This is a genomic window from Staphylothermus marinus F1 (assembly GCF_000015945.1).
GTDB classification, from domain to species: domain Archaea; phylum Thermoproteota; class Thermoprotei_A; order Sulfolobales; family Desulfurococcaceae; genus Staphylothermus; species Staphylothermus marinus.
The window spans coordinates 57,672-115,342 of the sequence record NC_009033.1; the positions used below are offsets into that span (position 1 = coordinate 57,672).

Below are 57,671 nucleotides of genomic sequence, written 5' to 3' on the forward strand. Positions count from 1 at the left end.
TAGTTCTGGTTCAACACCTATTTTCTCTATAAAAACTTGTCTACTACCAATAGAATAACCAATTAATACTATGAATAATGTGAGAATATATGGAAAAGCAATAAACATTAATAGAACAGATTTTCTACGGATAATATCTCCATATACAAACTTCATTTCAGCCCATATTAGAGAGGCTAAGCTCATTGTTTAACGCCTTTCTCAGCAAAATATATAAATACATCTTCGAGAGTTGGCTCCTCAATTTTTAAAGAAATAATGTCAAAACCATTATTGACAAGCTTCTTAAGCAGAACATCTATGATCTCCTCAGGCTTGTAAACTTGTACTTTAACATTATATAATCCATCAGTTGGCTCAATGGATACTTTCTCAGCGTTTATACCTGAGAAGATCGAGTCAATGCTTCCAACCCCTCTAATAATGAGGTTAATGGTTTTAATCTCAGGTATTGTAGCTTTTAACTGTTCAGGAGTTCCCTTAGCTACTATTCTTCCCTTATTAATCAGTATTATTCGATCACAAACTATTTCCGCCTCGAACATGTTATGAGTGGTGTATAGTACTGCTTTACTCTGCTTATGTGCTAGAGTTTTCACTAATTCTCTAATACGCCTAGCACTTGGGGGGTCCAAGCCTAGGGTTGGTTCATCTAAGAGTAGAACAGGTGGATCGCGGAGTAGTGCTCTAGCAAGGTTAAGCCTTGCCTTCATTCCTAAACTATATTCTTCAAATAATCTATCACTAGCTCCGAGCTTTTCGAGCTCTAAGAGTTCCAGCAAGTATTCTACTCTTTTCTTAAGCTCTTTTCCCTTCAACCCATATAATGCTCCAAAATATTCAAGATTCTCTCGACCTGTGAGTTTTCCATAAAATCCCTTCTCAACTGTAAGCATTACTCCTAGTTTTTCACGTACTTTTTTAGCCTCATTAACAACATGGTATCCATACACCCATGCATTTCCTTCATCGGGTATTAGAAGAGTTGATACTATTTTTACAGTGGTTGTTTTTCCTGCCCCATTAGGCCCTAGTAACCCGACGACTTCTCCTTCATAAATTTTAAAACTTATACCGCGAAGAGCTTCTACTACTTGTTTCTCGCTTCTAAGTAATCCTTTCCTCTTCTTGGTTATGTATTTCTTCTTTAAGTCTTCAGCAACTATTGCTTCTCTCCGCATTAGGTGGCACCTTTCCCACTCTATTCTTCAACTGTATCCTTGTTTAGCCTTAATAGTTGTTATGTGTATTGTATTAGGCATTCTTTGTAGGATCGACTCTACATATTTACTGGTAAGAAAACATTTATCATGTAATAATTGTTATTTTAAAAGAGTAATGAACAGCTTGTATAGAGGAGTTGAGGGGTTTGCCGATCATTGGAAAATTGAAGGGACAATATGATCCACATAAAGTAGAGGAATGGGTTAAAAGATTTTGGGATGAGAATCAAATCTATAAATTAGTTAAGGAGAAATCAGATAGATCTATTCTTAGATTCAACTTTATAGACGGCCCACCTTATCCAAGCGGTGATGTCCCTCATATTGGTACAGCTTGGAATAAAACGTTAAAAGACATTGTCCTCCGCTATAAACGTATGCGGGGATACAACGTATTTGATAGGCCGGGATATGATTGTCATGGTTTACCGATAGAGGTTAAAGTTGAACAAAAGCTTGGTGTTAAGGTTAAACGAGAAATAGAAGAAAAAATCGGTGTGGACAAGTTTGTTAATGAATGTAAGAAACTAGTTTTTAACAATATTAAGAGCTTGACTAAATGGTTTAAAGAACTAGGAGTTTTCATGGATTGGGAAAATCCGTATCTAACCCTTAGAGATGAATACATAGAGGCTGGATGGTGGCTTATAAAGAAGGCGGCTGAACAGGGATTATTGGATCGGGAGGAGCGCGTGGTTTATTGGTGTCCGCGATGCTCAACTACTCTTGCAGAATATGAGGTTGAATACAAGGTTTTAACTGATCCAAGTATTTATGTGAAATTCCCTGTTAGGAGTAGGGAGAAAGAGTACTTACTTATATGGACAACTACTCCATGGACTCTTCCAGCAAATACTTTCGTAATGGCTCATCCAGATATAACATATGTTCGTGTAAGAGTTGGTGAAGAAGTATATATTCTAGCCAAGCCTCGGCTGGAAAAGGTAATGAGCGAAGCTGGAATTAAGGAATACGAAGTTCTCGAAGAATTTCCCGGTAAGAAGCTTGAGGGGCTAGAATATGATCATCCATTAATAGATATTGTTCCATTACAGGAGAAGCTGAGCAAGTATCATAGAGTAGTTATGGCGCCTGAATTCGTAACAACAACTGAGGGAACAGGACTAGTTCATGGAGCACCGGGGCATGGTATGGAAGATTTCACAGTTGCTAAAAAGATTGGAATAGATTTTATTGCTTCACCAATAGATGATGAGGGCAGATTCACTAATGTAGCAGGTAAATATGCTGGTAAAAAAGTTAGAGAAGCAAATCCCGAAATAATAAAAGATTTAAAGGAGAGAGGGGCTCTTCTACACGCGTCACAAATAACACACAAATACCCTGTTTGTTGGCGCTGTAAAACACCCATAGTTATGAGAGCTACTAAGCAATGGGTACTTAGAGTAACCAAGCTAAAAGAGAAATTGATTAATGAAGCGAAAAAAGTTAACTGGATACCTGACTGGGCACTTGACAGAATGATGCACATGCTCGAAAACTTACAGGACTGGGTTATAAGTAGGCAGAGATACTGGGGGACACCACTACCTATATGGGAGTGTCCTGAAGGACATAGAATAGTTGTTGGAAGCATTAATGAGCTCGAGAAACATGGGGGTAAGAAGCCTAAGGAGCTTCATAGACCATGGATAGATGAAGTAGAGATAAAATGTCCAATATGTGGTAGACCAATGAAACGCGTGCCTGATGTAATGGATGTATGGTTTGACAGCGCCATCTCATTCTATGCAGCTAATGGTCATCCGGAAAAGCTTCGTTTAGAAGATGTTATATTAGACTTTATAGTGGAAGGCCATGATCAAATACGTGGATGGTTTTTCTCACTACTACGAGCAGGAGTCCTGGGTTTCCAGAGTAAACCATATAATACGGTCTTAGTTCATGGATTCGCATTAGACGAGCATGGTAGAGAAATGCATAAGAGTCTAGGAAACTATGTTGGAACAGATGAAGCTATTGAGAGAGCCGGCAGGGACCCGTTAAGGTTCTGGGTTAGCCAAAACACTGTATGGGAGGATCTAAGGTTTTCTTGGAGAGGCATAGATGAGATACGCAGAGACCTAGGCATTGCATGGAACACATTCGTTTTCGCCTCCACATATATGAACCTAGACAAATATGATCCTCTTCAGCATAGAATAGATGATTACAAAGAGTTTTTGAGATACGAAGATAAATGGTTATTATCACGCATTAATAGTATTGCTAAAAAAATAACGGAAAGCTTGGAGAAATACTATATACATGAAGCAGCTAGAGAACTCCGCAAATTCATAGTTGAAGATGTTAGCCACTGGTATATCCGCTTAATAAGACCGCGTGTATGGGTCGAGGAGAACACACCTGATAAATTAGCAGCTTATTCAGTTTTATACTATGTTTTAGAGAAATGGTTGAGAATGATGGCTCCATTCACACCATTCCTAGCCGAGAAAATATATCAAGAAGTCTTTAGGAAAGCTAATCCCGAACTACCATTATCTATACATTTACTTGATTGGCCAAGCATTGATGATGAATACATTGATGAAGACTTGGAGAAAATAATGAATGTTATTAGGGAGATCTATGAAGCAGCAGCTGCTGCTAGAATGAAGGCTGGAATAAAGCTTCGCCAACCAGTAAAATCCCTCACAGTCTATACGGATAGGGAAAGAATAAGAGAAGTAACCAGGAAGTATAGTGGATTACTTGCTAGATTAGTAAATGTTAGAAAAGTAGAGGCTAAACAAGTAGCTGAAATAGGGAAGATAGTGAAATACAAGGTTTCACCGATCTATAGAGTTATAGGCCCGCTATACCGTAAGCTAGCAAAGAAGGTAATCAATTATATTATGGAAAACCAGGAGAGCATAGCTAGAGATATTATAAGGAAAGGAGAACACACAGCATATATTGAAGGACAAGAAATTAAATTAACAAAAGAACAAGTGTTAATTACACCATCATATGTGGAAGGATACAGTGTTGAAGAAAGAGAATGGGGAAGTGTAGCTATAGATACTAGGCTCAGCAAAGAAGAAATAGCAGAAGGACTAGCAAGAGATATCATAAGAAGAATACAAGTAATGCGTAAAGAAATAAACCTACCACTAGATGCTAAAATAGAAACATATATCTATGCGCCAAGAAAACATGTTGAACTATTAAAACCATATACAGAATACATTAAAAACGAAACAAGATCAGAAAAACTAACATACCTAGACACGCCCGAGCAACTCGAGAAAATACAAGGATATAGAAAAGAATGGGAAATACAAGGGGAACAATACATTATAGTAATAAAACAATTATAGAACAAATTAGATCATAGTAAGGGTTCGAGTTTAAACACACTCTTTAAACATGGTTTAATAATATAGGTTTTATTAGCTAGATTTAATATTTTATCAGCTGTTCTCACAACTAGTTTATTATCCACCATAACTACTGTAAACCCTCCTATTCTTAGTTGAATCTATAGTTTATCATAGTAGTTAAACTTATTAGTTTAACTAAAACATGTATAATTGGTGATATCTGTGAGTGTTGTTAAAGTTTATAAGAAAGGTATTATTGTTTTGCCAAAGAATATACGTGAAAAAGCAGGAATCGAGGAGGGAATGCTGCTTAAAGTTTCTGTTGAAAATGGCAAGATCGTGTTGAAACCACTTGATCTATGGGAGAAAGTGTGGGGTTGCTGTAGAGGCAGAGGAACAGCTGAAAAAGCAGAGTTAGAACTAGATCAGGAGGAAGAAGAGTTTTGGAAAGGGAGAGAGAAGTAATAATTGATACATATACTCTTCTAGCCATAGCATACGATGAAGTAAGTAGAAAAGCATATGAGATACTGGAAAATGTACGTGATAGAAAAATCAGAGGCTTAATACCAGTAACTGTTGTGTATGAATACATTGTTCACTGGTTAAGGGGAAGAATACCTGTTCTCAAAAACATAGATGAAGTATTAACATATTTGAAAACATATTTTAAAATAACAGATCTAAGCCTTGACGATTATGTGGAAGCGACTCAGATCAAAGTTAGAGGAGATAATATTCTTAAAAAATCAAAAATATCTGGCCTAAGAAATAGGAGATTAAGCATAGTTGATTCTACAATAATAGCATTAGCTAAGAGGAAGAATGCTCCTATCATAACGGGAGATAAAGATCTTGAATACGTTGCTAAAAAAGAAAATGTTGATGTTATATGGTAAGATAATAAATAATTTATTTTCATCTCTTTATTATATTAAAATTATTATATTAATAAGAAAATCATAGTAGATGATGTAATATGGTGGAAAAACTTAACATTGATTTCTTAATTGAGAAAGCTAAGAGTGTTTTAAAGAATAGTTATGCACCATATAGTGGAGTACATGTAGCAGCAGCTGTTTTAACTAGGAATAATAGTGTTTTTCTAGGCGTCAATGTTGAGAATGCTAGTTATGGTTTAACAATATGTGCTGAGAGATCAGCTATATCAGCAATGGTTACCGCGGGTGAAAGGGAACCAATAGCTGTAGCAATTGTTACTGATCTAGATAATCCTATTCCGCCTTGTGGAGCTTGTAGGCAGGTTATAGCAGAGTTTAATCTTGAATCAACTATAATAATGCATAGTGTAAAAACAGGCGAGACTATTATAAAGAGTTTGAAAGAATTATTCCCTGATCCATTCAGTCTAGATCATAAGTAATGATTAGTACTCTATGGACATATATGCATCTGGGTTGGGAATATGTCGAAACGTAAGAAATCAGTTGAAGCATTGTTATGGCTTGGTCGTGGATTGATCCTGCTCGTTGACTATATAATAGTTATAATGATGGTTATTCTAGTGTTTTTCGCAGTATTAATAATCATTAATGATCTACTGAATACTTGGAATAACTGGAAAACTGCGGGGATGGAGCAGGTACAAATTGTTGCAAATGACGTATTCTTTCTAATAGTGTTCATGGAGATAACGCGTAGTGTGGTGGTCGGTAGGAAACAACCTGAAATGTATTTAGTGGCTTTGGCAGAGGTGGGTTTTGTTGTAACTATACGTGAGATCATTGCTGCAGTGATTATGCGTTCATTCTATAATCTATTATTGTCATCATTATCATCACTAGTAATTGCTACAGTTCTACTTATAATATACAGGTATGTATTACCTCACAGAACACCCACGGAGAGAAAATAATTGTAAATAATTACTATTATTACTGGAAGTGTTGATAGAGTTTTTTAAATTGTAGAGGAAAAAGCTACAGATATGTTTTCTTAATTGTTTCTACCTACCATAGTTTAATATAGTGGTTGCCCATGCTTTATTTTTGGATGCTATGGTTGTTTTGGTAGATTGGTTGGGTTCGCTTTATAAACCCCTACTAACATGTATGGTTAATGGAATGCAGATGAAGGGCTCTATGTGGTCTATGTGGAGCCCCGATAGCCCCCTCCGTGAAGGGATGAAGCCCCGACCCAAGAGGGGGAAGCCCGTGCATAGCATGGGCAACCACTATTCTCAACAACTATTCTAGCAAAATTATCTATTCTATAATGCCAGTAATCTGATTTTTCAATGAAATCGTCGAATAAGGTATCTAAATTATTATTTTTCTTTGATAAGGGTTTTTTATTCAACAATTAAACCTCATCACATTGTTTGTTTAGACAGGTAATTATGTGATCAAATAGATATTTAAGCGTTAGTCTAAAGTTATATTTTGTCTAATAATTTTATTTTACATAATGGAAAAACTATTAAATTGAAGAATTAATTTTTTAAAATACTGGTGATAGACATGATTACTAAGAAGCGAATACTTGCGATAATAATAGTCATAGTAGTAGTTGTAGGTAGTCTATATTATCTAGATGCCCAAGCATCTCTGAGGAAAAATATCGTAAGATTAGTTGTTGGAGTAGAACTAAATGATCACTCTGCTGCATTCTGGGTTGCATTAGATAAAGGTTATTTTAGGGATTTGGGTTTGGATGTTGAATATAAAACTTTCAGTACTGGATTAGAATTAGCTGTTGCTCTGAGTAGAGGAGATTTTGACATAGCACTTGCATGTATTGGTCCAGTGATGGTTATGTATTCAAGAGGGGTCCCAGTTATTCTTGTTGCTATGACTCATTTAAACGGATACTCCATGATCATTGGTACTAAGATAAATAATATACATCAACTAAATGGAGCTAAGGCATCAGTTTCAGGTCCAGGCTCGCCTGTTTGGTTAATTGCACATATGTTCATGGAAAAATATAATGTTAGTTTTACCTTAGTCAAAATGCCTCCTTTCATAGCTGTTAATGCATTGCTAAACCACCAGGTTAGCATTAGTTTTTTACCTGAGCATTACGCCACTCTTGCCGTGAAACTGGGGGGTTTCAGGGCATTGACGAATCAGGACTTATGGAAAAACATGCCTGGATCAGGTGTTTTTGTCAAGAAAGATTTTTTAAAGGATCACAGAGATCTTGTCGAGAAGTTTGTGTATGCTATTTATAGAGCCATACTGTTTATTAAGAATAACCCGGAAGACGCCGCAATTATTGTTGCAAAACATTTAGCATCAACTACAGAAGTTATGGCTGATTCTATGAAGTATTTAGATTATACTGTAGAAATAAATGTTTCAGCCATCCAATATTATTCTAAACTTCTACACAAGTATGGTGCTATAGATCATGAAATAAATGTCGACAATTTTATTGATATAAGCATTCTCGAGGATCTCGGGTTGATGCGTCATGGATAGGATGATCTACTATGTTTTTCTATCAATATTTTTTATCATTACTATGTGGTATTTCTTAGCTTTTTATTCTCCAAAATATTTGTTTCCATATCCCCACACAGTATTTTATGCTTCTATAGATTTAATTACTAAAATGGACCTATTAGAAAACTTATTGTATTCAACCATAAGAGTCGCCATAGGCTATGTTATTGGTGTGTTTTTAGGTATAGGATTGGGTGTTCTTATTTTGTTAAGCAGACTTATTCGGAGCTTATTATATCCGATTGTAACTTTTATTGTTATAACTCCTAGTTTTGCATTTATTCCATTACTCATGATATGGATAGGATTAAATGATTGGCTAGCGATAACGGCGATTATAATTTGTACAGCGTTCCCTATAATATATGCTTTCATGAGTTCTCATAAATATATTGATCGCGAATTAATAGAAGCAGCTAGAATCTATGGAGCAACAGACACCTATATAGCAATACATATTATTCTTCCACTCTCAATAACACATTTAGCTACAATACTAAGATATGAAGCAGGGCATAGTTGGAGACTAGGATTTGTAACTGAATATATAGCATTAAGTAATGGTTTAGGAGCACTAATGATGTATGCTTATTCAACACTAAGAGTTGACGAAGTGATAGCCTTACTCATAATTATAGGGTTACTAACATATATTTTCCAGCAAACAATTACCCTTATAGAGAATAAGTTGCTGAAAAAATGGTATATAACGTGATGTCTTACCTATTTTCAACCGTAGACGGCGCTATTAATTGTTTCTGCTTGTAAAAACTTGGATGATTATTAATTCTATAAACAGATGCTTCAAATAATCCCTAAGGAGTCTAACTTGGCAGATAGTGGGAGTGGGGGGAGTATTAGATATATAAGAGGTCGTCTCACTTGGTCTCAAAGTTATAGTAATTAGTATGGGTGTAGTCGGTATTTTGGATGCATTTATAGGAATGCTTATTTGATCCAGAATGAGTGTGTTATTTCCTTGTTCAATTAATATTGTCAAGTTTAAGCGAATATTATTGGTTGTAGTTGTCTGTGCTTTATTTTTGGTTGTTTTGGATGTTATGGGTATTTGCAGGGGCTTCCCCCTTTTGGGTTGGGGCTTCATTCCTTCATGGTGAGGGTTATTGGGGCTCCAAGGAGCAACTCTCACTCCTCGACCCCCACCAATAAAAAGAACACATAAACAACCATAATATCCAAACAAGCGAATAGTCCCTATCCATGCTCGCTTTATAAGCTACTAAACATATATATTGGTTCAGATTAGGTTTAAGGGGCATAGAGGAGGATTTTAATTGTTGCTTATCCATACAGCAGATCTTCATATTGGTGCTTTTAGCAATAGACCTCTTAGAAACGCTAATGTTGAAGCTTTCGAGAAAATTGCGGATTATACTATTGATAATAAGATTCCATACTTAGTTATTGCTGGAGATTTCTTTGAGAGACCTAGGATAGAGAATTTTGAGGTTCTTCGCAGAATATATAGGATTTTGAGAAGGTTAAAAGAGAACAATATATATGTTGTAAGTATTCCTGGAAGCCATGATTCCTCGCCTAGGGGGGCAGATATACTTACATTACTTAATGAAGCAGGCTTAATACATGTTCCCATGTATCAAATCGGTGAAAAACTTGTTTTATACCCTCTCAAGCTAGGAGACATTGTTTTCTACGCTATTCCTGGTCTTAAAAATAACTTGGAAACAATATATCTGCGTGATAGAAAAGTCGTGTTTAAGCAACTAGAAGGTAAGGTAGAGAATATAGTTGTTCTCGCTCATACTAGTGTTAAGTTTGCCGGTTATGATCCAAGCATTTATAGTTATAGATATGGTAAAGCAGTTATTGAAAACCAGAATATTTTATCTACTCTGCCGAGAAATACAAAATATTTGGCTCTAGGACACATTCATTTTCCTCTCCCATTATTTGATGAAGCCGTAACCAATATTGCTTATCCAGGAGCTCCTGTTGGTAGAGATGCCAGTGATCTTGAGGAAACGTATCTTCTACGTAAAAAACATAGTAGAGATAGAAGGTTTCTTCTAATCGATATCAGTGAAGAGAAAACCATTGCTAAAAGTATATGGGAACCGTTTAATATATATGTTGAGTACATTAAGGATTACTATAAAGGATTCAATGATACTGTTCAAGAGGTTAAAAAAGTCATAAAAGATTTACCGGTAGAAGGATATAATGCGTTAATACTTGATATTGAAGGAATACCTTTAGATGATAGGAATAAGTTGATACATAAACTCAGAGAAATAGAGCAGCAAAAAAGGATACTGATACATTTGAAAATGAGAGGTTTTAGGAACACAAGTGAATTAGAGATTAGTTTTGAGGATATAGGAGATATAGAAGAAATTGAAAGGATAGCAGTTGAAGAATTCGCGAGAAAGCTCGGTATAAAAGCTTCTCCGCAGAAAATACTTGAGCTAATAAATATTTTGAGCAAGGAAAAATCACCCGATACCAATGAAACGGAGTTTTATGAATCACTATTCAAAGAATTGAAACCAATCATGGAGGAGATCCTCGGTGTCAATAAGGATTAACGATATTTATGATTTATTATCAAGCATAGTAGATGATCTTAGGCGCGACTTCATAGAGACGCAACAAGATCAATTGATTAGTCTCCGAAGAGAAGTTTTCCATAAATTCTATGCTGTTGAAAATATAAATAGGGATTCAGACAAAATATCTGTTGCTTTTGTTGATGCAGGATTTAAACCCTACCAGCTAGATGTATCGATAATTATACCTATACAGATAAGTGGAATAATTAGAGATGAAAATGGAAAGCTTCATAAGATTAAAAATCTCTTAGATAAACCTGTAAATGATTTCCTTATACTGTATTCCAGTAGGAAGAGAAAAGATGATAGATATATTTTCACAATTAAAATTAAATCCTTATATGATAATTCATTATTGTTTAATAAAAGAGAAGATGCTGAAGAAGTATCCAAAGAAATAAACAAATTATTGCTCAACATTAGTGGATCAACTCTTTTCGAGAACCCCAAATCTTTTATAAAGCTCACTAAGTATGTTGAGGGATTACTGGAGCTTGCATATGCATTGAAGCTATTGTTAATGCTTGAAGAAAATGGCAGTATTGTACCAGCATATATTGTATTGGATGGAACACTTATTAAATGGTTTAGTATACCGCGCAGACCAGAAGGTGTGGATGGCTTAGATATATTATCTATAATTCTAGGCATCGATGCCGATGAGATCAAAAAATACTTGTTTAGAATAGTTGGTTTATCAAAAACATCAAAGTTTACAAACATTATTCGTAGTCAGAGCTTATTCTACACCAAAAAGCCTAGCACAATTAATGGTAGAGGATTATATAGTCTAGTCGATTTAGAAGGCATAAATAATGCAGCAAAAATCCTTGGGGAGTATTGGAAGAGAGGAGGAAATAAGGATTTTGTTAGAGAAACCATACGTATTTTTAATAGGATAGTTTATAGTAATCATGAAGTATATGTTGCAAGATTTCCACTGACACCGGATTATAGAAATGTGTTTATCCTGGATATTTATCTTGATAAGCCAATAATTGATCTAGGGAAGGGGGAAGTTGTATTAAACAAAGATAAGGCTTCTAGTGTTAATCCTTATATATCATATATTGTTAATACTATGATGCAGTATAGAACGAGAATAATAGGAGAGCCTCCTTATGGTTATATGGAGATAGACAATATTGTTAGATTACGTGAAGATACCCGTAAATTCTTTGAACAAGCTCTTATCCGAGTACTTAGATCCCAAGACGATCTTGCTTCACGTATTCTCGAACAAGTTTTCTCTCCAACCACGCGTATGAGATATGGTTATAGGTGATATGTGTGTCTAAACCTATTGGTTTAATCTATTCTTGGAAAACTGATCACGTAGAAGTTGTTCTTACACGCGAAAATTATCGTCCAGGAATAGGAGACATCCTATATACAAAGCAAAATAATAGATATGTTCTGCTTCAAATAGTTGGATTCGAAGGAGAATTGCCGATCGGCAGTGGCTCCATAGTAAAGGATCTCGAGGAAGCACCGCCTATATATAGTGCAGAAACATCAATGTACGCTAATGCATATTTATTCTTTGAAATAAGAAATATCAATAGCGAAAAACCTCTTGTTATAAAACCATATCAGCCACCGCCGCTTAATACACCAGTATATGTTCTGCATCCCAAGGATCCCGAGTCTGAGAAAATAATGAACTTGCTAAGCAAAGGTATAACGGGTGAGGGAGAAACTGTTCCCATCGGTTGGTTGAGAAGCGGTATAGCCCCTGCTAAAGAGCTTAGAGAAGAAAAATACTTTACAAATGCTCCTTTAAACCTTGATCTATCATTATCTATACCTAAACACTTCCTAGTAGCGGGTCAAACAGGTGCTGGTAAAACAACAAGTGTAATGGGCATAATAATTCAGTGGGCAAGAAATAGTGGTAAGAATATTGCTTGGCTAATAATTGATAGACATGGAGAATATAGTAAGACAGAAAACAATGGATTCGCGGACTTACTAGCTAAAGCATTATTTATGAATGATAAGTTAGAAGTGAAAGCAAAGATTTATGAGTTCACAGTTAATGAGGGAGAGAATAGAACAAAATCATTATCAAAAGATACCGTTGTTCTATTATCTGGAACAATGAATATTTCAAGTATAAGCGTCTATGATTTAGCAAACGTTCTAGACCTATCCCCAGATAAGATTAGCGATTTAGAAGAAACAATAGATATAATTGGAAGCCTCATCAAAGCATCAAAAATAGATGATGCTTGGAAAAGAGTATTCCTAAACGAAAGAGACGAGCCTACAGGCCAGGTAATAGCACTTCTCCCAATACTTGTTGATAATGTATTTAGATATGAAGGAATAGGTGAGCAGAAGAAGAAAGGTATTTATAGAGTATTATTAAATGCTGGAATAGATATTCGTAAACTAAGAACTTATAGACGCTTAATACTGGGAACACTCGGTCTCTCACGTAAAACAGCGATAGTTAGAGTAGGTGAGGCATCTAAGCCCGTTACAGTTATAAATGATAATTCATCGGTATTCAAGGTTTCACCGCTACTTAAGGATCCATATAGTTTAATTATGATCATGAAAGCCATGGTTAATGCTGTGTCAGAAGTCTACAATATAAGAGAGAAAGGAGCATATCCATGGCTAGGAATAAATGTTAAACCAGAAGTTACAGTTATTGAGTCAGGAACGTTTTCAATAGATAAAATTGTTGAAAACATAAACAATGGTGAAACAGTAATACTTGATGTATCAAAAATACCTCTAGGCCAAGGAGACGTTATTGTTCAAAGCATTATTCGCAGATTATTCGAGTCCCGCATGGGTCTAGGAGTTGACAGGATCAAGGAGCTCCCGCCAATAGCTATTGTCTCCGAGGAAGCACCACTCTATTTAAGCCCTGATAAGGTTAGAAGTCCTTACAACGTGTTTGCAAGAATAGCTCGTGAAGGCAGAAAGTTCGGATTAGGGCTTATAGCAATTACACAGTTAGCAACACAAATTGAGAGACAAATACTTGCAAACTTTAATACTATCATAGCTTTGCGGACGAAATTTGTATCAGATATTAATTATTTCTCAAATATAGGAATACCTGGAGAAACACTTACAAGCTTAGGTGATCGTGAAGGATACCTTTATACTCCGGACTTAAGAGTTAAAGAGCCTATACCAATATATATACCCGGCTATTTTGAGCTCGCAGAAGATCTAAGTAGAGAATATCTAGAAAAAATCAGGAACGTGAAGGAAACGGAAAAGAAAGCATTGACACAGATATTTAAAAACATAGAGGAAGAGGATGAAGATATATGATCATATTGGGGCTCAGACTGAAAAACATTCGTAGCTACATAGATAAAACAATAGTATTTCCGCGGCAAGGCATTACAGTAATATATGGAGATGTGGGAACAGGTAAATCAACAATATTATCAAGTATAGCATACGCATTATTTGGACAACCAAAATCTAAGATCCCTGATCCTATGGAGAGATATGCTTATCCTAAAGGCGAAGATCTCCTAAGAATAGGGACAAGAGAAGGATATGTTAGGCTATTAATACAGCAAAAGAATAGAATAATACTCGTTGAAAGAAGACTTATAAAGAGATCAGAGGGTAAAGTAAGTGATCCGGGCGGTAGATTAGTAGTATTCGAATATGTAGAAGAAAATGGTGAACAAAAACTAAAACTAATTCACGACAGATATTATTCCTCGGAGGAATTAAAGAGGAGAGTTCTGAAAGAATTAGGTATACCCGAGATAATTTCGAAGCAGAAACCACTAATATTCACAAATGCTATATATGTTCCTCAATTCAGTGTAAACGACATTATTAACTTGGGAGACAATGAAAGAATATTATTAATAAATAAAGCATTGAATATTGACAAATACAATAATATAAAGACTAACTTAAGTAAGCTAACATCTCAAATCCTTAATAGTGAAATAAAAAACTTGAGAAATTATGAACAAAGACTTGAAAGCATACTTGGTAAAAATAGTATAGAAGAGCTAGAAAAGAAGATCAAGGAGGCTGAAAAAGAGATAAACAATATAAATATGGCAATTCAGCAAGTAGATGAATCTATTCGAAAGCTGGAAAACGAGATCAAGAACTACCAGCAACAATACGAGAAAAAACAGGAAGAACGCAACAATATAAAGCAGAAACTAGCAGTTATAAAGCATAGCTTAGAAGAACTACGAGCAAAAGAGGATAATATAAAACAGCTAACAAGTCTTCTCGGACTAAATGAACCAATACAACTAGATGTTTTATCATCGAAAATTAAGAGCCAACTAGAAGAAATAGATAAACAATTAAAGAACATTGATCAACGAAAACAAGAACTACAAAAGAAAATAGAAGAAAACAGACACTTATCAGAAACAATAAACGCAGAAATAAATAAGTACAGAGAAAAAATAGGAGAATTAAAAGCAAAAATTAACAGTAAAAACGAGATGTTATCTGAAAAACAAAAAGAACTTCTTGAAAAAGAAGAGTTATTGAAAAAAGGAATTTGTCCCCTCTGTAAACAAAAAATCGCACATGAACATGGCTATAAGTTAATTAATTCATTAAAGAACGAAATAGAGACGATTAAGAAGGAGATATTAGAGATTCAACAGTTACTTAGAACGGCTCTTGAGGAATTGAAAAAGTATGAAGACAAAAACCTCGAAATTAATAATGAAATTAAACGCTTAGATGAACAATTAAGGATCATTGATAAAGAAAGAGATAAGCTTATCAATGAAAAGATGGAATTGAACGATAAATTATCTAAGCTCACAGAAATAAAGCGTCTCTGTGACGAAATAGAGAAGTTGAAACAGAAAATAAGGGATAAAGATCTATTGGAGAAACAGTTAGTACATATAGAGACTTCTATTTCAGAGTTAAAGAAAATAATTGATGAAGAAACCAGAAAATATAAATTATTAATGAATAAGAAAACAGATCTAATTGGTAAAAGGGAAAAAGTGAAGGCTGAAATAGAATCTTATAAACAACAGATTCAACAGTTAAAAGAATATTATGAGGAGTACCAAAAAACTAAGGAGCAAAGAATGTTCCTAGAAAACATGAAGAAATTCCTATATGGCGAAAGAAATAGGAGAGGCTTATTCTATGACTTAGTGGAGAAGGTTGAGGAAAGAGTTAGGAGCATAGCTTATGATAAGTTCCGTTCATTATTTATAAATTACTTCTTAAAGTTGATGGAGGATCATGAGATATTAGATGTTGACCTAGATGAGAAATTCAGCCCAGTTTTCCGAATAAAAACTAAGAGAATAATTGGCGAAATTACACAACCAAGCGGAGGTCAATTAACAAGTGTTAGCTTAGCTTATCGTTTAGCATTAAATGCTGTAGCTAGAAGTATGACTCCCCAGTTAAGAAATAGTACTTTAATACTTGATGAACCAACTTATGGATTCAGTCCTGAAAGAGTTGAGAAACTTCGCGAACTTCTATATGAGATAAGCAATCGTGGTAAGAGACAAATAATCGTTGTAACACATGATCGGAACCTATTAGATGTTGGTGATTGCAGAATAAAACTTGATATTAACAGGGAAAATAATGAAACAATAGTTAATTATGAAGAATGTAATAATTTATCGAAAGAATACTATACATATATTGAAAACATTTTATCCAAAGGATACACATCAATACTGACCACTAGGGAAGCGGAGGAGAAAGAGGAAAAACTAGTAGGAGGATTTGAGCCAAAATTTAAAAGCAGGAAGGTGAGTAAGTCTAGAAGCATTTTCGACTTTCTGGCTTAGTTGCTTTTCTTTTAAATATTTTTCCCGATATTATAATGTATGGGTATAGAGAAATTGTTTTCTAAATTAATAGAGATAATACGGCATCTTCCCGCGTTATTGGGGGATGAAGGAAAAATACCTGAGGAGAGAGTTAGAGAGGAAGTTATTGAGCCTTTTCTAAATATTCTTGGTTGGAGAATAGAAGATGGTAGCTTAAGTAAGAAATATGTTATTAAACATCATAGAGAAACCATTAATATAGACTATGTGCTACGAATAAATAGGATCCCGGTAGCGTATGTTTTAGTCTATGAGATGGCGAAACCTCTTGTTTTAGATGGTAAAGTTAAAGATCTACTTGTTCTCAGCAGATCTCCTAGGAACATTGTTTTAACTAACGGTCTTGAATGGGTTTTACTAGTTATTCCTAATAATGTTTTTGAACAACCCATCATTAATGGGAGATTCAGTCTTTTAATAAATGAACATAATATTTATGATTTCTTATCAAACACATTAAAATTAGTGAATCCACTAGTATTTCTCAAGCAAAACCCGCTATGGCTATGGATGCAAGAATACATTAGAAAACAGCATCAAACTCCTCGGAGCAAATGTGAAAAAGCTGTATTATTAAAGAATTATGAGAAAGAAAAACACGGCTTACCCAAATATGTAATTATGCCGGATGGATCAGTATTCTCGATAAATCATTGGAATGAATGGCTGGTGAAAACGGTTAAATGGCTATACAAGAAAGGATATATAGCTGAAAAGGATCTGCCAATCAAGTTACCGCGTGGAAGAACATATATTCTCAATAGAAAACCATTACATCCCAAGGGGAAGAGATTCCGCTCAGCAACTAGAATAGCTAGAGGAATATATTTAGAGAAAAACGTTGGCTCCGAAGCTGTATTGAAGAGGATATTGTTTCTTCTAAGGAAATACGGTATAAAACCAAATGATGTTTTACTCTGTTTTTAAAATATATGGTGAACTAGTAGACTATCCGGAATCTTATCTTTATTTTTGACAGCTTCTTCATTGCCAATAATTTTTCTTTCCTACCAATTTTGGCTGAATATATTATATCTTCAAGTGTAGCAATAACTTCTTCTGCATCTTTTTTATTTACTGGATACGGTACTCCATCCTTGCCTCCTATTGCGTAAGCATATTTGAAGGGATCATATGGGGTATTTACTGGGTCATTGGTGCTTGGAGGCTCGTTATATATTAAGTCGCTCATAAGAGCTAATGCCCTAATTGTTTTTGGGCCCACTCCTCTAATCAACAATAGATCATCTAAATTCCCTGGTTGTACCTCATATGTCCTCCTTAGTTTCTCCAATATATGCTTAGGTAGTGGGAGTGGTTCATAAATAATTATTTTATTGATGCGTTCTAGTTTTATTCTCCCAGTTCTAGAGGGTGTTATGTATGATAATATTTCTCTCTGACCCTTTAACTTATTGAACAAACTACTGTATTCATTAATTATTGTATTAGGATTCTCCTTTGCTAGGTCGAGAATTGTTTTTCTAGCCTTCCTACTCTCACGTGATACAAGGTTCAAGACTAGATCATGTTTTATTCCTGCAACAGCTTTATGTGGATCCTCATAGAAGCTTGTGTCTTGGAACCAGTGATATCTACGAGCCATTCTATGTTTTAAATTCATACCCTGCTGTATAATAGCCCATACACCATTCTCGGAAACAAATAATGCGTGATGGTAAAGTGTATAATTGTCCTGAAGCATTACGGAATCTACTTTAGCTATTATTCTCGAGGCTTTCTCTAATAGCTTACTAGTATCAGAGTTTATGCCTAACAATTCAGTTGCATATGGAATTTCTTCGGGAACTTGCCTAGCATATCTTCCTTTACCTCCTAACACTAGAAATCCAAGATCCGGATTATTCCATGAGACTTCTTTCAATATGCCTGTTGTAACAGTTGTGGAGCCACTGCTATCCCAATCCATGCCAATAACATTGTTGAAAGCTTGAAACCATAATGGGTTAGAGAATCTCTCAACAATCTTGTCAGGACCAAATTCCTCAACCATGATCTCAAGAATGGCTTTGGCTAATCTTTTCATAATATTTGCTAGCCATGCCGGAACATGTCCTTGGTGCAGTGGTAGCTCAGAGATTCCTTCGAGCATCATTTTAGGCTCCATAATAATATATGGTGTTTAAAAACCGTTATAAACAATGTATTAAGAATTATTCGTAGAGGTGCTTATTTATAGTTATTTATTAAATCCACTATTTGCGGGACTTTTACTAAACTATTTACTATATATGCTTTATTGTTTAATACGATGATCTCGCTTTCCATCCCTCTTTTTAGTAGTGTTGCTCTTGCTCCGGCAATTAATGCTCCGGCGAAGTCGTTTATCAAGCTATCGCCTACATGCAGTATTTCATTGATCTTACAATTTGCTTGATCTGCTAGTATCTCAAATACTTCTTTATCAGGTTTCTGAACACCTATCTCGTCGCCGAAGAGTGTTATATCAGCGTATTTTAGCAAGTTGTTCTGCTCTAGTATGATCCGTGTAGCCATTCCAGGCCAGAACAATACGTTTCCTAGAAAAGCTATTTTCAAGTTTCTTCTTTTTAATTCTATCAATGCTTTTTCGGAGTCAGGGAAGCTGATATTCTTTATTCTTTCATCAAGGATTGCTTGAACAGTTGCTTTAAATAAGTCATCAATGCTAATTCCCATTTTCTCGGCGAAAAACTTTGCTGAATCATAAATTGGTTTCTTAAACAATCCTTTAAGCCTAGCTTCTATAGCTTCATAATATGTGTTCATTAATTCTTTGTATACGTTCTCCAATGGTTTCCCTGTCAAGCTTGATAGCTTCTCAGATATTAACTGGTAGAATTTCGATGTATCCAGAAGAGTCTTCCATATATCGAATGATACAATTTTGATCATTTTTCCTCGCTCTCCAGAATGATCATTATCTTAATTATATATCTTCTTTATTGGATTTTATTGGTTATCTAAAACAATTTAATTAATCTCGCGTTAATAGTTAAATGATATGGGGCGTATAGGTTTTGGCTAATGAATTATTGATACTTATCGACTTAGCCATAGTTATTTTCATGGCCAAGGTATTGGAGGAGATAATGGCTCGTATAGGTCAGCCCCCTATATTAGGAGATCTTTTGGCTGGTATAATTGTCGGTCCCAGTATTTTAGGATTAATCACTGTTACTCATAATGTAGAGGTTATTGGATGGTTAGGCATAGTTATCCTAATATTTCTCGCCGGATTAGAAACTGATATCGAAGCTGCTAAGAAATATGGTTTTGACGCCGTACTAGTTGCTTTGGGCGGAGTAGCTTTAACTTTTATCCTAGCCTTCATTATTGCTATGTTTTTCAATTATAGTTTTATAACATCATTATTTATAGCAACAATTCTCACACCCACAAGTGTTAGCGTTACAAGTATGACTCTACTTGAACTAGGAGTTATACGTTCACGTGTTGGAGAAATTATTTTAGGTGCAGCATTTGCGGACGACGTAATAGCTATGATACTTTTCGCGTTAATATCCAGTATTGCTTTCTATGGTGAAATAAGACATGAATCAATAACAATGATTACTATAGGGTTAGCACTTATCTTCACATTGTTCCTAGTCTTCTATTATTCTTCAAATAAGCTGTTTAACCGTTTTATAATGCGTTCAAGACTTGTTGATGCCCCTATAATACACTTATTAATGATTGGTATTGGAATGTCTATTATATCAGCTTATTTCGGATTATCTCCTCTCATAGGAGCTTATCTAGGAGGATTAGCTATGAGTAGAGTGGTTAAAAGTGCTCGGACAATGGAGTTTTTCGAGATACTTGTACAAATAATTTCTCCCTTCTTCTTCGTATATGCTGGTATATTGTTAAATCCATGGATTGTGATCGGTAAGATCAATTTATTAGAGACAATAGGTGTTATAATTGCAATAGTCGCTTCTGGAATAATCGGTAAAATACTGGGTTGTGGAGGGACAGCTTATCTATTAAGGATGGATAAGAAATCATCTCTAACCATAGGTGTCGGCATGATGCCTAGAGCGGGTGTTGATCTCGTAATAGCCGTTGTAGGATTAACCATCGGGGTTCTAACAATGGAGCTATACTTATCAGCCCTTATACTAATCTACGTAACAAGTCTTTCAACACCGTTTCTCCTCAAAAAACATTTTTCAAAATAAGCTGTTTGAGGAGGAAAATTATGGCGAAACTATTAATTCTAAGAGCATTCTTTGAGACAAGCAATGGAGGCTACTATTCACCATTAAATAGAGAATGCTATACATTATTACCAATACCAGAAGATCTAAGCAAACTTGGCAAAACACCGCCTCACTTACATCCGGAGAAAATAATTGATCAATGTACTGGTGAAAAACTTTCAAAGTTTTATCCAATAGAACACAATAATAATCCCATAAACAATGATCCCAGGCTAGACTATTCGCTTATTTGGATACTATGGTTATTTTTGGAAATTATGAAAACTATTGTTGTTTTGTAGTGTTTATATTTATGTGTTCTCTTTGTATATTCTTATGTAATATTTTATGGTGGGGGTTGGGGGTGAGGGTTTATGCAACCGTTAAGGTTATGGGGGTTGCTCCTGATCCCAGCCTCCACCACAAACTCTATTTATTTCTTAGATCATATCGTGACTGGACACAGTACATTATAGACCAGATATGGTCTTATAATAGAATCCCATCTATGAAGAATCTACATGATAGATTCTATATGTTGTTGAGGAGCAGGGGGTTCCGTGCACATCACTGCCACAAAATTGAACGTAGAGCTAAAGAAATTGTTAAATCCGTTAAGAAGAATAGGAGTAGAAAACCAGTATTGAGAAAATTAACTGCTAGAATAGACTATGAAGATTATAGATTGGACTTGAAGAGTAAAACATTAAAGATAGCTGTACTAGATAATGAATGGGTTATAGTGAAGCTGAAATGGTATAGTTATATAAACAAGTATCTTAATAGTGATTGGAATCTTAAGGAAATACTTGTATCTTTTAGAAACAATAATATATGGGTTTATTTGGTTTTCGAAAAACAAGTTGTTTTCAGGAAGCCTAGGACATTAATGGGTGTAGACATTAATTTCGATAATATAACATATACCATTCTAGACAGGAACGGTAAACTAGTAACAATGGGTACTATTCCATTCAAAGGTTTACGTAAAGCACTGCATTATAAGAAGCTTGCTGAGAAATTGCAGAAGAGATATCCTAGGAATTGGAGATTTGTTAAATGGGTTAGAATGGTTAGAGCTAGGTTGAGGAGAGCCAGAAATATTCTTAAAGACACCTCACACTACATAGCCAAGAAAATTGTAGAAATAGCTAATGAACATAACTCAGTAATAGTATTGGAGGATCTAGAGAATATTAAGAAAAACAATAAAAGTAAAATGTTTAATTGGAGAATGCATTTATGGGCGTATCGTAGAGTGCAGGAGTACATTTATTATAAAGCGTTGATTAGAAATATGTTAACGGTATTTATTGACCCAAAATACAGCTCTAAGAAGTCTCCTATAGGTGGTAGATTAATTTTCATAAACTATAAATACGTCAAACTACCCAACGGCTTTATTGTTACTCGCGACATTGTTGCTTCGTGGAACCTAGCACTCAAATATCTGCGGATGAAGGGCTCTATGTGGTCTGTGTGGAGCCCCGATAGCCCCCTCCGTGAAGGGATGAAAACCCGACACAAGAGGGGGAAGCCCGTGCAAACAATTCCCAAAATAACCATAGTTTCTAAAAGATAATGCCCGGGCAACCACTCTAAGCGTTACTGGAGAATAACGTGTGAGGGAGGAGATAAAATATTCCTATACTATCTAGATCCTCTTCTATTATTAGAGGAGAACATTGATAAGGTTAAGAATAAGCTTCTAATAGAATATGCTCCCGGCTTATCCATTATACCTGTGGTTAACTTATTGCTTATATAATAAAGAAAAAATGTTATTGAGACATTTATGTAAGCATTGATGTATTATTTTTAGAGTAGATATCTCCACACGCCTCTTCCACGATAACTATAAACTATTGTTTTCCACGCTGTTACTTCTTCTATACTATACCCTATTCCTTCTCTTCCTATTCCTGAATCTTTTCTGCCTCCAAATGGATAGTATCCTATTCCGTGTCTTGGATACTCATTGATATATATGGCTCCTACCTCTAGGAATCTTATTAGTTTTCTGATTTTATTGATATCCTTACCAAATATTGCTGCGTCCAAACCGTATCTTCTCTTATTAGCGATTTCTATTGCTTCATCCACGTTCTCAATAGGCGTTATCAATGCTACTGGTGCGAATACTTCGTCAACGAATAGTTTTGTCTTAAACAGCTTGCTTTTATCTGTTAACTCTATCAATGTAGGCTCCATATATGTATCGCCAAGTCTTTTTCCGCCAAACAGTATTTTTCCTCCCTTATTCACGGCGTCCTCTATAGCTTTCATTGCGTTGTCAACAGCATATTTTGTTATTAATGGTCCAACACTATATGCTGGGCAACGAGGATCGCCTACCTTATATTTTCCAAGCTCTTCTACGAGTTTATTCTTGAACTCTTCATAGATTGGTTTTTCAACTAGTATAAGCTTTATTGCATCACATCTCTGTCCAGCATAGCTTGTAATTCCTACTGCGATATTTCCCGCTGCATGCTCGATATCTGCATCGCTAAGTACTATTGCTGGGTCTCCTCCTCCAAGTTCTAATACATACTTCTTTATTCCACCAGTTCTCATCACTTCTAATCCTGTCTCTGTACTACCGGTGAAGCTTATTGCTCCTATTCTTCTATCCGGCAGTATTTCTTTCATTTCTGACCCTTTAATGGTTAATAGAGCGAATGCTTCTTTAGGAAATCCTGCTTCCTCGAGTAGTTTAACGAATAAGATGACGGGTATTGGGTCAAGTGATGAAGGCTTTAATAAGACAGCGTTTCCAGCTACAAAGCTATATGTAAACTTATTAACTGTGTCGAAGAGAGGATAATTGAAAGGTGTAATCGCTAAAACTATTCCATAGGGTTCTTTACGCACTATCCCTTCGGACTCTAAGGTTAACTGGCTCCAATCACCAGGTATATATTCTCCTATAAGCCTTCTAAGATCCATTTTAGCCTTACGGAGTCTCTCAATAGATGCATTTACTTCTCCTCTTGCCTGCGAATATGTCTTACCACTGTCGATAACCAATGCTTCTACGATATCGTCTCGGTGATGAGATAATAGATCGGCAAGTCTTTCTAATAGATCAAGCCTTCGATCACCCGGAGTATCACGGACAGCCCATCTACCTTTATTATACATTACATCAATAGTTTTATGAACAAGCTCGAGTGAAGGCTTACTGACAAGGGCTATTAATGATCCATCAATTGGTGAGTGAACCTCTAAATAATCACCGCTATCTATCCATTGACCATTAATGAATGTTTTGAAAACCAGAACTCCATCCTTGCGGACACTATATATATCTCTAAATAGACTGTCTTTAAAGTCTAGAATAACACGATCCATATTGATACGCCCCATGGAAGTGGTGGTTGCCCGTGCTTTATGATGCACGGGCTTCCCCCTCTTGGGTCAGGGCTTCATCCTTTCATCGAGGGGGCTATCGGGGCTCCACACCGACCACTTGAAGCCCTTCATCTGCATTTCTTTTTAAATCATGTATGTTATAAGGGGTTTATAAAGTGAACCCAACAACTATCCCTCAAAACAATTATAGCTTCCACAATTTCCAAAATAACCATAGTATCTAAATAAGAGAATAGTCTAATAATATTTATTCAATATTACTCCTAATAAATATGTAGTTATATGAATAACAGAAATTATAGAATCTATGATAATACTACGTGAAAAATAAATGTATCCTAGAAAAGCGATTAAACAATTTTAGCTAGAAGATCCAAATAGTTCTCTATATGTCTAACAATAGTAAAGTGTTTCAGAACATGCTTGTACCCGTTCTCCCCTAGCTCCTTTCTTTTTTGCGGATTCTTGATTAAATATATTGTTTTCTTAGCTGCTTCTTCAACTGTTTCCGCAAGATGACCTGTGACACCATCGATGACTTGAAGCTTTATTCCTCCACGCGGTCTAGCAACTACTGGTTTTCTCTTCCATAATGCTTCTGTTACAGCTAATCCGAAACCTTCTCTTCTGCTCATTTGTAAAACTACCGTTGCTGCTCTTTGAAAAGCATTAACTTCTAATGTGCCAACATTTTTGAGATTTGTAAGAATAAATATGTCTTCATCCATGCCTGCATATTTAAGTGTTTTTTCATAATATATCCATCCCTCAGGATCATCTGTTGCCATACTTGTTACAAGCAATAGCTGTGTATCTGGAAATTCTTTTTTAACTAACCTATATACATCTATGGCTGCAAAAGGATCCTTCCATGGATCAAATCTTGCTACTTGTAACAATATAGGTTTCTCTGGATCGATCCCGTATCTATTAAGTATTTTTTCAATAGTGCTCCATGAGAGCTCCTTATTCTTATCGCTTAACGGATCTATTGAGGGGGGCATAACGTATTTAATAGGTGTAGGTGTCTCAGGATGAATGTATTCTTTTAGATGGAAAATTGATGCTTCGTATCCTCTAAGTAACTGTGAAATAAATAACCATACAGGCTTATATGGCGTGCTTAAATCTATGTGGCACCTCCATATCCATTTCTTATTGTTTTCCGCGAATTTTCTTATGGGAAGAGGCTGTGGATCATGAACTACTATATGTGTTGAATCTAGAACAAGTTCGTTTTCAACATTCCATTTATTATTTTCTAAATATATTCTCTTTTCTTCATCGCTAAGATCAATTTCTGCGCCCTGTAGTGCGTTATGTATCTTTTTGGTAACGTTAAAGAATTCATTGCCTCCCTTGATAACCTCCCATCTAGTCGTTATGCCTATACTATTCATTAAAGGTACGAGACTATAGAGTATTTCTGCAACTCCCCCACCTAGACTTGTAGAATTAACATGTGTTAACGTGATATCTCTAAGTTTTTCCGCTTTTTCAACTATTCTATTAATGTATTCCTCTCCATATATTGAAGTATAGTCCTTTATGTTTTTATGTGACAAATCTTGTATTAACATGTAGACCACAACCTGTAGATGGCTCGGTACATTAATATATTTTAGCTGACGTAGTATATAGAGGTTTCCAAGAATTTATCACTTGGAAGAAGTAAATTTGGGGATTTAAATGAGCTCTGAAGACGTAAGAGAACTAATTTATAAGTATTTAGAATTCATTGGGATCAAAGGTTATGAAGCAAAAGCGTATCTAACATTATTAAAATATGGAGAGGAAACAGCCCCCAAACTAGCTGCACGTGCAGGAATACCCTTACCTAGAATATATGATGTTCTCGAGACACTTTCTAGGAAGGGACTTGTAGAAGTGAAAGCTGGCAGACCAAGAATATATAGAGCTCTCCCACCCAGCCTGGCTCTGACAAGATATGTTAAGTCATATGTTGAACAAGTGCTTGAAATGAATAAGCGGATAGTAAATGAATTAGAGAAGATATATAGTAGTAGGGAAAGCCATGAACCATATATTTGGTTATCTCATAGTTTGGAGGCTAGTATTGAGAGAACACGTGAATGGATCAAGAAAATGAGAGTTGATGGTTATGCATCACTAAATAACAACTTACTCAAAGAACTAGTTTCTGTTCTAGGTAGGAAATTAAAGAATAACAAAGAGATCCCATTCAGCTTAACATTATTAGAGAAGCCGAAAAAGAATAATTATGAAGAACTAGAAAAATAGATAATTTAATGATCCTGCTTCAGCCAACAGGGTTTATAAACATGTATGAACAGGATCTTAGTCGTGCAGCGTTATTTAGTGATAACTATACTTTATTTACTACCGAGAACGAGTTATTGATAATACTAAATGATACATATTATTATGGTTATTGGCGGAGCGCAGAAATATTGAAACCTCTGAATATTAGGAGAGGCGATACATATAGGACGATGCATCAATGGTTAGCTGTTTCAATAATAAAGGATGCGCTCAGCCAAGGCTATTCAGTAGAGCTATATGTTACAGGTTATCGGGTTAAGGATAGAAAACCAGTAGAGATCAAGGGATACGCTAAAAGCGTTTATAAGAGCCCAGATGATAGGACGAGAACTATATATATGGAAACGCATGAAGGAGAAAAAGTCTCGATAGGAGGTATAGGTGCTAGCATGGAAGATGTAGAAGCTAGGTTTATGGAGATAAAAATAATTTAGAATATTATTGTTTCTAATCTCTCCCCACTAGGTGCGAATACATGTAGTTTGTTTATTCTTATAGTTGCTAGATCTCCATGATCAATTTTTGCCTCCAATAAGACACGGATCGATATTCCGTTTCCAAGATCCATTTTTGCATATCGCCTAGAACCAACATATTCTATAATTGCAACCTTGCCGACAAGATGCCCTTCATCACCTTGTTTGAGAGCTACTGCTTCATCAGGTCTTATACCAATATATAACTCATTATACTTGCCCTCGTATTTTTTGCTGAGTCCTAGTTGTTCCAGTATTCTATGGTTGACTGGTAGTTTATAGATATTCATTGGAGGATCACCTATGAAGTTAGCTATGAAGACGTTTGCAGGTTCATTATATAGTTCTTCTGGAGAACCCATTTGTTGCATTTCACCATTTCTAAGAACCATTACTCTATCACCCACAGCAAAGGCATCTGCTTGATCATGTGTGACCAGAATCGTTGTTATTCCAAGTTTCTTCTGTATTTCTTTTACGAATTCTCTCGCCGTTACACGGATTCGTGCATCAAGATTGCTGAATGGTTCATCTAGTAATAGTATATCTGGTTGTTTAACTAGTGCTCGAGCTACAGCTACTCTCTGTTGTTGCCCGCCAGACATGTGTCCAGGTTTACGATTTAATAGATCAGCTATTCCTAGTGCTTCAGCTACTATTTTCACACGCTTATCTATTTCTTCACGTGGAACCTTCTTTATTTTGAGTGGAAAAGCTATGTTATCATAAGCTGTCATGTGAGGATATAGTGCCCAGTTCTGGAAAACCATGCCGATATTTCTATCTCTTGGTTCAACAAATATTCCCTTCTCCGCGTCAACAACTGTTTTATCACCAATTACTACTCTCCCCTTAGTGGGAACTTCTAGTCCAGCAATTATTCTCAACAAAGTTGTTTTACCTGAACCAGAGGGCCCCAGGATGACGAAGAATTCTCCTGGCTTTATCTCTACATTGATGTTTTTTAATGCCACCACGTTGGGCGGGAAAATTTTCCATAAATTCTCGATTTTCACGCCTTTAACCATGTATTGATCACCTTTTCATAGCCCATCCTCTAAATCCTCTCATATAGTATTTATTGAAGAAAGCATATACTAGGAGAGGAATAATCATAGCAACTATAGAGCCGGCTGAGAGAAGCCCCCAATCCACCTGGAACTGACCCTTCAATCTTGGAAGCATTTGTGTAACAACCATTTTATTAGGATCAAATATTAGCATTAAAGCGAAGAAGAAATCATTCCAAACCCACGCGAATTGCAGGACTGAGGCAGATATTATCCCAGGAAGAGATAATGGTAGAACTACTTTTGTGAAAACCTGGAAATCATTAGCTCCATCAACTCTTGCCGCCTCCTCTAATTCAACGGGTAATAATGAGAAATAATTTCTGAGGAAAAACGTGATCCATGGAATACCCCATGATGAATGCACAAGTATTAATCCCAAATATGTGTTGAGTAAATGCATGTCTTTTAGTAGGAAAAATATTGGTATAATAGTCATTTGTTGCGGGACAGCCATTAAAAACAATATTGTTGCAAATAAGTATTTCTTCATAGGTAAACTGAAACGAGCAAAAGCATAAGCTGTTAATGCAGCTACAAATACGGGTATGAGAGTGCTTGGTATTGCTATAATAAATGAATTAATTATTCCCTTAGATAATGAGAACATAGGATTAAATAAGACATCATAGTAGTTTTTCAATGTTGGATTAAATGGTGATAAAGCCCACCAACCATACAATACCACTTCTCTAAACGGCCTTATGGAAGTCATGAATAATCCTATGAATGGTGTTATCCATAATATACCAATTATCCATGCAACAATGTTTAGAATCAATAATTTAGTAGGCGAACCTATGAGACCCGCTCTTCTGAAACGAATTAGTTTATTCACTTTCTCTCACCATGTAGAGTGGCTTTGATCCATAATACAACCACTGGGATTATTATGATCGTTAATATTGTAGCTACCGTAGCTGACATTGCATAGTCTCCTAGACGAGCAAAATACTCATACATCAAAAGTGCTAGGACTGTAGATGCTCCTCCCGGCCCACCCTGTGTAGCTGCATATACTATATCAAAGATCTTGAGATCCCATAGAATAGTCATGGCTACAACAGTTAAGGTTACAGGTTTAAGCAAGGGAATAATCACTTTAAACAGTATTGTTTTGAAATCAGCTCCATCAACAATTGCTGCTTCAATAACTTCTCTTGGAATAGAGGATAGACCAGCTGAATACATTGTTACAGTGAAGCCGCTCCATAACCAGACGGAGCCCAGTATTAGTGAGAACAACGCTGTATCGGGATATATTGTCCAGGTTTTAACAAATGAGCCTAAACCTACTGCTTTGAGCAGAATATTTACAACTCCTAAATCTTTATCAAAGCTAAACGAAATAAGTAGGCCTCCAACGATCATGGGTATAACCATTCCTATAAAAATAAACGATCTTATTATGCTTCCGCCCTTAACATATTGGAGATAAACAGCAAATAAAATACCTATAATAAGTGTTAAAGGCAAATGTATTGCTAACCATATAATATTGTGCACTATTGCACCCATGGGAAACGTATGTGTTTTTATTCCTTCTAAATTAATGAACCGCTCATCCGTTACAACTTTATAGTAATTATATAGACTAGGAGGCTTATTAGTTATATCTACTCCGGGAACAACATTTATGTTAAAGCTAATCATTATGGTTGCAAAAATGGGATAAACAACAAATATAAGGATGAGGATGAGGGCTGGTATTAAAAAAGATGATCGGATTGGATTTAGTCTATACATGCTCATTTTATCTATATTCCCTCCAACTCTACTATTTGCTTGGGAAATTCACTGTTAATGTATTTAATACATCGTCTAGCTTGTCCGGATCCACCCATAATAGTTTAAGCTGGTCCCAGAATAGTTTCTGCCATTCTCCACCAATGCTATCATCTAAGTCTGGTAGAGGAGTCATTGTTTTTATTTTCTGGTAAACCATCCGCATTGGCGCCCAATGATCCTTTATACTAACTTTAAGCCATGTAGCGAATTTACCTGCATGTGTTCCTACATGAACCCTTTGTCCCTCAGTGGCTAGCCATTTAGCTAGTAATTTGGCTTCTTGTGGATGTTTAGTGAACTTTGGCACGAACAAATAATCTGTGCCCATAACTACTCCTTTACATCCTGGTAATGGGAAGAACCCCAGATCATTAGGGTCATCAACCATTCCAGTTATCCATGTTCCCATAAAGTATAATGCATATTTACCGCTCCACCATTCCTCAACAGCTTTTGTCCACTCGATAGGTGGGCTGAAATAACCTTTTTTGATAAGAGGTATTATATAGTTTTGAAAGATCTGTTTAACCCGCGGATCGTTAAACTTTATTTCTCCTTTTATTAGCTTCAATTGCATATCTGGCCCGCCAAATGTAATAATAAAGTGTTCTACAACATCGCTTATTGGCCATCCAACACTATCTCCTGTAACTATTGGTGCTTTAATACCGGGTATTTGTTTGATTTTGTCTAGTAATTGTAGGAATTCATCCCATGTCTTAGGTACGGATAAGTTGTGTTGTTGGAAGAATGATTTACGGTACCAGAATCCTGGTTTAGCCCATGCAGTAAACGGTAATCCATATATTTTATTGCCTGATTTGACGGGATCAAATATTCCTTTTATATATTCATCTGGATTAACAAGGCCGCTGAGATCCATTAAATATCCTTTGTCACCATACTCCTTTATCCACCAACCCCACATAAATATTACGTCTCCAGGCGCCATACCAGCTTCGAACTGTGGCGGTAAAATACTTGCTAAATCCTCAGCACGATATATACGATACTCTACCCTTATGTTTGGATACTCCTCCATAAACTTGTTTAATACCTGTTGAAATGCTTTCATCTCTGCACCTGCCCATGGACCTATTACTGTAAGTGTTACTTTCTCTGTTGGTGTTTGTGTTGTTGTAGTTGGAGATGGTTGCTGCGGACTTATGGTAAAATATCCTATACCATATCCGATCAATATTCCTACAATAAGTGAGATCGCTACTGCAACAAGTAATTTAGATGATGCGGTCGTACTCATAATATTACCCTGGAGGATTATTTATCACTATTAAGTATATAATTTCCCCCAAATATATAAGCTTATTCATTCCACTAACCTCCCACAAACAAGCAAACAGAATTTTAAAATATAATAAAAATAAGTGAGGACTATACTAGGCTCATATGTACTTAAAGATACACATATGAAGTAGCATGTTAAAGAAAAAACAAATGCTTTGTAATACTTCGTTTAATGTTTAAAGAACGGTTTAAAAGGGATAATGTCGGTCATTAAAAGTAATCCCGGTGATAGATCATTTATTATGTTTGCAATATTTAGAACAACAGCTACTGTTCCTTGGTCTCCGGGTGTTCCCGTGCTTCTCCATCTTACTTCGTAATCTGTTCCTATAACCATGATTTCTTCATATTCTTTTGCTCCAAGATAAGCATGAAACTCTAACCGTATTATTTCTTTTCTATTCTTATATCCAGTACCATATCCCTTTATACCTATTACTTCTCCTTTCCTAACTTTAAATTCTCCAATAATCATATCTTTATCAGCTATTATAGGCTCTTGTCTTTCCTCTACTTTATCCAAATGAATCCCGGCAGCATCTGCTATTAAATAAACTGATTCTGCATATCCTACATGACCTGTTAGTTTTCCTTCTCTCAGAGCTTTCATATATTCTTCAGGATCCATTCCTATACCTATCTTTTCGACAAAGCTTTTCCTCCTCTTCGAAGCATCTAGGCTTCGCTTCGCTACTATTTTCTCTACAATATTGAATGGTGCTGTAAGCACTATTGGCAGCGTGTCCAGAAGGAATCCTGGATTAATACCTGTTCCTAAAACTGTTACTCCATAGCGTAATGCTTCTTCATTAAGCTTCCTAGCTAATACTGGGTAACGATAATATGGGTATGAGAGTGTTTCACATGTTGAAACAGTATCTATTCCAAGCCTTACCAAACTAAGAATCTGGTCATATACTTTATCAAGATAACTACTTGTAGCATGAACAACTACGTCAGCATCAATTAATTCCTCAACATCTCTACTCACAACTACACCATATTTCTCCTCAAAACCCAGAATTTCACCTATATCCTTACCAATGATTTTTTCATCAATATCAATTGCTCCTACAATTTCCCATCCACGCTTAACAGCTTCGCGTGCTACGAGACGCCCAATAGAGCCAAAACCATATATTCCGATCCTCATCAATATCACCTGTAATAGTTATGTTTAAAACAAAATAAAAATAGTTGAAAATTACCAATAGTACTACCGAGATTTAAGTAACAAAAGACTCATAATTATCCCTAAGAAAAACTAGCATTCTCTATCCCATATAAGAGCTGAAAAACGTTGACAATTACTTATTATTTCCATATATGGATTAAATGGTTCATTAATATCATAGTCAAGTTATTATATAGATGTCTTCGTGATGAAACATTTTCTACCCTTTATTTAGGCATTTAGCTTTATCTAACGCTGCAACAACATGTCTTTCAAGAACTTCTGGTGTGATGTATCCATATAGTTGATTGATTTGTTTTCCATTGACAAATAATATTGTCGTCGGTGTCCCCAAAATTTCCATTCTCCATGCGATTTCTGGGTTATAATCTATATTCAACCTGTAGAAACCTGCTCTTCCACTGTATTTTGAGGCCACATATTCGAAAACAGGGTGGTAAGCCCTACAATACGGACAATTAGTCGAGTAAAAGTTTACTACTGTAACCTTACAGTTTTTTATGGCGCTTATTAATTCTTCATAATCATTCAGCTCTAATACTCCTCGAAAGATCTTTGAACAACAAGTATATGTTATTCTTCTAGAAATTATCCGGTGAGCGATCTTCTCTAGTATAGGTGCGAGTTCTTCATCATACCCCATTAATGTACTGATCATATTTAACACCTTTTAACCAAGGTTTTTAAATCGGCTATTTGTTTTTATTATGTCTCGTAGTCAATATATTTCCATAACAAATAGGATATTTTATAGGTGTGGTATATGTTCGTTAAGGAACTTAAATGTAGTAAGTGTGGAAGAACATATAGTTTAAAGGAGAAGCCAGTGATGTGTATAAATAAGGATCTAGGGAGACTCGATATATTCTATGACTATGAAGCAATAAAGAATGCTGTCAAACCGGAGGATCTAGCGAAAAGAGAATTCTACATGTGGAGATATAAGGAGTTCTTGCCGGTACCTGATGAGAAATATATTGTTAGCATAGGCGAGGGTGGAACGCCTCTAATAAAAGCTAATAGACTAGCCGAGAAGCTTGGGTTAAAGAATTTATATTTGAAAGATGAAACACGCAACCCTACTGGTAGCTTCAAGGATAGATGCATGAGTGTTTCGGTATCTATGGCTAAGTATTTCGGGTTTAAGAGAGCGGTGGTGGCTAGTAGTGGTAACGCTGCAGCTGCGTTGGCTGCTTATGGTGCTAGAGCAGGTATTGAAGTATATGCTTTTGTCCCTGACTTCGCAGGATACGGTAAGATCGCTCAATTATTGTTCTATGGTGCAAAAGTTTTCAGAGTTAGATGGGTTGAAGCAGAGGATCCAACTGTTAAAATGATGAGGTTATTAGCGGAGAAATATGGTTTCTATCCATCACCGAGTTTCGGACCATTTAATCCATACCAGATTGAAGGCCCGAAAACTATAGCTATGGAGATCGTTGAGCAACTTGGATGGGATGTTCCTGACCAAGTATTCGTACCAACAGGTGCTGCAAGCTTGTTGACAGGGGTCTATAATGGTTTTCGTGATTGGAACAATGTTGGATGGATAAATAAGTATCCGAGAATGGTTGCTGTACAGCCTGAGGGTAATCATCCATTTGTTAGAGCATGGATGGAAAAAGCAGACCCCAATAAGATAAAGCCTTGGGAGAAGCCTCCAGAAACAATTGCTACAGGTCTCGAAGACACTTTTCCATGGGATGGAGATGCAGGGCTAAGAGCACTATATAATACTAATGGTTACGGAGTAGTAGTCAGTGATGAAGAAATACTGGAGGCTATGAAGCTTTTAGCCAGCTTAGAAGGATTGTTCGCTGAACCCAGTGGTGCAGCAGGTCTTGCAGGATTAATTAAAGCATTAGAGGATGGAAAAGTAGATAGAGATGAAACAATAGTTGTGCTTGTAACAGGTCATGGCCTAAAGGATCCAGATATTGTTAAGAAGACGGCTGGAGATGCACCAACTATAAATCCCGACCCTCAAGAATTCTTCGCTAAAGCTAAAGAGTTCTACAAAGTTGATTTCAACTAGTTTTTCTCCTCCTTATCTATTTTTACTAGAATTAGATACTGAACACTTAGTAAGAAAATAATTGTTCTATAATTGTATCAATATCTTTTACATATATGATTCTCGTTCTTCTATAATTGTTTCTAGCAGTATTATATGCATTTTCTTTACCGATTAACTCTATAAAATTCTTTGTCGGCTTAAGTTTGCTAGTGCTTATTTTAAATGGTTTCCTTAATAAGAATCCTTTACCAATTACCGCTACTGGGTAATCGTTTTTTCTATAGTAATGAGGACTATATATTATATTAGGATATCTTCTTATACTATTTTTCCATCCAACCTTCGAAATATCTATTATTTCATCAATTATTATTCCCCCCACAATGAATATGCCTGCTTTACCCTTGACTTGCGATTCCCTAAATGCTTTCTTTATTTCACGTAATCTTCTTCTTTTTGACCAGAATTTTTCTGGGTATTCGGCGAGTCCAGCCATAAATAATAAAAGATCATTTTCCTCGAGTTTTTTATTCTTTTTATATGGAAGCCTTCCTTTCGGCATATAGTATCTCGTATAAATTCCTAGGTGGTTGCCCGTGCTTTATTTTTTTGGTTGTTTTGGAAATTTTGGATATCTGCACGGGCTTCCCCCTCTTGGGTTGGGGCTTCATCCCTTCATCGTGGGGGCTATCGGGGCTCCACCAAGACCACTTTGAGCCCTTCATCCGCATTTCCCAAATCATTAACCATTATATTAGTGAGGATTTATAAAACGAACCCCGCCAATCCATCAAAACAACCATAATATCCAAATAAGCAAATAGTCTTGCATAGAAAGCAAAAGAGACTATATCCTTGCTTTCTAGTTCTTTCTGGGGTCCTTGATTATTTGTTTGATTTCTAGTTGGCGATTTCACTTCGTATATCCTCCAAAAATATTTATTAGACTAATGATTATTGTTTGATTTCATTTATCAAAGCTTGTATGATTAGATATGATAAATATGTTGTTTCCGACATGTTTCTAAGATATTCTATGATTTGTTTTCTATGTGTTTCATATATGGTCATTTTTTCACGGATGGTCTTCAGTATTTCCCGTATCCTTGATGGGTTTACTGTTTTTTCTTGTCCAGTATATTGTATCGCTAGTTCTTGGAATGAAACATTCTTAAGATTTATTGTTTGGATTTTTTGTGTTATATCAATTGTTTTATCCGGCATATTTCCAATAATTAATGCTAATTGTTTCATGTTCGCAGTTTTCAGCTGATATAATGTTTTCTCCTTATTAGGTATAATGATCTTATAGTCTTCATACATGATCTTTTCTAAAAGTTTTTTCTCAACATCAAGAATTTCATGGGGAGGTTTAATATATGGTATGGGTGGATATAGAGCAATTGCTGGATAATGTTTTTCTCCATCATAAGCATTTATTGCTACAAGTATACGTGGTAATTCAGTTTCTTCGCCTACTACTTCAACCATTAACGACAACGCTAATAATTTCAATGCTGGACTAGGCTTAGGCACTACTATTTCTTTTCCACTAAATAATACCTTAATTTTATCTCTAGCCAAAATATAATCTATAATACGAAGCATTTGTTGCCTAATTATTTCCCATTCAAAATCATAAGATATTAGTATCGAATAGGATATATCATCTATTTCTGATAATAATATAGTGTCTAAATCAGTAAACTTGTATTCCTCGATTTTCCTCCTAACATCTAGCCAGTTAATTTTATCAATTATTCCAGCTGCTTCTGGTTCGTGGAGACTGAAATACTTGTATTCCCCTAGTTTTATGACGTCATACATTATTGTTTCAAATGCTATACCGTATAATCTCCTTAACACGATCATTAGCAGTGCTAAACCCAGTCTTAACAGATCACTGTTCTCTCCAGGATCAACGCTGTATAAATAACCGTACGTATAGTCTCTATATTCTCCAGCCGTCGGTTTAGGAACATATATTTGTCTACGATCATAATATACAATAGCTTTATCTCCACGAACTAGAACCCTTGGCTTCTCCGATCTCAGTTTCCATATACATCTATCAGGTATTTTCCTATACTTCCCGAAACCATTCCATGGAGTATAGACAACACAGAGTTCTTCAGATGTTAGTCTACCAGCTAATATGTCTCGCATAATATTTGGTTTCTCCCCCCAATTCATCTTAATATATCTATACTCTTCTAACGCTACTGCGAAAGCATCGTCACTGTAAAAGTTTATTTCACGTATCGGTTTCTCATAGACTGCTCGCACATAACGTGTAGTCTTCCCAGTATCTAGGTGTGTTATAATTGCTTCCTCAGAGTAGTCAATGTTTCCAGGCTGGAACTTCTCGACTAAATCACAATGCCCAATAGGTTCTAGAGGGATCAGTTTATCGCCTTTTACTAGGTATCTTTTTATTCCATAGGGGGGTGCGAACTCGTAGAAATTAATTCTTTCAAAAATCCATTTCATAAGGTTTTCATTGATGCCTTTTTTCGTGAGAACACCTGCTTTCTTAAGAGCTTTTTCCTCTAGTTCATTAAGTTTTTCTCTATACCAAGGTGATAATAGCTTTGCTAAACCAGTAAACAAGTAAATGTAGAGGTTATCTGGATTAACAAGTGTTTTCTCAATACCTAGCCCAAGCCATTTCTCGAATACATCGAATCCTCTAGACAATAGTTCTTTATCCCACCTAGAGAAAGGTATGATAACTGTCTCTGCAAATCCTAATTCTTTCCTCCTACCCTTACGCCCCTCCCTCTGATAATATTCACGTACATCGCTCGGTAACCCTAAATGTACTATTCTAGCAATTGTGCCTATATCTATGCCTTGAGATAATGTTCTAGGAGAAACTATTACTTTTATTAATCCTTTCCGGGCCTTCTCCTCTATTTCCTCTCTCTTCTTCTTAGGAACTAGATGGTGATGAGAAGCTATAGGCTTATCTTCTCCATATCTATGCTTAATGGTTCTAACAACTTCCTCCGCCATAGAAATACTATATGTAAATACTAGCGTAACATAGTCGTCTTTGAAATACTCATTAATTATTTCTCCATAATCAATACTTGGTGAAGGAAGATCTATTCCCTGTGAATGAGCAATAGAAATTATTCTATGTATGTTTTCGACAAAATATTTAAATGAATCAATAGCGTTGAGTAATTCTTTTCTTATAGTAGGATCTCCGATGTTTTCAACTAATTCTTTATTGTTTACTAGGATCTTCCAGATATTCTCGAGGTTTTTACCTAGAATAATGTATTGATGATTATCTACATTAAACGGTTTACCCTGAACAACTTCGTATTCCCGACTTGTTATATCTTTTAAATACTTACCTAGATCTTCGGGATTAGACAATGTAGCGGTTAATACGGCGATTTGTGGTTTTACATCGCTATATTCTGATAGTATTCTGAGTAGTGCAAGTAGTAATGCAAGACTTCTAGGACCATAAAAATCTATTTCATCAACAACAATCATGTCTAAGCGTTTATAGAAACTATACAAGGGTGAACGAGTAGGATGTAATAAATGTTTCTTAACATCGTGTAGGATAAATGCTGGATTAGATATTATAATGTTGGTTTTTCCTATAAGGTCTCTTAACCCTCTCTTCCCAATACTTGCTTCAAGCTCCGCTCTACGAACACTATCGAGTTGGATCGGCTCCTTATTTATCAGGCTCAAATACTCTCTTATCCGCTTTATTTGATCATTCGCTAATGCAAGTGTAGGATATAATACAAGGACATGTGTTTTCTCATCTTTCTTAATCATATTCATAGCATGCAGTATCCAAACCTCTGTCTTACCACTACCAGTTCCAGACTTGATAATCAAGTTTTTTCTCTGAGCCAGTGCCTGGTATCCCGTATATTGGTGTTTATAAAGTTTAAAACTCCCTATTCGATGATTAGAGAACTCCGGGACAATATCTGAAAACGTAGCATTTGAGTATTCTGGCTCGCTTCCTTCATCCACTCGGTACAAATAGTTGTATCCAAGCTTTTCCAGTATAGTTTTTGTTCTTATACGCAAAAACACAAACCCCTTAGCATATTCGTTGATATGATTATATTATCGAAAATATTTTCCAACATATTATTAATTGAGGAACCTAAACAATATATTTTACATAGAAATTGCCTCATACAAGAATTTAGTTACTCATATATTCTTCCCTTATCAAGTTCTCCCAGTAACTCATTTATGTTTATCAAACCTATCCCCGAGAAGTAGTCGCCGGCACCGTAGCTTATCAAGTATTCTTCTCTATTAAGAGGCCATAATCCACAGGGGAAAATAGTTTGGGGTCTATCACCGAATTTTTCATAGTCTTCTTTGGGAGCCATAATATACGTTGGAGTTACAGCTTTTACAATAATATCTTCTTTATCGAATTCTATGTGAGCAGCAAATAATCGATATGTTTCAATATCATTGTCTACTCCATGTAGAAAAACAATTAATTCACGATCATTCAATTGTATAGGAGGTGTAGACCAACCAATCTTTTTCTCAAAACTTGATGCTTTAAAGACTATGATACTATCATTATAAATTGTTTCTTTAATACCATTTACATTTTTATCTGTGAATTTGATTTTGCTAATTAATGTATAAAATAAATCTTCGATTAGGTGTGGCCTATGAAATAGATACAATTCATTATTGATTCTTGAACGATACATGAAAGCGTCTTTATCACTTATTAATCTATTTCTAATGTATTCTTCGGGGATATGAACATATTTCTTATGCCAGTATTTGCCGTCTCCTGTTTTGCTGGGTAATTCTTCTCTAAAAGCTGTGACGGGGAATGTTTTATTTATTTTTACTCCATTGTTAAAATAATATTTTGTTCTACCTGTATATGTCATCGCCAATTTATTGTCTAAAACATATATTCGAGGATCCTCAGCGCCCCAAATATCGTATCTATTATCAGGAACTATCACAATTTTGGCTTTGTATTTCTTACCATCGACATCGTTTTCCAAAATATCAACAATTGGTATCTTTACCTCTGCTATTGCGGATACATAAAGAAAATATCCCAGAATAACTCTTGGATAAAGATATACATAGTTGTTAAAAACTGCTATTCCAGGATTGAAGACCGCAGTTGCCTCCTCGCTTGGAATTTTTGATATTGATATGTGTTTTTTAGAAATGACAGTTAATCGTTTAACAATATCTCTAGTCTCAAATACTCTTTTAGTAATAACATCATTTAATCCAATTGCTTCCCGGAATATTTGAATTGAATCAACTAAAGTCATTTTAAACTACCAAACATTATTCATTACATGTATAGATTGTAGGAGAGTATATAAAATGTATGGTTCTATCAATATGTATAAAGACATATATTTCTCCCACTAATTCGCAAATATCCTCCGAGCATCAATATATCTCCAAACAAGTAATTGTATAGGGGTTAATATTTTTTCAGTATTTATAAAAATATGTGAAAAACAATAATTTCTAGCTAGATGGACAGTATGAAAAATAGGTAGAATAAAAAAGATCCCCTAATGTATCGGTTTGATTATAGTTATATTTTTCCGTCCAAGAAATCACGATAACCCTTTAAATCTAGCAATCCATGGCCACTTAGATTGAACAATATTATTTTTTCTTTGTTTTCTTCACGGGCTTTTATTGCTTCATCAATAACGGCTTTTACTGCATGTGCTGATTCGGGTGCGGGAATTATACCCTCCGTTCTAGCAAATAATTTGCCAGCTTCGAATATTTGTTTCTGCGTATACGCTCTAGGTTCAACTATTCCGTGCTTCACCAATATGCTTAGTGATGGTGCTAATCCGTGATATCTCAGTCCTCCAGCATGTATAGGTGGCGGTATATACTTGTATCCGAGAGTGTACATTTTGATTAGAGGAGTTAAACCTGCTGAGTCTCCAAAATCGTAACGGTATTCTCCCTTAGTCATAGATGGAGCTGCTTCCGGCTCAACAGCTATGAACCTAATATTACTGGATTCTTTTAATTTATCTCTTATAAATGGATAAGATATTCCTGCAAAATTGCTTCCTCCACCAACACATCCTATTACTATATCAGGGTAAACGCCTATTTCTTCAAGTTGCTTCTTTGCTTCCAGCCCAATTACTGTTTGGTGTAGTAGGACATGGTTCAGAACTGATCCGAGAGAATATTTTGTGTTTTCACTATGTATCGCATCCCATATTGCCTCGCTTATCGCTATTCCTAAACTTCCAGGATGATCAGGATTTTCCAATAATATTTTTCTACCAATCTCTGTTTTATCGCTGGGACTGGGATATATTTCTGCACCATATAGCTCCATTACTGTTTTACGGTATGGTTTCTGTAAATAGCTTATTCTAACCATGTATACAGTTATTTTTAGTCCAAACATTGATCCCGCAAGACTAAGTGCTGAACCCCATTGCCCCGCACCAGTCTCAGTGGTTAACCTATCGATTCCTTCTCTAGATGCATAATATGCTTGGGCTAGTGCAGTATTGACTTTGTGGCTACCAGTAGGGGTTACTCCTTCATATTTATAATAGATTCTAGCAGGAGTATTCAAATACTCTTCTAAACGCTTTGCTCTAAGTAGTGGTGTTGGTCTACCAATTTCTAGGTATGTTTTTCGAAGATCACTGGGTATACTTATATATCTTTCCATACTAAACTCTTGCTTAACTACTGTATGAGTAAAGAGTTTCTCTAACATTTCCGGCTTTACTATTTCACCTGTGCCGAGCCTCATTGGAGGAATGGGTTCTGGCAGATCAGGCAAGATATTATACCAATAACTTGGTAGAATATCGGGTGTTTGAGAAGACCTAATATGTTCATCTACCATTGGCGCTGCATAAAATCACCTCAGAGCATTAATAATTTCAAGGGAGAGAATAAAAAAGTTATGGTATTAGCTAGTTATGAACTAAAAACTACTCTATCAAGATTTATTGTTTCTTCTACACTCTTATCTGGTTCAAAAGGCAGGCTCAGCTCTAATCTTAACATATATTTCCCTTCTGCAAAACCATAAATAATTGTACCATTATAGCTTCTATCATATCTAGTAATAGGACCTACTATGTCGCGAAGTGTAATCTCTTCAATATGTGATATTATCGCTAAGGGTTCTGATATATTAAGTCTTATAGTAAAATTATGTATGCCGGTTACAGTGGCATTATAAATAGTCTTTTCTACAGTTAACTTATCAAATAATTTTGTATTCTCAATTTTTCCTGTAAGGATCAATTTTGCCGCTAAACTTTTATGTCTCGTAGTATATATTAATTTGCCATTTAAAACATCACGGTTAATCTTTGTATATAAATATAGTTCGTCGCCAGAAACGAGTTTAATCTTGAAGGTGTTTTCGAAAGGTTTAAATAAAGTACTATTTGGAACGAGTACTAATAAACCGTTATGTATAGATTTGTCTTGAAAGAGAATTGCCGGTAACTTAACATAACCATTACCTAGTTTGTCAACCATGATAGTATATTTATTTAAAAAGTTACGATTCAAAAGTATCTCGTTAGACTTACCTGTTTTTATCACTTCAAATTTTCTATATATATTTCTGTGATTGCTTCCAGATGATCTTATGCTTTTTTCCTCTATAACAATGTATCCGAGAGAATGCTTTACAGTCTTGTTCAATTTAATATGGTCTTGATTAACTAGTTCTATAGTTTTCATAACTCTCTCCATTATTTTCCTGACTCTTCTCCTTCCTATGTTAGTCTCTAATTCTTTAGCTCCCAAACCAATTATTGGAACAGCTATTAATGGAATTAAATAAGTTATATATTCAAACATTGCCATGACCATTAAGAAAATAGCTGAAAAAACTATTATTATGGGAAAATAAATCAGGGCTTTTCCACCTATTTCCTTTCTCTTTCTCTTATATGCTATTCTAAACTCGCTCATACAGAACACGCAACCTCAACTTTCAATATAGGTCTATCTTCGAAAACAGAGATAAGATTCTATTACTATATGAGTGCATGTTTGTTTAGGGAAAAATATATTAAGGAAGTAGTAATGTGCTTCATTTACCTATTTTGCTTTCTTTAAGTTTTTCTTAGAGAATAGTATTATAGCAATTTTATTATTGTGATATTGCAATAAACAATTATTGCAGAATCCATATGGTGTTCTATATGGCTTTATCGGAAAAACTAGATAGTATTCCTCCATCTCTGATTAGGAGATTCTTCGACCTTGCTTCTTCAATGAAAGATATTATATCTCTAAGTATAGGTGAACCAGACTTTGATACACCACAGCATATTAAGGAGTATGCTAAGGAGGGATTAGATAAGGGGTATACACATTATGGTCCAAATATTGGTTTATATATGCTTCGTGAAGCAATAGCTGAGAAGCTTCGGAGGGACAATAATATTGATATAGATCCTGAGAAGGAGATCATTATAACTGTAGGAGCTAATATGCCCATACTTATGGGTTTAGCAACGTTTCTACGTGAGGGAGAAGAAGTTCTAATACCGGAACCAGTTTTTGTGTCTTATGCTCCAGCCGTTATATTAGCTGGTGGAAAACCAGTGATGGTTCCAACGCGGGAGGAGGAAGAATTCAAGCCTAGAAACGAGGATCTTAAGAATTATGTATCGGAGAAGACGAGAGCATTAATAATTAATACGCCAAACAACCCCACGGGAACAGTGTATACGAGAAAGGATCTAGAGGAAATAGCTGATTTCGCTGTAGAACACGACTTGATGATCATAAGTGATGAGGTATACGAGTATATCGTATATGATGGATTTAAACATATAAGCATAGCATCACTGAATGGATTATTTGAGAGAACAATAACAGTTAATGGTTTCTCAAAAACATTCGCTATGACTGGTTGGAGAATAGGATTTGCCGTAGCGCCTAGCTGGGTTATCGAGAAAATGGTCAAGCTACATATGTATACAGTAACATGTCCTGTAACATTTATACAATATGCAGTAGCTAAAGCATTAAGAGATAAAAGAAGCTGGGATGCAGTGGAGAATATGCGTCGAGAATACCAGCGTAGAAGAGATCTTGTATGGAAAAGAATAAATGAAATAGGATTATCAGCGTTTAAACCTAAAGGTGCCTTCTATATTTTCCCAAACATTAGAAATACTGGCTTGAAAAGTATGATGTTTAGCGAGAAATTATTAAGAGAAGCAAAAGTTGCAGTTGTCCCCGGCATAGCCTTTGGCAAAGAATATGATCAATATATACGTATAAGTTATGCAGTAAAATATGAGAAATTAAATGAAGCACTTGATCGAATAGAAGATTTTCTTAGAAATAAAGGTATGATATAATCTTTTTTTAACCGTTAAATAATCAGATATTGTATTGTTCCAAAACTTTTCTAAATTCTGATAACTCACTTATAGCTTGCAATATGATCTCATGTTTTTCCTCTATAGATGAAGTATTTCTGGCTAGTTGCATTAAATTCATTATTTCCAATAAATCCCTCCTATATCGAACATGTAGGGCTTGATGGTTCTTTAGAAGATTCTTTTCAAGTTTTGTTAAGAGTTTAATGGATTTTTCAATTTCTTTATTAGACGATGAAATATATATCTCGGCCAGGATAGCATGGTTAATAGGAACACCATGGAGTGCAGATACAATTGTTAACATGTCAAGTCCACGGGTTTGTTTATGTTTTTCATAAGCATTCCTAGCAACTTCGATCTTTCCGAGTGCTAAGCGGAGATAATAGATAATCTTATCGATATTTTGGATTATTTTCGGCAATGAACCACCATGCTATTATCTAGTTTTTGTTCCTCATATATCAAACTTTTCTATCTTGATCTTGTGATCAGCAATATTTATAATTACACCTTTGTTGATTAAATCAACCATATTATTATGTAACATTATTGAAGACTTATTCTTTTCTAGGTAGTAAAATATTGTCGAAGAACCTAGGAATACTTCCCTATTCGAAGCTATATAGTTAAGCTTATAGTAATCAATATATTTTTTATTCTTTAAGCGATGCTTAGCAATATATGATGTAATAGCAACTATTAGTCTTTGATCATTTGTGTAGAAAATATTTATTGTATTCATAGCTGACTTAGTATATTTCTTTGCTTCTCTCAGAGCTTCTATAATGTTTTCTTCAGTCGGAGAATCTATTAATTCATATATCAGTTCTCCCAAAAGATATGAATCGGATATATTCTGTGCCATTGTACCTAATCTATTCATGAGTTGATCTATTTTCATTGTGCCATTATGAACCATCCAGTACTGATATTTTTTTCCACCATAGAAGAATGGATGCGTGTTGAAAAGGTTTACTTCTCCCTGTGATGCGGCTCTTGAATGTAATAATAGGATCTTATAGTGTTCATTGCTCGATATTGTTTTGAGTAGTTCAACTCCACTATGATCTTCGTAGACGGGTTTTATACTCCTATAATGGAACTGGTTGGTGTATTCACCATTATATTTGAAGAAAACATATCCCCAACCGTGAGGGTGTCTTGGATTCCCCGACTTACTGATCTTAACCTTATATGGATCGTATTGGCTAGCTTGAATAAAAGAATTTATCATATCATTAATAACATCTTTTCTACTGCTCATCACTAATGCTATTCGACACATTCTGAGAGCTTACCTCTTCTCTCTTCTCACTTCTAACTATTATTCTTTTAACCATAAAGCATTTTTTCGCAAATAATAGTTTGGGAATGTGGTTTGGAATGCTTATTTCATTAACCATCTTTATACTCTTTATTTTCTCATCTAAAAGTTTCCAATCGACATCATCGCTAATATATAGCTTTTTAATGTTAACAAGTACAACTTGTTTATCGATATCTTCAAGATCGTTTCTTGATATGTCTAGTTCTTCTATTCCGGAAATAACTATTGTATTTTTAACAGATTCTACGGCTTCTTTCAGTGATTTTCTTGATGATTTAATGAATTCGCTTAGGAGTTTAGATGCTTCTTTTCCTATTTTCTGTCCTACTTCGCCGGTAAAGGATATAGTGGTCAATAGTGCTCGCATAGCTTCATTCATAAATTCTCCTACACTTAGCCCTAGTTTTTTGGCTGTTTCACTAAATGTTTTATATAGTTCGGGGTCTAAGCCTCGAATAGTATATGTTTTCTTTTCTTGGGAACTCATTATAAATCCTCACCTGTAATACTAGTCATATATGTATTACATGTATTACAAGTAATAAATCTTTCCCCACCCTTCTAACGAGAATATACAGTATAGAACTGAATAGATGCAGAAAGATTCGAACAAGCTTGATTGAGTGCTTGAAATCCTAAACAGTATATCTATGCGAATAATAATCAATAGGCCATCCACTAATCGATTAAACCCGCTATATCTATGATAGCGAGAAAAAAATTATTAGTCTGTAGATCGTTGCTGTTTTCTGAAAACATACTGTAAAATCATATGTTTGTATGTTTTTTGGATAAGAGCAATGGAGCAAAAATGATCTATATAGAACCAGGTTTAATGGTGTTTACTCTTTACCTTATCCTTTTATTACCTCTGATCTGTTTATTAAACTTCGTGGAAGCATTATCGGTGATCAAGATTGACATATAGTTTAGTTGGATTTGATCCTAAAAACAATGTTTTAGGTGTAGGAGTTGTATCCGGCAGTATTGCAGTAGGATCTCGTGTGCCATGGGCTAAATATCTTGTTGGGGGTGTTGCTACACAAGCATATACTAATCCTTCACTTGGCCCAATCATTCTAGGTTTATTGGAGAAAGGTTACGGTGTTGAAGATGCTTTAATGAAGGCGTTGGAGAATGATCTAGGCCGTGAATATAGGCAGGTAGCTGTGCTCTCATGGAATGGTTCCTATTCTTTCTATAATGGTAAAAATATTCCGGAAAATTACAGTGGATATGGAACAAGAAACTGTGTATCCATAGCTAACCTCGTTGTTTCAAAAAATATACCATATGAGATGTGCACAACGTTTTTAGATAACTTAGATCAAGGAGTATCAAGTGCTTTATTACATGCACTGGAAAAAGGACACAGTATTGGAGGAGACAAGAGAGGGGATAGATCAGCGGCGATACTTGTTGTTGGTAAAACCGATTATGGAATATTATATGATAAATTAATTGATTTAAGAATTGATTACTCACATGATCCTGTCAAGGACTTGGCAAAACTTTATATGTTGTACTTGAAGAATGCTTAGCTTTGTACGATAAAACTTTGCTTAACAGAACATATTTCTACACACTATTTCTTCAAGAGGTTTTCTAGGCCTTAGCACAGGTTTTTCATCAGGATAACCTATAGCTAATATTGCAACTGGAACATAGTCTTTAGGCGCATTAAGTATCTCTTGTATTTCATCTATATTTCTCATAGTTTGAATCCATACGGAGCCTATACCAAAAGCATGTGCTGCAAGCTGGATATAAATTGTAGCATTAGCGCCGTCAAGAAAATAGGAATCAGGATCATCTTTTCTATTAACTAGCACAACAATCGCCTGAGGAGCAAATCTTAATGGCTTAGCTCCGCCATGAATCTTTGATAATCTATCAAGTATTTGTCTATCATCTATGATTACGAATTTCCATGGTTGACTATTATGGGCGCTAGGAGAATAACGGGCTGTATCTAAAATCTTTAAGAGAATCTCATCAGGGATCTTTTCAGACTTGAACTTTCTAATGCTCCTCCTAGTTTTAAGAAAATTAATAAGTTCTTCTTGATTGCAGCTCATGTTCAATCACCATGTCTATTATTTCCTAAACCGTATTCCTATATATTTAAACACTTTGAAGATTCCGTTTGGATTATAATATATTAGTGTCAGTAAATTAATTATTATGAGTATTCTCTGATATGCTTACTATGTGGGTGTCTCGATATTGAGGATTGCTAAAGTATTAAGGCTTAGACTTGAAGGCAAAGGATGCGGTAGCTGTATAGCGCCTGCTAAACGATACTTTTTGGGAATAAATGGTGTAATAGGGGTTCATATTATGGGCTACTATGTTTACGTCATTATTGACAACAAATTTGACCCGTTAAAAATTATCAAGGAAAGCCGGGTAACAGAGTATTACTGGATAAGAGAAATGAGTGTTGAGAACATTGATTTGGATAAGTTATTTGAGAAATTGAGGACAAAATCGTTTTCATATAGGTTTAGTTAATGTGGTCGTAAAGTGAATTTTATACATAATAATATATAAATATTGAAAGTTCAAAGTTCTAAATTATGAATAATTGTCGATGCTAGATAATTGGATGCGTAGTTTATCATGGTTTACCTAGATTTAATAACGAATACTATTCAAATTATTGATCGTACTCATTTATATTATATAATCCAATGATTAAAATTAACATTAAAAAATACATGCTAGACATATTTGAAATATTTTAAGCTATTTTCCTTGCCTAGAAGAGCTAGTAGTGGTGCTGCTCTTGGCCCACTTGTTTTTCCTATTATTAACTTATAGAAGTTTTCATATAGCATCTTTCTCTCGTTCATTGTTAGATCTTTAGTTGCAGCGATCATTGCATTCTTTATGTTTTCATCGTTCCATTCATCTATTTGTTCTAGGAGTTCTTTCATTTTTCTAAGAATAATTCTGTGTTTTTCTGGTATAGTCTTTACTATTTCAGGTTTTGGTTCCGGTAGTAATTGGAACTTCATGTTTTCGGGAGCGTATTTTTCTACCCATGTATTGGCTTTTTCGAGTGTTTCAAGTATTCTCTGTAATCCATACTGGGATGGATTCTCTGGAATGATCTTTGTATTGATTAGTCTTTTTATGCCCTCAGTTCTCCATAGTTCTCGTGGTAGTATCTGTGATAAAATTGCTAGATGTGTATAGGATACTTGTTCTGGAGGAGATTTCGGGGGTTCTCCTTTAGGATAGCTTAATTCATAGCTTCTTTTCAGTAAAACTTCCTCTTCTTCGTTCTTAGCTTTCTCTAATCCATAATAGATTCTCTCGGCTTTATAGTACTGGCTATAATAGTGTGGTATCTCGTATAAGCTTACAATAATTTTTTTCATCGGAGGAGTTCTAAGAACTATGAATCTATAAATATGTGGATGCGCTACTTCTAACCATTCTCTAGGTGTAAATCCTATGAATCCACTGCTCGTCATGTCTAGTATTTTCTTATCTTTTGTGCGCATAGCAACCCATTCATAAGGTATTCCCTCAGGTGGTTCTATTCCATAAACATTAACTGCAAGATCTACACAGCTATCACGGCTACCTCCCGGCGTAGCATGGTCTTTACCGTAGGGCTCAAAATCTACTCCTAAACTCCACCATACTCCTACCCATTCTATTCTCCAGTTAAGCTTTCCATTGCTTAGATCAGTTACTCCTATGTATCCACAGTTTCTACACCTATACCTAACCTTATCATGATCAATAATTTCCAATGCTTCAGTAGAATCTATTCTTCCACATTTACCACATATTGATTCGAAAGGTATCCAGTTTTCAGGGTAAGGTTTTCTGCCACGATACTTGTTTATTGTTTTCCTAACCTTTTCTCTAATCTCAAGAGTTTTCAAAGCAAACTCGAGGAGTTTTCCACGATATAGATCCGTTGTTGTAACAACTTCTATCTTACCATCTGTGAATTCTTCAAGGTAAGGACCGAAATCTTCCCAGTAATGTTCAACCCAGTTTTTATGACAACCATGGGGGTCTGGTACATTGATCAATGGCCAACCCTTATATTTTTCTGCCTCTTTATGATTTGGAAAAGCGCTTAACTGGGCTTTCTTACCTTTCCAAGCATCTTGTGTATAAAGTGTTATGTATTGTTTAATTTTCAATCCTTTCTTTGATAATATTCTACGTAAAACTTCTGGAATGATTATTTCGCCTCTTAAACGTCCAACATGTTGTAATCCTGAAACGCTTAATCCACCATTAAATATGTAGACTTCTTTTTTTCTCTTTAAGAGCTTCTCATAGAGATTGTCAGCTAGTTCATCGATCCAGTGACGTGGCAATTCAGCTTCACCACTAGTTTTGATTATGTATTTTCTACTGTGAGGTTATATATATTATTGTGAAAGACGAAATCTCCATTGATATATTATTTAAACTAATCTATAATGAGTAGTTCTAATTTTATCAATTTTCTATTTATTCATCATTATACTATTTTTCGAAAACTTTATTGATATCCTGATATTTATGCTTTAATTAGGATCTGAGTAATAAGTAGTAGATGTATGTAATATTTGTAGTTTTAGAGATTTTGTCCCTGATTTGATCAGTTATTTTCACCAATATTTAATTAGCTTAATTCAATATTGTTTCATTTATTATTTTATATTACAAATTAGGAAAATAATAATGAACTTCCAGCACTTGTCGAGTATGTTTTATTCTTTCTGATATGATAAGAAATAGTTTACAAGGTTAAAATTTAATTATCTATTTAATAATATAATTTATTAGGAAACAGTATATCTACTCTCTCCCTCTCAATTCATCTACTCAAATAATTTACTATTGTATCTTTAAAGAACCTATCCCGGGTGATGTATATGGCTAATGCTTTGACTAGGCTTCAAGCAATCATTATAACTATAATTATTATCGTCGCTGTTGTTGCTGGTATAGCTGTGTGGATGCAGACAGGTGGAGGCGGTGCTCCAGTAACTGTAGAGTTAACTGGTAATTTAGAGACGGATATAATAAACATTGGTAAGGCATTACAGGATAATGGAGTAAATACTGTTAAGTATACGGTATGGAGCGGTGGAGACCCCAATAGTGTAATGAGAATATATGGTATAGTGGAGGCGGCGGAGAGGATTAATAAGATATGGAGTGACCATGGTATAAATGTTAAAATAGAAGTATCAACATATTATGCTAGTAATCCCAATTCTGTATACCAAGACTATCTAAGTAAGTGGGGCCTAGGACAAGCACCCGATATAATGGCTAATGGATATGTCTACATAGCTAGCTTAGCAGATGAAGGCTATGTATTGGATCTTACAGATTACTTAAATAAATACACAAGTTTCCTAAATAACTTCTATCAATCATTGATAACTGTGATGAAATATAAGGGTAGAATCTATGGTATACCACAAGATACAGAGGCTAGACCAATATATATTAGAAAAGACGTAGCAACATGTGCCGGCATAGATCTTTCAGGACTAGCCGAGAAAGTGAAAAACGGAGAATTCACATGGAAGGATCTATATAATTTAGCTAAACAAGCAAAAGATAAGGGATGCGCTGAATGGGGACTTATTCATAGAAAGGGGTCAGCACATCCAGACCTAATACAATTCATATATGCTTATGGAGGAAAACTATACGATGAAAATACAGGGAAACTAGTGTTGGACAAGGAAGCAGTATATAAGTGGTTTGCAACAGAAAAAGCATTTGTTGATGCAGGATTATTACCAAGCGATATGATGAGTTGGGATTGGGGCAAACAAATACATCCAACAGTGGTTGATGGTAAAACCTTCGCATTCATAGGAGGCGTATGGCATTGGACAGAATGGCAAACAAAATCCTATTACACAGATCCAAACACAGGTGAACTAAGACCACTCACCGCTGAAGAGGTTAAGAAGTTCTTCTACTATACATTATTCCCTGCGGGAGAACCAGGAAAGAAACCGGTAACTCTCAGCCAGCCTTTTGCATGGATGATTAATAGTAAAGCAGGTTATCAAAACCCCGACTATGATAGATTAAAAGATATATATCATAAACTAGCATTCCTACTAGTGGTTAAAGCTAGTGATCCAGACATAATTGCCCTCCACAGCATAATGTCCTCACACCTACCTGTAACAAAGGAGGCAGCAGATCTTCTCGGCAATAAACAATGGATAGACAACTTGAAATCATTATCGTTTATATTGTCAGATAAAGTTAGAAACGAGATCAAATCGATCGTTGAGAAAACAGCTAATTCAATAAACATTGAGTTCCTAAAGAATGTGACATACATGTTAGAATACACAACATTTACCCCAATGCATCCACAGTATCCGAAACTAGCCGATTACTTCGCTGATGCAATCGATAAAGTATTAAGAGGACAAATGAGCCCCGAGGACGCTGTAAACTATCTAGTACAAAAGATCAATGCCGATCCAGACCTTAAAGACAATACAGAAATAATCGGCGAAATACCTACAGGATGGAGTTTTCCATAAAGAGGTGAGTATATGAAAAGATTTAAACTCAAATACTTTTTTTCAAATCTTAGAGGTTTCTTAAGAAGTGATGCATCAAAGTTTTTGGCTCCTGCACTATTTCTAGTAATAGTTTTCTTCATTATCCCCATCATTATATCTGTTTATATGAGTTTTACTCCTTTAAGAAACTGGAACATAGATAAATATGCTGGGGAATTTATTGGTTTTAAAAACTATTATCGTTTATTTTACTTATTAATGCATGATCCTTCTGTTAAAGCAGTTATGCTTACAACAATAGTATTTGTATCAATAACTCTAATAGTAAATGTACTCGGAGGATTAGCACTTGCTATCGGTACATTTTTTATAAATGAGAGAGCTGCAGGCATCTCACAATTGTTATGGTTGTTACCGCGTATGACTCCTGTAGCTGTATATAGTTTGATATGGTACTATTTCTTTCATCCCAGCAGTATAGGCACACTTAACGGTATATTATTAAGACTTGGAATCATCGATAAACCCATTGATCTTGGACAACAAATACTGCCATGGGGGGCATGGGCTATCATAATATTTGTAAATGGTTTAGTAGGAGTTAGTTATGGAATGATCGTTTTTACATCGGCTATCAGCAATATTCCTAAAGAATTAGTGATAGCAGCAAGAGTTGATGGAGCATCTAATTGGGATATTACACGTAAAATACTTATACCATTGCTTAAATGGCACATCATATATGTTACAACTTGGCAACTCCTCAGTCTTTTAACAACATATGATCACCTATTCTTACTAGTTAAATGGGGGCTCGTAAACAGAGATTATGGAACAACATGGAGCCTATATGTTTACAATACAGCTTTTCTAACAGGCATACAGGATCAGGGATTAGCTGCTGCAGCGGGAGTTGTTCTAGTAATTGTTTCTTCTATCCTAGGCATTATAACATTGAAGCTGATGGGCTTTGAGAAAATGATCAAGCCTCCGAGAGGTGACATATAATGCCCGGTATGAGAGATGTTGAAATTAGGAAGAGGAGCAGTGAGATACTAATACTTCTAGCTATAATACTTGCCTCTATACCCTTGATCACAGGTTATCTATTATTGGTTCTCTCTAGTTTTAGTAAGACAATGTTTACAAATCTTGACCCAAATAGTTTCCACCCAACTCTAATTAACTGGATATTGTTGTTCCAAGGTAGAACAGCTGCCTTTGCAGGTATTCACGTAAATATTTGGAGAATAGTATTAAATACATTAATTGTTGCTCTAGGTATTAGTTTCTTAGTTACAATACTAGGTTCGCTTAATGGATACGCTATTTCAAGAATGAATTTTCCAGGTAGAAAACATATACTAGCCTTACTTATACTCTTACATGCTTTTCCGGGTAGTGTATTAGTTGTTGGAGTTTACTTTATTTATAGATTATTTATCCCCCCATTAGAGCTTGTCAGTATTTATAGTTTCTTCTATGTCATAGTTGCTAGAGCCGCAGTGGAGATCCCCATGGCTACATGGCTTATGAAAGGCTTCTTTGATATGATTCCATGGGAGATTGAATGGTCCGCGATTGTTGATGGTGCTTCGCGTTTTAAGGTTTGGTGGAAAATATTATTGCCAATGATTAAGCCTGGATTAGCAGCTGTTATGTTGTTTGGCTTCCTAGCAGGGTGGATGGATCTTATATATGTTAGAACATTTCTAGTAGATATTACTCTCGCCAAATTTATTGAAGCAAACACGTATGCTGAATATGCTTATTTACCATTAGTTGCTGCAGCTGGCACACTATATTTGCTTCCAACAATACTCTTCTTCATCTTTGCACAGAAACTCATATTTACAATAAGTGTCTCAGGGATCAAGGGGTGATTATATGGTAGAGGTTAGACTGGAAAGGGTTACTAAGATATTTAGGAATAAAGTTGTTGGAGTAAAAGATATTACATTAACTATTAAGCATGGTGAATTCTTAGCATTACTAGGACCGAGTGGTAGCGGTAAATCCACTACTCTCTACTTGATCGCCGGAATATATAAGCCTACTAACGGGAAAATATTCTTCGATGATAGAGATGTAACAAATTTACCTCCCAAAGATAGAAATGTGGGACTAGTTTTTCAGAACTGGGCACTGTATCCACATATGAAGGTATATGATAACATATCTTTTCCCCTAAGATTAAAGAAAATGCCTGAAAACGAGATAAGGCGGAAGGTTTTAGAAGTAGCTAAAATGTTGAAAATAGAGAAGTTATTGGACCGTTACCCATGGCAGCTTAGCGGTGGACAACAACAGAGAGTAGCTATTGCTAGAGCACTAGTTAAGGAACCAGATGTACTATTGCTTGATGAACCGTTGAGCAATCTCGACGCTATACTTAGAATTAGTGTTAGAGCAGAACTTAAAAGACTTCAAAAAAGCCTAGGTATAACAACTATTTATGTAACCCATGATCAAGCTGAAGCCCTTGCCATGGCTGATCGAATAGCCCTGATCAATGAGGGAAAAATAGTCCAAGTAGGAACGCCTGAAGAAATATATAATAAGCCGGCCTCATTATTCGTAGGAGGATTCCTTGGAAATCCACCCATGAACTTCCTCGATGCAGAGGTGGAGTATTTAAATAATGAAGTATACTTGGTAGTCCATGGAAACAAAATACATGCTCCACCACAATATAAAGAAATACTTCGAAAACTAGGATTGAAAAAAGTAATTATAGGTTTCAGACCAGAGGACACAAATATTTCTCCTAAAACAATAGATACAATATGTTTATCCGCACGTATATATGCTGTAGAACCAATGGGTAGAGAGAACATAGTTGTTGCTGAGATAGCGGATCAGCTAGTCAAAATTATAACAGGTAGAACATTAATCCTTTATCCCGACCAAATTATTTCCATCTGCCCAGCACCAGAAAGAATAGTCTTATTCGATCCTAAAACAGGTTATGCTTTGGAAAAACTATTTATTACTAGGGAAAAGTAACTAGAATAAGTAATTATTTCTTATAAGGCTAAACTACATAGACTATCATAAGAGTTATGTTAATGGTGTATTAATTGAAGTTATGGATAATAATACCAACATATAATGAAAAAGAAAACATTAGTGAATTACTTGATAGATTAACTAGTGTTCTCGAGGAATTAAAAATTAATTATAATATTCTAGTAGTGGATGATAATAGTCCTGATGGAACAGCCGATATGGTTAAGAAACATCGATTATACGATGACAAAATAAAGCTTATTGTGAGAGAGGGGAAAAAAGGGCTTGGATCAGCTATTCTTGATGGAATAAGATATGTGTTTAAAAACGATCCAGGCGCTACACATATAGTTACCATGGACGCTGATCTCTCTCATAAACCCGAAGACCTAGCTGTTCTGATAAAATATGCTGATAAAGCAGATGTAGTGCAGGGTAGCAGATATGTTAGGGGCGGAAAAACCATTGGATGGGGAATACATAGGCATTTAATCAGTAAAACAGCTAATTTCCTAATAAGAACACTTTACGGCACAGGTATACATGATAGCACTTCTAATTACAGGATCTATAGTAGGAGAGCTGCAGAGCTCTTACTAAAATACGCTAGTGGTAAAAGCTATGAATGGGCAATTGAATCACTATTAATACCTGTTGCTGCCAAGCTTAAAATAGTTGAAGCACCAATAACTTTCATTAATAGATCAAAAGGTAAAAGTAAGCTAGGTATAAGAGACATAATAAAATGGTGGATTTACATATTAACTTTTAAAAGAAAGTTTAAAAGCATAGCAGTTGAGGAAGGAGAAAAATATTCATCTTAGCCTGACAAATTTATTCTTTGAAACCTTAAATAACCAAGTAATACTGGAACAAGAACCCATAGAATAACGGATAAAGACATATAGAGCGGATCAGGTCTTATAATTGTTGATGTGCCAAAGTCGTTCTGTATAATAATCATGATTAAATTCATTACGCCCATTGGGTTATAGTAGTAGCTGTTAATAAGCATTCTAGAATACTCCTGTATATCTCGTAAAAGTATACCTGTAGATACTCCATAGATTGCTATAATAATTTGCCAAAATAACGCAAACAACAAGTATAACCCAATGCTTAAACCAAGGTAAAAACCTGACCGTAAAGAGGTCGCTAATGCATAATAGAGTGAATACATGGTCATCATTGAAAGAGTTAAACCCAGGAAAAGCAAAACCACAATGTTAGCTATGACGGGTACACCTAGTAGGATATATGAAGATGCCACTAGTGCTAAAACTATTATTATAGCAGATACTAAGGCTGTCAGAATACCTGCAACATACCTGTTAATAAATATATCAAATCTCGTCACAGGCCTAGCCAATAAGAACTCTAATGCGCCAATACTTCTCGGCTTAGCCATTAAAACATACGCTACATATAACATGGATATCGGTATAAATGTAGCAACTAAATTAACAGGTGTTGACAAGGCAGCTACATATAAGCTAGTTATAACATTTGATTTTGTAAATCGAGCAGATACAACGTTAATTTGATCCTTAAAATTGTAGCATAGAATGAGAGTAGTATTTCTATTATTTCTAATATTTAAACTAACTATTTCTACGGGATCATTGAATTCTCCCAGAAGAGTGGATTCTTTGCAAATCTTAGATAAATCATTCTTTCCTGCTTCGCCCGTGATAAGTGATAATAGTGGTTGTAAACTATAGGATACATTATATTTTATCCCATTTGAAAACAAGAATGGAACAGCAATTATTGCTTTAGCTTTTCCAGTTGATTCATCATAATTTATAATAGCAATTGTTGATCCATAGGCAGATAGGGATTGGGGAGGTTCGTGAACGAAGACAGATTTGTGAACATAGACTATTGATGCTGGAAATAAATTTTGTCCTTTGGTATTGATCGTGTTTGAAATCATAGCTTTAATATCGAATTCCTCGCTATTTGTTTTAATATGTATTCTTGAATTATTGAGGAGAGTCTGGTATTTTTCTCCAAACGATCTAATATTTAATTGGTTAAACGTTAAATTCATTCCAGTATCAATCTCGAAGTATCCATTGCTCAAGGATTTATTACTAGCTATTTTCTCTTCTCCAATATAGAATTCTATAGAAACACCAGGTATTCCCTTACCGTCTTTATCTACTATGTACCCGGAAACAGTTCCAACACCATTTCTGCTCCATAGTGTCGCTACAACAGTTACCTTATTATTTGGATTTATTCCACCTTGCTGTATGTTTCCAAAAATCAAGTACGTTATTCCTATACCCATTAACAAGAATATTATGATCATTATAATAGTTGTTCTTCTCATAAATGATCGTTTTAAATCATATATTAGAGGATTCATTTTTGTTCACCTATAAGCTTAAAGAATACATCCTCTAAGCTTTTCTCAACAAGCTTGATCTCATTGACCTTATAACCATTATTAACTAATAACTCTATAATGCTTGATTGTTCACCATTAAAATCTTCTATCGTAATAATATTTCCTTCAATACTTACTCTTCCATATTCTCTTAGTTTATCGACTATGTTATGAGAGGGTGTCTGTCCTAGTGATAACACTAGTTTCTTACTGGCCATTCTTTTAATTTCTTGCATACTAAGACTATTTATTATGCGTCCTTTATGTATAAACACAACTCTATCAGCTATTGCTTCTACTTCTGACAATATATGAGAAGAGAACAATACAGATTTTCCTTCTTTTTTAAACTTCTTCGCCAATTCTCTGAAGAACTTTATACCTTCGGGATCTAGCCCATTTAGTACTTCGTCAAAAACAAAGTTCGGAGGATCATTTATCATTGAAACAGCTAATGCAAAACGTTTTTTCATTCCCTGAGAATATTCTTGAAGCTTCTTATACTCAGCACCGCTAAGCCCGACTTCTTCAAAAAGTTTTTTACCTAAGCTATATGCTTCCCTACTACTTAATCCATAATATCCTGCTAGATATACAAAATAATCTAATGCCTTCACGTCAGGCTCAAATATGGGGAGCTCGGGAACCCAGCCTATGAGTTTGGATGCTTGACGCTTATTATATGTAATGGAATAACCATCTATTAATACATCACCCTTATCAGGGGGGAGGACGCCGACAATTATACGTATAGTAGTTGTTTTACCAGCACCATTTAATCCTACATAACCCACAAGTTCTCCATTATTAACGTTAAAACTTATATTATTCAA

At 35.3% G+C, this 57,671-nt stretch carries 51 protein-coding genes (2 of these 51 cut by a window edge); 26 read left to right on the forward strand and 25 right to left on the reverse strand.

Annotated features, from left to right (window positions below):
• Nucleotides 1–186, reverse strand: partial view of a hypothetical protein gene (locus SMAR_RS00315; protein WP_011838368.1) — the beginning only. It extends 618 nt beyond the left edge of the window; 186 of the gene's 804 nt are visible here — the first part of the coding sequence; its start codon is at nt 184–186; its stop codon lies beyond the left edge, outside the window.
• Nucleotides 183–1,181, reverse strand: coding sequence for an ABC transporter ATP-binding protein (locus SMAR_RS00320; RefSeq protein ID WP_011838369.1), 999 nt, complete (start codon nt 1,179–1,181; stop codon nt 183–185). Before SMAR_RS00320 ends, SMAR_RS00315 begins: the two co-directional genes overlap by 4 nt.
• Nucleotides 1,182–1,369: 188 nt before the next feature.
• Here SMAR_RS00320 and ileS point away from each other — a divergent pair, with 188 nt between their 5' ends.
• The 5 genes from ileS (at nt 1,370) to SMAR_RS00345 (ending at nt 6,425) form a co-directional block, all read left to right on the forward strand.
• Nucleotides 1,370–4,546, forward strand: coding sequence for an isoleucine--tRNA ligase (ileS, locus tag SMAR_RS00325; RefSeq protein ID WP_011838370.1), 3,177 nt, complete (start codon nt 1,370–1,372; stop codon nt 4,544–4,546).
• 225 nt (nt 4,547–4,771) lie between these two features.
• Entirely contained in the window at nt 4,772–5,014 is a 243-nt protein-coding gene (locus SMAR_RS00330; protein ID WP_011838371.1) for an AbrB/MazE/SpoVT family DNA-binding domain-containing protein, read from the forward strand.
• Nucleotides 4,993–5,448 (forward strand): PIN domain-containing protein, encoded by a 456-nt coding sequence (locus tag SMAR_RS00335; protein WP_011838372.1) that lies wholly within the window; start codon nt 4,993–4,995, stop codon nt 5,446–5,448. Before SMAR_RS00330 ends, SMAR_RS00335 begins: the two co-directional genes overlap by 22 nt.
• Before the next feature lie 80 nt (nt 5,449–5,528).
• Entirely contained in the window at nt 5,529–5,933 is a 405-nt protein-coding gene (gene cdd / locus SMAR_RS00340; protein ID WP_011838373.1) for a cytidine deaminase, read from the forward strand.
• A gap of 42 nt (nt 5,934–5,975) precedes the next feature.
• Nucleotides 5,976–6,425 (forward strand): hypothetical protein, encoded by a 450-nt coding sequence (locus SMAR_RS00345; protein WP_011838374.1) that lies wholly within the window; start codon nt 5,976–5,978, stop codon nt 6,423–6,425.
• Between the two features lie 233 nt (nt 6,426–6,658).
• Here the strand turns inward: SMAR_RS00345 and SMAR_RS08320 are convergent, their stop codons facing one another.
• Nucleotides 6,659–6,868 carry a hypothetical protein gene (locus SMAR_RS08320; protein ID WP_148676696.1) on the reverse strand — a complete coding sequence of 70 codons (210 nt, stop codon included), beginning with the start codon at nt 6,866–6,868 and terminating at the stop codon, nt 6,659–6,661.
• A gap of 161 nt (nt 6,869–7,029) precedes the next feature.
• On the opposite strand from SMAR_RS08320, the gene SMAR_RS00355 reads away from it, so the two are divergent.
• From SMAR_RS00355 to SMAR_RS00390, 7 genes are all read left to right on the forward strand, one after another.
• Complete coding sequence (locus tag SMAR_RS00355) at nt 7,030–7,992, forward strand: ABC transporter substrate-binding protein (protein ID WP_011838375.1); 963 nt, start codon at nt 7,030–7,032, stop codon at nt 7,990–7,992.
• Nucleotides 7,985–8,731, forward strand: coding sequence for an ABC transporter permease (locus SMAR_RS00360; protein WP_011838376.1), 747 nt, complete (start codon nt 7,985–7,987; stop codon nt 8,729–8,731). Before SMAR_RS00355 ends, SMAR_RS00360 begins: the two co-directional genes overlap by 8 nt.
• A 580-nt stretch (nt 8,732–9,311) precedes the next feature.
• Nucleotides 9,312–10,583 (forward strand): DNA repair exonuclease, encoded by a 1,272-nt coding sequence (locus tag SMAR_RS00370; RefSeq protein ID WP_011838378.1) that lies wholly within the window; start codon nt 9,312–9,314, stop codon nt 10,581–10,583.
• Nucleotides 10,567–11,892, forward strand: a complete 1,326-nt coding sequence (locus tag SMAR_RS00375) for a hypothetical protein (protein WP_011838379.1) — start codon at nt 10,567–10,569, stop codon at nt 11,890–11,892. The genes SMAR_RS00370 and SMAR_RS00375 overlap by 17 nt, the downstream gene beginning before the upstream one ends.
• Nucleotides 11,893–11,897: 5 nt before the next feature.
• Nucleotides 11,898–13,904, forward strand: coding sequence for an ATP-binding protein (locus tag SMAR_RS00380; RefSeq protein ID WP_011838380.1), 2,007 nt, complete (start codon nt 11,898–11,900; stop codon nt 13,902–13,904).
• Nucleotides 13,901–16,399: an AAA family ATPase gene (locus SMAR_RS00385; RefSeq protein WP_011838381.1), complete on the forward strand. Its 2,499-nt coding sequence runs from the start codon at nt 13,901–13,903 to the stop codon at nt 16,397–16,399. The genes SMAR_RS00380 and SMAR_RS00385 overlap by 4 nt, the downstream gene beginning before the upstream one ends.
• Before the next feature lie 54 nt (nt 16,400–16,453).
• Nucleotides 16,454–17,368 carry a hypothetical protein gene (locus tag SMAR_RS00390; RefSeq protein ID WP_011838382.1) on the forward strand — a complete coding sequence of 305 codons (915 nt, stop codon included), beginning with the start codon at nt 16,454–16,456 and terminating at the stop codon, nt 17,366–17,368.
• 13 nt (nt 17,369–17,381) lie between these two features.
• On the opposite strand, the gene SMAR_RS00395 is transcribed toward SMAR_RS00390, so the two are convergent.
• Together SMAR_RS00395 and SMAR_RS00400 are read right to left on the reverse strand one after the other, a co-directional pair.
• Nucleotides 17,382–18,557, reverse strand: a complete 1,176-nt coding sequence (locus tag SMAR_RS00395; protein ID WP_011838383.1) for a DUF763 domain-containing protein — start codon at nt 18,555–18,557, stop codon at nt 17,382–17,384.
• Nucleotides 18,558–18,631: 74 nt separating this feature from the next.
• On the reverse strand, nt 18,632–19,336 hold the full coding sequence (locus SMAR_RS00400; RefSeq protein ID WP_011838384.1) for an HAD family hydrolase: 705 nt from the start codon (nt 19,334–19,336) through the stop codon (nt 18,632–18,634).
• 125 nt (nt 19,337–19,461) lie between these two features.
• Between SMAR_RS00400 and SMAR_RS00405 the strand changes: the two genes are divergently transcribed.
• From SMAR_RS00405 to SMAR_RS00415, 3 genes are all read left to right on the forward strand, one after another.
• Nucleotides 19,462–20,628, forward strand: coding sequence for a cation:proton antiporter (locus SMAR_RS00405; protein WP_011838385.1), 1,167 nt, complete (start codon nt 19,462–19,464; stop codon nt 20,626–20,628).
• 20 nt (nt 20,629–20,648) lie between these two features.
• Entirely contained in the window at nt 20,649–20,951 is a 303-nt protein-coding gene (locus SMAR_RS00410; protein ID WP_052833767.1) for a hypothetical protein, read from the forward strand.
• A gap of 62 nt (nt 20,952–21,013) precedes the next feature.
• Nucleotides 21,014–22,231, forward strand: a complete 1,218-nt coding sequence (locus tag SMAR_RS00415) for an IS200/IS605 family accessory protein TnpB-related protein (RefSeq protein ID WP_052833768.1) — start codon at nt 21,014–21,016, stop codon at nt 22,229–22,231.
• A 236-nt stretch (nt 22,232–22,467) separates the two neighbouring features.
• On the opposite strand, the gene gapN is transcribed toward SMAR_RS00415, so the two are convergent.
• Nucleotides 22,468–24,003: an NADP-dependent glyceraldehyde-3-phosphate dehydrogenase gene (gene gapN, locus SMAR_RS00420; RefSeq protein ID WP_011838388.1), complete on the reverse strand. Its 1,536-nt coding sequence runs from the start codon at nt 24,001–24,003 to the stop codon at nt 22,468–22,470.
• Nucleotides 24,004–24,374: 371 nt separating this feature from the next.
• Nucleotides 24,375–25,604 carry a glycosyltransferase gene (locus SMAR_RS00425; protein ID WP_011838389.1) on the reverse strand — a complete coding sequence of 410 codons (1,230 nt, stop codon included), beginning with the start codon at nt 25,602–25,604 and terminating at the stop codon, nt 24,375–24,377.
• Nucleotides 25,605–25,713: 109 nt separating this feature from the next.
• Between SMAR_RS00425 and SMAR_RS00430 the strand changes: the two genes are divergently transcribed.
• Both SMAR_RS00430 and SMAR_RS00435 read left to right on the forward strand, forming a co-directional pair.
• Entirely contained in the window at nt 25,714–26,286 is a 573-nt protein-coding gene (locus tag SMAR_RS00430; RefSeq protein ID WP_011838390.1) for a TrmB family transcriptional regulator, read from the forward strand.
• A 41-nt stretch (nt 26,287–26,327) separates the two neighbouring features.
• Entirely contained in the window at nt 26,328–26,762 is a 435-nt protein-coding gene (locus SMAR_RS00435; protein ID WP_011838391.1) for a TrmB family transcriptional regulator sugar-binding domain-containing protein, read from the forward strand.
• On the opposite strand, the gene SMAR_RS00440 is transcribed toward SMAR_RS00435, so the two are convergent.
• The 6 genes from SMAR_RS00440 to SMAR_RS00465 all read right to left on the reverse strand — a co-directional run bounded on the left by SMAR_RS00440 (nt 26,759) and on the right by SMAR_RS00465 (nt 32,820).
• On the reverse strand, nt 26,759–27,832 hold the full coding sequence (locus SMAR_RS00440) for an ABC transporter ATP-binding protein (protein ID WP_011838392.1): 1,074 nt from the start codon (nt 27,830–27,832) through the stop codon (nt 26,759–26,761). The genes SMAR_RS00435 and SMAR_RS00440 overlap by 4 nt on opposite strands.
• A gap of 7 nt (nt 27,833–27,839) precedes the next feature.
• Entirely contained in the window at nt 27,840–28,712 is an 873-nt protein-coding gene (locus tag SMAR_RS00445; protein WP_011838393.1) for a carbohydrate ABC transporter permease, read from the reverse strand.
• A complete protein-coding gene (locus SMAR_RS00450; RefSeq protein ID WP_011838394.1) occupies nt 28,709–29,626 on the reverse strand; it encodes a carbohydrate ABC transporter permease in 918 nt (305 codons plus the stop codon). The genes SMAR_RS00445 and SMAR_RS00450 overlap by 4 nt, the downstream gene beginning before the upstream one ends.
• A gap of 25 nt (nt 29,627–29,651) precedes the next feature.
• Nucleotides 29,652–30,923 carry an ABC transporter substrate-binding protein gene (locus SMAR_RS00455; RefSeq protein WP_011838395.1) on the reverse strand — a complete coding sequence of 424 codons (1,272 nt, stop codon included), beginning with the start codon at nt 30,921–30,923 and terminating at the stop codon, nt 29,652–29,654.
• Nucleotides 30,924–31,136: 213 nt separating this feature from the next.
• Nucleotides 31,137–32,120, reverse strand: coding sequence for an NAD(P)H-dependent amine dehydrogenase family protein (locus SMAR_RS00460; RefSeq protein ID WP_011838396.1), 984 nt, complete (start codon nt 32,118–32,120; stop codon nt 31,137–31,139).
• A gap of 241 nt (nt 32,121–32,361) precedes the next feature.
• Entirely contained in the window at nt 32,362–32,820 is a 459-nt protein-coding gene (locus SMAR_RS00465; RefSeq protein ID WP_011838397.1) for a thioredoxin family protein, read from the reverse strand.
• Between the two features lie 105 nt (nt 32,821–32,925).
• On the opposite strand from SMAR_RS00465, the gene SMAR_RS00470 reads away from it, so the two are divergent.
• Nucleotides 32,926–34,197, forward strand: a complete 1,272-nt coding sequence (locus SMAR_RS00470) for a threonine synthase (protein ID WP_011838398.1) — start codon at nt 32,926–32,928, stop codon at nt 34,195–34,197.
• A 46-nt stretch (nt 34,198–34,243) separates the two neighbouring features.
• Here SMAR_RS00470 and SMAR_RS00475 read toward each other — a convergent pair whose 3' ends face one another.
• The 5 genes from SMAR_RS00475 to SMAR_RS00495 all read right to left on the reverse strand — a co-directional run bounded on the left by SMAR_RS00475 (nt 34,244) and on the right by SMAR_RS00495 (nt 42,156).
• Nucleotides 34,244–34,741 carry a hypothetical protein gene (locus SMAR_RS00475; RefSeq protein WP_011838399.1) on the reverse strand — a complete coding sequence of 166 codons (498 nt, stop codon included), beginning with the start codon at nt 34,739–34,741 and terminating at the stop codon, nt 34,244–34,246.
• Nucleotides 34,742–35,133: 392 nt separating this feature from the next.
• Entirely contained in the window at nt 35,134–38,253 is a 3,120-nt protein-coding gene (locus SMAR_RS00480; RefSeq protein ID WP_148676700.1) for a DEAD/DEAH box helicase, read from the reverse strand.
• Nucleotides 38,254–38,372: 119 nt separating this feature from the next.
• Nucleotides 38,373–39,491, reverse strand: coding sequence for a glycoside hydrolase family 130 protein (locus tag SMAR_RS00485; protein ID WP_011838401.1), 1,119 nt, complete (start codon nt 39,489–39,491; stop codon nt 38,373–38,375).
• 275 nt (nt 39,492–39,766) lie between these two features.
• Nucleotides 39,767–41,068: a TrpB-like pyridoxal phosphate-dependent enzyme gene (locus tag SMAR_RS00490; protein ID WP_011838402.1), complete on the reverse strand. Its 1,302-nt coding sequence runs from the start codon at nt 41,066–41,068 to the stop codon at nt 39,767–39,769.
• Nucleotides 41,069–41,142: 74 nt separating this feature from the next.
• Nucleotides 41,143–42,156 (reverse strand): hypothetical protein, encoded by a 1,014-nt coding sequence (locus SMAR_RS00495; RefSeq protein WP_011838403.1) that lies wholly within the window; start codon nt 42,154–42,156, stop codon nt 41,143–41,145.
• A 233-nt stretch (nt 42,157–42,389) separates the two neighbouring features.
• Between SMAR_RS00495 and SMAR_RS00500 the strand changes: the two genes are divergently transcribed.
• Nucleotides 42,390–43,559, forward strand: a complete 1,170-nt coding sequence (locus SMAR_RS00500; RefSeq protein WP_011838404.1) for a pyridoxal phosphate-dependent aminotransferase — start codon at nt 42,390–42,392, stop codon at nt 43,557–43,559.
• Between the two features lie 22 nt (nt 43,560–43,581).
• On the opposite strand, the gene SMAR_RS00505 is transcribed toward SMAR_RS00500, so the two are convergent.
• Genes SMAR_RS00505 through SMAR_RS00515 form a run of 3 tightly spaced genes read right to left on the reverse strand, consistent with a single transcriptional unit; the run spans nt 43,582 to nt 45,397 of the window.
• Entirely contained in the window at nt 43,582–44,004 is a 423-nt protein-coding gene (locus SMAR_RS00505; protein ID WP_011838405.1) for a hypothetical protein, read from the reverse strand.
• A gap of 33 nt (nt 44,005–44,037) precedes the next feature.
• Entirely contained in the window at nt 44,038–44,868 is an 831-nt protein-coding gene (locus SMAR_RS00510; protein WP_011838406.1) for a class II glutamine amidotransferase, read from the reverse strand.
• The gene (locus tag SMAR_RS00515) at nt 44,837–45,397 is read right to left on the reverse strand and encodes a hypothetical protein (protein ID WP_011838407.1); all 561 of its coding nucleotides are present in this window, start codon (nt 45,395–45,397) and stop codon (nt 44,837–44,839) included. The genes SMAR_RS00510 and SMAR_RS00515 overlap by 32 nt, the downstream gene beginning before the upstream one ends.
• A 430-nt stretch (nt 45,398–45,827) precedes the next feature.
• Between SMAR_RS00515 and SMAR_RS00520 the strand changes: the two genes are divergently transcribed.
• Nucleotides 45,828–46,451: a DUF1028 domain-containing protein gene (locus SMAR_RS00520; protein WP_011838408.1), complete on the forward strand. Its 624-nt coding sequence runs from the start codon at nt 45,828–45,830 to the stop codon at nt 46,449–46,451.
• 21 nt (nt 46,452–46,472) lie between these two features.
• Here the strand turns inward: SMAR_RS00520 and SMAR_RS00525 are convergent, their stop codons facing one another.
• Nucleotides 46,473–46,988, reverse strand: coding sequence for a nitroreductase family protein (locus SMAR_RS00525; RefSeq protein WP_011838409.1), 516 nt, complete (start codon nt 46,986–46,988; stop codon nt 46,473–46,475).
• Between the two features lie 148 nt (nt 46,989–47,136).
• Between SMAR_RS00525 and SMAR_RS00530 the strand changes: the two genes are divergently transcribed.
• Nucleotides 47,137–47,424 (forward strand): hypothetical protein, encoded by a 288-nt coding sequence (locus tag SMAR_RS00530; protein ID WP_011838410.1) that lies wholly within the window; start codon nt 47,137–47,139, stop codon nt 47,422–47,424.
• Between the two features lie 209 nt (nt 47,425–47,633).
• Here the strand turns inward: SMAR_RS00530 and lysS are convergent, their stop codons facing one another.
• Nucleotides 47,634–49,259 carry a lysine--tRNA ligase gene (gene lysS, locus SMAR_RS00535; protein WP_011838411.1) on the reverse strand — a complete coding sequence of 542 codons (1,626 nt, stop codon included), beginning with the start codon at nt 49,257–49,259 and terminating at the stop codon, nt 47,634–47,636.
• A 543-nt stretch (nt 49,260–49,802) separates the two neighbouring features.
• On the opposite strand from lysS, the gene SMAR_RS00540 reads away from it, so the two are divergent.
• From SMAR_RS00540 to SMAR_RS00560, 5 genes are all read left to right on the forward strand, one after another.
• Nucleotides 49,803–51,452: an ABC transporter substrate-binding protein gene (locus SMAR_RS00540; protein WP_011838412.1), complete on the forward strand. Its 1,650-nt coding sequence runs from the start codon at nt 49,803–49,805 to the stop codon at nt 51,450–51,452.
• A gap of 12 nt (nt 51,453–51,464) precedes the next feature.
• Nucleotides 51,465–52,442 (forward strand): carbohydrate ABC transporter permease, encoded by a 978-nt coding sequence (locus tag SMAR_RS00545; RefSeq protein ID WP_011838413.1) that lies wholly within the window; start codon nt 51,465–51,467, stop codon nt 52,440–52,442.
• Complete coding sequence (locus SMAR_RS00550; protein ID WP_011838414.1) at nt 52,442–53,317, forward strand: carbohydrate ABC transporter permease; 876 nt, start codon at nt 52,442–52,444, stop codon at nt 53,315–53,317. Before SMAR_RS00545 ends, SMAR_RS00550 begins: the two co-directional genes overlap by 1 nt.
• 4 nt (nt 53,318–53,321) lie before the next feature.
• Nucleotides 53,322–54,440 (forward strand): ABC transporter ATP-binding protein, encoded by a 1,119-nt coding sequence (locus SMAR_RS00555; protein ID WP_011838415.1) that lies wholly within the window; start codon nt 53,322–53,324, stop codon nt 54,438–54,440.
• 74 nt (nt 54,441–54,514) lie between these two features.
• Nucleotides 54,515–55,267 (forward strand): polyprenol monophosphomannose synthase, encoded by a 753-nt coding sequence (locus tag SMAR_RS00560; RefSeq protein WP_011838416.1) that lies wholly within the window; start codon nt 54,515–54,517, stop codon nt 55,265–55,267.
• On the opposite strand, the gene SMAR_RS00565 is transcribed toward SMAR_RS00560, so the two are convergent.
• Together SMAR_RS00565 and SMAR_RS00570 are read right to left on the reverse strand one after the other, a co-directional pair.
• Nucleotides 55,264–56,817, reverse strand: a complete 1,554-nt coding sequence (locus SMAR_RS00565; protein ID WP_011838417.1) for an ABC transporter permease subunit — start codon at nt 56,815–56,817, stop codon at nt 55,264–55,266. The genes SMAR_RS00560 and SMAR_RS00565 overlap by 4 nt on opposite strands.
• Nucleotides 56,814–57,671: the 3' portion of an ABC transporter ATP-binding protein gene (locus SMAR_RS00570; protein WP_011838418.1), read on the reverse strand. The gene runs 48 nt beyond the window's last position; 858 of the gene's 906 nt are visible here — the last part of the coding sequence; the start codon falls outside the window, past its right edge; the stop codon is at nt 56,814–56,816. The genes SMAR_RS00565 and SMAR_RS00570 overlap by 4 nt, the downstream gene beginning before the upstream one ends.

Excerpts from the sequence above, each read along its gene's own strand:
- SMAR_RS00450 (WP_011838394.1), bottom strand. The coding sequence starts at position 29,626 with ATGAGCATGTATAGACTAAATCCAATCCGATCATCTTTTTTAATACCA.
- SMAR_RS00465 (WP_011838397.1), bottom strand. The coding sequence starts at position 32,820 with ATGATCAGTACATTAATGGGGTATGATGAAGAACTCGCACCTATACTA.
- SMAR_RS00555 (WP_011838415.1), top strand. The coding sequence starts at position 53,322 with ATGGTAGAGGTTAGACTGGAAAGGGTTACTAAGATATTTAGGAATAAA.
- SMAR_RS00540 (WP_011838412.1), top strand. The coding sequence starts at position 49,803 with ATGGCTAATGCTTTGACTAGGCTTCAAGCAATCATTATAACTATAATT.
- SMAR_RS00545 (WP_011838413.1), top strand. The coding sequence starts at position 51,465 with ATGAAAAGATTTAAACTCAAATACTTTTTTTCAAATCTTAGAGGTTTC.
- SMAR_RS00360 (WP_011838376.1), top strand. The coding sequence starts at position 7,985 with ATGGATAGGATGATCTACTATGTTTTTCTATCAATATTTTTTATCATT.
- SMAR_RS00395 (WP_011838383.1), bottom strand. The coding sequence starts at position 18,557 with ATGATGCTCGAAGGAATCTCTGAGCTACCACTGCACCAAGGACATGTT.
- SMAR_RS00440 (WP_011838392.1), bottom strand. The coding sequence starts at position 27,832 with ATGGTTAAAGGCGTGAAAATCGAGAATTTATGGAAAATTTTCCCGCCC.
- SMAR_RS00500 (WP_011838404.1), top strand. The coding sequence starts at position 42,390 with ATGGCTTTATCGGAAAAACTAGATAGTATTCCTCCATCTCTGATTAGG.
- SMAR_RS00410 (WP_052833767.1), top strand. The coding sequence starts at position 20,649 with ATGGCGAAACTATTAATTCTAAGAGCATTCTTTGAGACAAGCAATGGA.
- SMAR_RS00475 (WP_011838399.1), bottom strand. The coding sequence starts at position 34,741 with ATGCCGAAAGGAAGGCTTCCATATAAAAAGAATAAAAAACTCGAGGAA.
- SMAR_RS00320 (WP_011838369.1), bottom strand. The coding sequence starts at position 1,181 with ATGCGGAGAGAAGCAATAGTTGCTGAAGACTTAAAGAAGAAATACATA.
- SMAR_RS00355 (WP_011838375.1), top strand. The coding sequence starts at position 7,030 with ATGATTACTAAGAAGCGAATACTTGCGATAATAATAGTCATAGTAGTA.
- SMAR_RS00550 (WP_011838414.1), top strand. The coding sequence starts at position 52,442 with ATGCCCGGTATGAGAGATGTTGAAATTAGGAAGAGGAGCAGTGAGATA.
- SMAR_RS00495 (WP_011838403.1), bottom strand. The coding sequence starts at position 42,156 with ATGAGCGAGTTTAGAATAGCATATAAGAGAAAGAGAAAGGAAATAGGT.
- SMAR_RS00435 (WP_011838391.1), top strand. The coding sequence starts at position 26,328 with ATGTATGAACAGGATCTTAGTCGTGCAGCGTTATTTAGTGATAACTAT.
- SMAR_RS00430 (WP_011838390.1), top strand. The coding sequence starts at position 25,714 with ATGAGCTCTGAAGACGTAAGAGAACTAATTTATAAGTATTTAGAATTC.
- SMAR_RS00565 (WP_011838417.1), bottom strand. The coding sequence starts at position 56,817 with ATGAATCCTCTAATATATGATTTAAAACGATCATTTATGAGAAGAACA.
- SMAR_RS00460 (WP_011838396.1), bottom strand. The coding sequence starts at position 32,120 with ATGAGGATCGGAATATATGGTTTTGGCTCTATTGGGCGTCTCGTAGCA.
- gapN (WP_011838388.1), bottom strand. The coding sequence starts at position 24,003 with ATGGATCGTGTTATTCTAGACTTTAAAGACAGTCTATTTAGAGATATA.
- SMAR_RS00470 (WP_011838398.1), top strand. The coding sequence starts at position 32,926 with ATGTTCGTTAAGGAACTTAAATGTAGTAAGTGTGGAAGAACATATAGT.
- SMAR_RS00385 (WP_011838381.1), top strand. The coding sequence starts at position 13,901 with ATGATCATATTGGGGCTCAGACTGAAAAACATTCGTAGCTACATAGAT.
- SMAR_RS00345 (WP_011838374.1), top strand. The coding sequence starts at position 5,976 with ATGTCGAAACGTAAGAAATCAGTTGAAGCATTGTTATGGCTTGGTCGT.
- SMAR_RS00490 (WP_011838402.1), bottom strand. The coding sequence starts at position 41,068 with ATGGTAGATGAACATATTAGGTCTTCTCAAACACCCGATATTCTACCA.
- SMAR_RS00455 (WP_011838395.1), bottom strand. The coding sequence starts at position 30,923 with ATGAGTACGACCGCATCATCTAAATTACTTGTTGCAGTAGCGATCTCA.
- SMAR_RS00425 (WP_011838389.1), bottom strand. The coding sequence starts at position 25,604 with ATGTTAATACAAGATTTGTCACATAAAAACATAAAGGACTATACTTCA.
- SMAR_RS00485 (WP_011838401.1), bottom strand. The coding sequence starts at position 39,491 with ATGACTTTAGTTGATTCAATTCAAATATTCCGGGAAGCAATTGGATTA.
- cdd (WP_011838373.1), top strand. The coding sequence starts at position 5,529 with ATGGTGGAAAAACTTAACATTGATTTCTTAATTGAGAAAGCTAAGAGT.
- SMAR_RS00510 (WP_011838406.1), bottom strand. The coding sequence starts at position 44,868 with ATGTGTCGAATAGCATTAGTGATGAGCAGTAGAAAAGATGTTATTAAT.
- SMAR_RS00400 (WP_011838384.1), bottom strand. The coding sequence starts at position 19,336 with ATGATCAAAATTGTATCATTCGATATATGGAAGACTCTTCTGGATACA.
- SMAR_RS00515 (WP_011838407.1), bottom strand. The coding sequence starts at position 45,397 with ATGAGTTCCCAAGAAAAGAAAACATATACTATTCGAGGCTTAGACCCC.
- SMAR_RS00525 (WP_011838409.1), bottom strand. The coding sequence starts at position 46,988 with ATGAGCTGCAATCAAGAAGAACTTATTAATTTTCTTAAAACTAGGAGG.